The organism is Paenibacillus woosongensis (assembly GCF_030122845.1).
GTDB lineage: Bacteria > Bacillota > Bacilli > Paenibacillales > Paenibacillaceae > Fontibacillus > Fontibacillus woosongensis_A.
Genome location: NZ_CP126084.1, coordinates 115,343 through 173,013, shown reverse-complemented (window position 1 = coordinate 173,013; position 57,671 = coordinate 115,343). Strand labels below are relative to the sequence as shown.

The window sequence follows — 57,671 nt, the reverse complement described above, 5'->3', positions numbered from 1 at the left end:
TTTTTCCTGGCCGGTCTGACCTACTTCCGCCGAAAAGAAATTTAGTGCCATAATTTAATGCCGGCACATTAATTTATAGAGGGGCTGTCCTAAAGTCATCCTAGATGACTGAGGGGCGCCCCTTTCTTTCAGGAGGCCTTACGCTTCTGCGGAATCCACTTGTTCCCTTGCCTGCATCCCATTCTTTAGCTATTTTATATAAGCTGTCGGATACTTAGCTGTCGAACGCTAAATGGTTGGACGCTAAGTCAAACGCTAAGTCAAACACTAAGTCGACACTAAGTCGACACTAACCTGCCATGTACAAGCTGCGCCGAACACTAATAATGGAATTCATGTATCTAATAATGCTCTAAACGAACACTTCAAGGGATTAGATGGATTATATGCACCTAAAATCAAGAATCCAGCCCATAATAGCCTTCTCCCTTCTTCTAACGACATGAAATCCACTTAAATCTACTTCCCTCTCCTTGCAACAGAAACTAACTACTATAAATCCATTTAATAAGTTGAACTATTAAAAAAGCTATGGCAGTGAGGAGAACTATTTATATGCTATAGGCGAGGAAAGGGAGCCTCGTTTGATTTTTTCTCTTTCCTTACGGCAGCTATTTGAATTAGAAAACCCGGCGCTACAGGAAGGAGATTCGGCAAGCATCAACTGGACACATGAAGAGATGGATGACCGTTTAGTTTGCCGAATGGCCGGTACGTTCGATTTAAAAATTACCGAGCGAGAAGGACGTGATCTTGCACTTGGCGTAAAGTGGAGCTGGAGAGCGTGCTTAGTCACATCAAGGACAACCCGATCGTTCCGCCAGTGTTTTCCCTGCAGGATCTGGAAAAGGTTCCTATTAAATCTGGAATTGTGGCTTCCGCCCACAATCTACTGAAGGCGGCACGCACACGCCTCGCTGCTTTCCTCCTCAAAAAATCAGTACAAAAAAAATTAAATGGAAAACAAGCGGTCCCACATCCAATTTTCGGTACCCATTGACCATCCCGCTTTGTTCATGAATGAGTGCAGGGGTACCCTATCCCCATGCCATATGCCATAATACTTCCTCTTCGGGTGCTATCCCCCAGCTGCCAGCCCTGCCCCATCTGTCCAATTGACAATTGTCACCTGAAATTCATGACAGTCCATACTAACGGCCCCCGCCGCATTCTTCTATCATGAACTTAAACAGCAATATCTCACATGATACAAAGAAGCGAGGCGATCCTCATGAATACAAATGCCCCTATTATTATTGAAATGAATCATGTCACTAAATCATTCAAAGACAAAAAAGCCGTTGACGGCATATCTTTTCAAATTGCCAAAGGCTCCATCGTCACCATCCTCGGGCCGAATGGAGCAGGCAAGACGACGGCCTTATCCATGATGCTCGGCCTGCTGGAGCCGACCGAAGGAACGGTTCGGCTGCTCGGCGGCCATCCGAAAGATCGCAAAGTGCGGGAAAGAATCGGCACGATGCTGCAGGAAGTCAGCGTTTTGGATAAGCTCAGGGTCCGGGAATTACTGATGTTGTTTCGGTCCTATTACCCCGCCCCCCTGGACATGGATGCCCTCATCGAACTGACGGGGCTCAGCAAATCTGATCTGAACCGCTACGGAGAGAAGCTGTCCGGGGGCCAGAAGCGCAGTCTCGGCTTCGCGCTGGCGATGGCAGGCAATCCCGAGCTTGTCTTCTTCGATGAACCAACCGTCGGACTTGACATTGCCGCGCGCCGCCGTTTTTGGGATAATGTCCGGCGCATGGCCGATGAAGGCCGCACGATCCTGTTCACCACCCATTACCTGCAGGAGGCCGACGATATCGCGGACCGCATCCTGCTGTTCAACCAGGGACAGCTCGCCGCTGACGGCACGCCCGAGCAGATCAAATCCCAAATCGTGAAGCGCTCCATCTCTTTCACATCCAGCGAGGACAGCCCGATGCTCCGCGAGCGGCTGATGAAGCTCCCTCCTGTCTCGGACTGCTATGACAAAGACGGGCGCATTTACATCAGCACTGACAATACGGACGAAGCGCTCGCGGCCATTTTCGCCGAACAGCTGCCCCTCCGCGATGTCCGGATCGACCAGGGACGTTTGGACGAAGCTTTTGAACAATTCACGATGTATGCAGGGGAGGCGAAATCATCATGAGAATTATCGGACTGCAGTGCAAAGCAGAAATGCTGCGGATTCTACGCAATCCTTTTTATGTATTTTGGTCACTGGCGATGCCTATTGCGTTTTACTTCATTTTCACGAGAGTTTTCAACACCGGGGCCGATGACGTCCAGCTGTGGCAGGCGCATTATCTCATGTCTATGACCACCTTTAGCGTGATGGGCTCAGCGATCATGACCCTCGGCATCCGGCTGGTCCAGGAGCGGACGAACGGCTGGGATAAGTTCATGCGGGTCACCCCGCTGCCGGGCACGACCTACTTCTTCGGCAAAATGTTCGGTCAAACCGTCATGCATCTGTTCTCGATCATTGTCATTTTCCTGGCGGGCTATCTCATCAATGGCATCTCCCTTTCACCAAACCAATGGCTGCTCAGCGGGTTGTGGATTCTTGGCGGCTCCCTGCCATTTCTCGCGCTCGGCACGCTGGTCGGCACGATGAAGCGGGTCGATACCGCAAGCGGGGTCAGCAATGCCGTTTATATGATTCTTGCCATTTGCGGCGGCATGTGGATACCGATCGATATCCTGCCGCGGATCATGCAGCGCATCGCGCACTGGCTGCCCTCTTACAACTTCGGCGGCGGCGCTTGGGCGATCATTCGCGGACAAACGCCCCAGTGGAGCAACGTACTGATTTTGCTGGGCTATTTTCTCCTGTTTATGTTACTATCCACCTATATTCGAAAAAAACAGGAAGCGGTGTAAAACAAACATGTCGCGCAAAGCGTTCGAGTTTCTTCCCCAGAAGTTAGGCTTCTTCCCTTATGTCTGGCTTATCTATATTGCCATGCCGATCTTTAACCTGCGGAGCTACAGCGGATTTATGCTTCTTGGGGGATGCCTCATGATTACACTGTTTGTCATCAGCTATCGTCAGCTGTATTTTGTCACCGGGCGCGCCTTTAATGGATGGCTCGCTCTGCAAATGGCGATCATTCTGGCCATGAGCATCCTGTACAGTCCCTATAACCTCTACATGGGCTTCTTCACGGCCAATTTCATCGGCTGGTATACCGACCGGAAGAAATTCAGAATAAGCATGGCGGCATTCCTCCTCATGCAAGCTCTATCCATCATGCTGAATCTGCCGCGGTTTAAAGGAACGGATCTGCTGCTCCTGCTCCCCTTCCTGGTGATCATGATCGCCTCTCCGTTCGGCATCCGCTCCTTAAACACGCGGCAGCAGCTCGAGAAGGAGCTCGACCAGGCCAATGAGCAAATCGAGGCGCTCATTAAGCGGGAGGAGCGCCTGCGCATCGCCCGTGACCTCCACGATACCTTGGGCCACACCTTATCTTTGATTACGCTCAAAAGCCAGCTTGTCGAGAGGCTCGCTCCCCTCGATCCGCAGCGGGCTCAGGAGGAGGCCCGGGAGATACAGCGCACCTCCCGGGCTGCGCTGCGCCAAGTACGCGAGCTGGTATCCGACATGCGTGCGGCCATGATCAGTGAGGAATTGTCCGAAGCCGAGGAAATTCTGCGCATTGCCGGCATCAAGCTTGAGGTATCCGGCGATTCGAGCAGCATACAGGACATCCCCGATTTAACCCAGAACATCGTCAGCCTCTGCATTAGGGAGGCCGTTACGAATGCGGTGAAGCACAGCCGGGCCAAATGCTGCCGTATTGCAATAGAGCGCTCGGAAGCAAGCGTCCAATTGGCCGTCGAGGATGACGGTATCGGCCTGGATCATTCGGCTGCCGCTGAATTGACGACCGGCAATGGCTTAAAGGGCATGGCAGAGCGGCTGTCCCTCATTAACGGGACATTGACCATATCGCCGGGCCAATCAGGCGGAACGCTGCTGCGCATCGTTGTTCCGATCATCACGAAAGACGGAAAGGAGGATGGACAGCATGATCTCCATTATCATCGCTGAAGACCAGCGCATGCTGCGGGGAGCGCTCGCCTCTCTGCTCGATATGGAAGAGGACCTTCAAGTCATCGGTCAGGCAGAGAACGGAGCAGAAGCGCTGGCTTTAGTTGAACGCGTTCAGCCCGATGTCCTGCTGATGGACATCGAAATGCCCGGCCAGAGCGGGCTGGATATCGCTGAGCTCCTCAAACAGCGTTCCTCTCCCTGCCGCGTCATCATTCTGACCACCTTTGCCCGGCCGGGGTATTTTGAGCGGGCGGTACAGGCTGGCGTTCACGGCTACCTGCTCAAGGACGAGCCCTCCGAGAAGCTGGCGGAATCCATCCGCCGCGTGATGGCCGGGCATCGTGAAATATCGCCCGAGCTGATCTTCGGAGCCGTGCGCGAAGAGAACCCGTTGACCGCCCGGGAACGGGAAATCCTCAAGCTCGCGGCAGACGGGCTAAGCGCCGGCGAAATCTCCTCATCCCTGCATCTGTCCTATGGAACCGTCCGCAATTACATTTCCGAAATATTGAACAAGCTTGAAGTGAAGAGCCGGATTGAAGCCGTGCGTCTCGCGGAGGACAAGGGATGGATTTAGCCCATCAAAAGATAAAGGCTGTTCCTAGCGTCATCCATCCGAAGATGACCTAAGAACAGCCTTCAGCTTGTATTTCAGGGGTTAAGCGTCTCGCTCCAGTCACGCACCATCGCGCCCTCCAGCAGCTTCTCGCAGTCCATCGCCGCCATACAGCCTGAGCCTGCTGCGGTAATCGCCTGGCGATAACGCGTATCCTGCACGTCGCCGCAAGCGAATACGCCTTCGACATTCGTGATCGTCGTTCCCGGCTTAACAAGGATATAACCATGCTCGTCCGTCTTAATCTGTCCGCCAAGGAACTTCGTATTCGGCGTATGGCCAATCGCAACGAAGATGCCGTCTGCCGGAATCAGCTCTTCCCCATTCGTTGCATTGTTCCGGACCTTAAGGCCGATAACTGCGCCATGCTCGTCCGTCGAAACCTCAAGCGGGGTGCGATTCAGCGCCCATTCGATTTTCTCATTATTTCGAGCGCGATCCTGCATGATCTTCGAGGCACGAAGCTCGTCTCGCCGGTGAACGACGGTCACGCTGGTGGCAAAACGCGTCAGGAAGCTCGCTTCCTCCATCGCGGAGTCGCCGCCGCCGATCACGATAATTTTCTTGTCGCGGAAAAAGAAGCCGTCACAGGTTGCGCAGGTGCTTACTCCGCGCCCCACGTTCTCCTTCTCGCCGGGAATGCCTAAATATTTGGCGGAAGCCCCCGTGGAAATGATGACGGTCTCTGCCTCCAGAACTTCGCCGCCCTCTAGGGTCAATTTGAACGGCCGCTGGCGAAGCTCCACCTCCTGTACCCATCCGCTGCGGAACTCGGCGCCAAAGCGTTCGGCCTGCTTCCGCATCTGATCCATTAGCTCCGGACCCATAATACCCTGCGGGAAGCCGGGGAAGTTCTCAACTTCCGTAGTGGTCGTCAACTGCCCTCCGGGCTGCATACCCTCGATCACGAGCGGATTCAAGTTGGCGCGGGCCAAGTATATCGCTGCCGTCAGACCCGCCGGCCCCGTTCCAATTACAATCGCTTTGTACATTAACCGAACCTCCCTGGTAGTCATTGTTCATCAAATCAATTCATAATTCGCCTATGATACATTATGTAATTGATCCTATACACAAGTTTTACCCAAGAAAGGCCTGTCTTACCCTTCCGTCCGGCAATCGGCGGACGGACCGGCATAGTTATTATTGCACGAAGGGAAAGGTATCCGCCTTTTCCTTCCCATTATCCTGCACCTTGCATACCTGATTCATCCGCCGGGCGTAACGGCTGGCCGTCGATGCGGAAATCCCGTATCGCTTCGCCACCTCCTCATAGGTGAGCGCTTTGCGGTGCATTTTTGCCGTCAGATAATCGAGCGCGGCCGCCCAACCTTCGATATGGGCCATTGCCGGAATGTCCGGATATAAACGAGTCAAAAAATCTACCCATAACGTTTCGATGTCATGCTGCAACCGCAGGTCCGAAGACTTGCCAATCCGCTTGATGGCCAAATCGACCACCGCCTGCCATTCGCTTCGCCATACTGGCAAGCCGGAGCCTATTTTGCTGGGATCGACCATGATCGTTGTCCCGTCTTTCCATACGGGCACCGGAGCTTTTACCCCAATAGACCGCAGCACCAGAACAGCGATGTCTTTTAAATACACATTCTCCTCTGGAACGAGCAAGAAGGCGAGCAGCGCCTCTTCTACTTCCCGGTCGGCAATCATGCCGAGGGCCTGAATGACTTGAAGCTTCGTACGGTGATCTCCATGGCGCAGCGCCCAGAAGAAGGAAGCACGGATGAGGGGATTATCCCGAATTTCCGGAGGGAAGCCGTTCTCCCATTTCTCCGGATGCTTCAGCTGCTCTTCAAAAGGAAGGTTATAATGATAGCTAATCGAAGGATATTGCCCTTGCAGTTCATCATCGTCCAGTCGATTCAAATAAAAAGAAGCGATGCCCGAACCGGGATCCAGCTTGCTTAACTGCCGCCAAAGCGCGCGCGCAGCCGGATAGCGTCCGGTATTGCAAGCCGCCGCCGCCGTGTAATGATATAGAACAGGATCGCGGTTCACCTCATGGTCTTTGAGCAGCCGCCTGAAATGCGTATAAGCCGCCTCATGCTCTCCAAGTATCCCCATCGTCGTAGCCAGCTTGAACAGATGCTCCTGATGGAAAGGAACCACAGCCCGGAGCAGCCCCCGTAGCCTGTCCAATTCGGCAGCATGGCCCTCCCGCTGCAGAAATATAGCCAGGTTGCAGAGGCCGTGCAGATTGCCGGCATCCCGCTCTAATACTCCGTTAATGGCCTCCATCGCCTGCGGGAACAACCCCAAATAATAATATCCTAATGCCAAATTGTTACGGGCGGCCAGAAAATCCGGATGCTGCTCGACAATCTCCTCCAGCAGCTTCACAGCCTGGGTGAATTTCCCTTCTTCGAGCAATTCACGGGCCAATTCATGCTCGATCATGCCCTCACGCGCTTTGATGCGCTTCAGCTTCGCCGGACGCTCCAGCTCATATTGCAGCAAATCCAGCATCTCTTCAGCTTCGGCCAGAAATTGTCCGCCTTCATCCTCTTGCAGATACGTAATTAATGCCTCTTCTGCCGCCTCAAACTGCTCCATATTCGCATAATTATTAGCCATGTAGAAATAACATTCCGTCAAAGACGGATCAATGTCCCGTAAAATGGCAGACAATACAGCATTAGACGCCTCATAATCGCCCATTTCCGACAGTATGCCCGCCATATTGCAATGATTCACCGGGTTGCCCGGCTCATATTCCACCGCTTTACGAAAATATTTCAATGCCTTGTCATAGCGATTGCGGTCCAGCGATGAGACAGCTCTCTCAAAGAAAAAGTTCGCATCCATGGACAGCCGCAGCACATTCGCCTGCATGCCCTCCATTGGGATTCTGTTCTTCTTCACTCAAGGCACCTCCTTCTATCTCTATCTCTCAACACAGTATACCATAGAGGGAGCGGTCCTCCCACGGGAAATCGAGGAGGTAAAATACGGATTATCGCCTGATTTAGAGGAAAAATCCAGCATGTCCCGAAGTATAATTAGGGATACAAAATTTTACAAATGGAGTGAGTTTGTTGACTATTTTATGGGAGAACATCATCCTTACTTTGTTAGTTATCCTCGTCCCCCTCGCATTGATTGCCGGACTGGTTGTCTGGCTCATATTAGGAAAAAGCCGCCGCAAGCCCTAAAACCAAGAAAGAGCCGAAAATCCCCTTTGACAGAAGATTTTCTGGCTCTTTTCTGTTCTGCTTGCCTCTTGACCAAGAATTTAAATACCCCGATCCCTGAACAAAGCAGCGATTGATCCGCCCTCCGTAATAAGCTGGATCGCCTGGGACAGCATCGGCGCAACGGACAGCACCTTAAAATGGGCCGGCGGCTGCTCCGGCAGCTCGATCGAATCGGTTACCACGACTTCGCGGATGTTCTTATGATGCAGGCGCTCAACAGCCCGATCCGAGAACAAGCCGTGCGTCGCGCAGACGTAGGCGTCATTGGCCCCGCGTTCCTTCAGCCCCTCCACGACGTTCACGATCGTGCTCCCGGTGTCGATCAAATCCTCGATAATGATCGGTGTATAACCCGCAACATCTCCGATGACATGCGTAATGACCGACTCATTATGAGCCGGCCGCTTCTTGATCATAATGGCGAAGGGAGAATCCAGCCCGCTGGCCAGCTTCTCCGCCATCGATGCCCGCCCGGCATCAGGAGATACAACGACCGGATTCGGAATGTTCTGTGCCTTCAAATATTCAGTCATCAGATCAAGCGCGGTCAAATGATCGACAGGAATGTTAAAGAATCCTTGAATCGCAGGCGCATGCAAGTCGATTGTCGCAACCCGGCTCGCCCCCGCTGTGGTCAGCACATCGGCCAGCAGCTTCGCGGAGATCGGTTCCCGCGGAGCTGATTTTCGCTCCTGCCGCGCATAGCCGTAATAAGGCATAATGACATTAACCGTCCGCGCGGAAGCCCGTTTGGCTGCATCAATCATGACCAGCAGCTCGACGAACAGCTCATTGATCGGATGGGAAAGGGACTGCACCAGAAACACGTCGGAGTTGCGGATGCTCTCTTCATAGTGCACATAAATCTCTCCGCTTTTGAATCGGGACAGCTTAACCTTACCGGGCTCGACCCCGAGCCGCTTGCATATTTCCGCCGTCAATCTTGGATTCGATGAACCCGCAAATATTCTCAGCTTGGATCCCATAACTGCCTCCTGGATCATTATTGTAGTCGTTTATGTGGGTTATTCATTGCTCTTCTAATCCTGCTCCAGTGGAATCATTCTGCGCTGCCGTTCCGTGAACGTCGCCAGCTCCCGGACTCCCAATCCGTACAGCGTGGCCCGCGCCTTATCCAGGTGTTCGCTTAGCTTCAGAGGATTATGGGCATCGGAGCCTACCGTCAGCGGTATTCCCAATTGGATTGCCGACTCCAAGATACGGTTGGCCGGGAACATTTCAGCACAAGGCTTGGATAATCCCGAAGCATTGAGCTCCATCGCAATTCCGGATTCGGCAATAGCCGCCAAAGCGGCCTGCTCCAAAGCCTTTGTCTCTGCTTCCCGTTCCATGCCCGGGACTTGGCCAAAACGCTTGATGACGTCAAAATGCCCAATGATGTCATAGAAGCCCGTCTTGGCGGCTTGGCCTATTGCTTTATAATAACGCTCATACACGGCAAAGACGTCCTGGCCGTCCCAGTTATGTACCTGGCGGTAGTCGGAAACATCCCACTCCCCCAGGAAATGCACTGATCCGATGACATAATCCCACGGATAGGCCTGAATGATCTTCTCGATATCGGCTTCCCAGCCCTCGATATAGTCCCCTTCCAGGCCGACCTTCACGTCGATCTGGCCGCGGTACTTCTCCTTAAGGGCAAAGGCCTCTTCCACATAATGCGGCAGTTCGTCCTTGAGCATAGCCATTTCAGGATAGTAAGTCTCCGGGTCTACATGCAAAAGCGGCATATGATCGGATAAGCCGATTTCGGACAGGCCGATCTCGATGCCCCGGACGACATATTCCTCCAGACTGCCTACAGCATGGCCGCAGCGGGCATGATGCGTATGATAGTCTATCCAATAATTCCTCTTCTCTGCCATTTATAATCCCTCGCTTGCGCCTTATTAATCCCGGCGCGGACGTTCATGACGCCGCTCCAGCTCCTGCATAATGTCGTCAAGCGGCAGATTCCGCTCGCGCAGCAGTACAAGCAAATGATAGATTAAATCGCTGACCTCGTAACGCAGCTCGTCATTATCCCCGTTTTTGGCGGCGATGATTGACTCCGCAGTTTCCTCGCCGACCTTTTTCAGGATTTTATCGATCCCTTTATCAAAAAGATAAGTCGTATAAGCCCCTTCAGGACGCTCCTTGTACCGCTCGGCAATTAGCTGCTCGAGCTCGGCCAGAACGGCGAATCGGCCGCTTGCCGTGCCGCCATTCGCAGCGCCGGCCCCTGCAGCCTGATCTTCAGCTGTAGCAGCCGTGCGATAAAAGCAGCTGTCCTCCCCGGTATGACAGGCCGGGCCTTGCCGATGCACCTCAACGAGCAAGGTATCGCCGTCGCAATCATAGCGAAGGGCTACAATTTGCTGCGTATTGCCCGAGGTAGCCCCCTTGTTCCACAGCTCGGCGCGCGAGCGGCTCCAGAACCAGGTCTGCCCGGTCTCCAGAGACTTCTTCAGGGATTCCCGGTTCATGTAGGCCAGCATCAGCACATCCTTGGAGGCGGCGTCCTGCACGATGGCCGGCACAAGGCCGCTCTCGTCCCATTGAATGGCCTCTTCCAGCTGATTCAGCGGAAGCTGCTGCTTAAGTTGCTGAGTCATCGTATTTCCACTCCTCTGGATATCAGATCCTTTTTCAAATCCGGGATCGCAATCTCTTTATAATGAAAAATCGTTGCTGCCAAGGCAGCATCCGCCTCTCCTTCGGTAAATACGTCATAGAAATGGGACACTTTGCCCGCGCCGCCGGAAGCAATGACCGGAATGCCTGCTGCACGGCTGATCGCCTTCGTCAAGGACAGGTCGAAGCCATCCTTGGTACCGTCAGCGTCCATGCTCGTCAGCAGAATTTCGCCCGCGCCTCTCGACTCGGCCTCCAGCGCCCACTGGACCGCACTCATTCCCGTCGCCTTCCGTCCGCCGTGGGTGTAGACCTCCCAATCCTTCAGCTCCTCGTTATATTTCGCGTCGATCGCGACAACGATACATTGGGAGCCGAAGCGCTTCGCTCCATCAGAGATCAGATCGGGATTCAGCACGGCTGCGGTATTAATGCCGATTTTGTCCGCACCCGCACGCAGAATTCGCTTCATATCCTCCACCTGGGAAATGCCTCCGCCTACGGTGAATGGAATGGAAATCTCTCCAGCGGTCTGCTTTACGACCTCGACCATCGTCGCCCGTCCTTCGTTTGAAGCGGAGATGTCCAAGAAGACAAGCTCATCTGCGCCTTCCCGGTCATAGAGCGCCGCGAGCTCGACCGGATCCCCCGCATCCCGCAGATTTACAAAATTGACGCCTTTCACGACCCGCCCGTCCTTCACGTCAAGGCAGGGAATAATCCGTTTTGCGAGCATATTGGATCAATCCTTCCTAGAATAGTTTCCTTCGGCCTAAAGCTGCCGCATCTGTTTTCAAGCGCCCTTTGAGACCTCTTGATCTTGATCCTAGCCGCCTGACGCTAGCCCTGGATCGCCTTGATGGCCGCCGCCAGATCGATGCTGCCGGTGTACAGCGCTTTGCCGACGATCGCGCCACCTACGCCCTCCTGGGCATGAGCCGCAAGCTTGAGCAGGTCATCCTGGACGGTTACGCCGCCCGAGGCGATAACCGTGCGTCCTGAAGCCTTCGCCAAAGCGACAATGGCCTCTACGTTCGGCCCCTGCATCATCCCGTCGCGGGAAATGTCCGTAAAAATAAAGGTCTCCGCGCCCTTGGCCGCCAGCTCCTTGGCGAGCACCTCCGCCTGAACCTCCGAGGTCTCCAGCCAGCCGCGCGTAGCAACGAAGCCATTGCGCGCATCGATGCCGATAGCAACTTTGTCGCCGTAGGTGCCAAGCACGGATTCTGTAAACTGGCGATCCTCGATGGCCGCCGTCCCGAGAATAACCCGGCTGACGCCCAGCGACAATAGGCGCTTCACATCCTCCAGCGTCCGCAGGCCGCCGCCTACTTGTACTGGAACCTGGACGCTGCGGGCGATTTCCCCGATCAGCTCATCGTTTACCGGATGGCCTGCCTTCGCTCCGTCCAAATCGACAAGGTGAATGAACGTGCCGCCCTGCGCTTCCCACGACTTGGCGACCTCTACCGGATTGTCGTTGTATACCGTTTCGCGTCCATAATCGCCCTGAACCAGGCGAACGCACTTGCCTCCCCGGATATCAATTGCCGGGTAGATGATAAATGAAGACATAACCCCTCGTTCCTCCGCTCTATACTTTTCCTCAATCTGAAAAAGTGATTTCGATTTCACGCTATCTTTTGCTTGATGCCCTTTTCCATCTGGACAGGTCATGCATGCCGCCGCAGCCTAAATACCGCAGCCGCTGCTCCTCCTACGCGTTGCCTTTCGCCTCTGCCAAGGCCAGAAAGTTGCGCAGCAGCGACATGCCCAGCTCTCCGCTCTTCTCTGGGTGGAACTGCATGCCGTATACGTTGTCACGGCCTACGATCGCCGTCACCGGATGACCGTAGTCGGTCACGGCGATCAGATCGCTCTTCGCTTGCGTCTCAACATGGTAGGAATGGACGAAGTACACATGCCCTTCCTCCAGCCCCGCAAGCAGCGGGTTGTCCGGCTGCAGGAACGACAGCCGGTTCCAGCCCATGTGCGGCACCTTGTATTCGCCGCCCGCAAAGCGCACCGCCCTGCCCGGCAAAATGCCGAGGCCCTCGTTGCGCCCATGCTCTTCGCTCTCGCCGAAGAGCAGCTGCATGCCGAGGCAGATGCCGAGCAGCGGTGTGCCGCCGGCGGCAGCCTGCCGCACGACGGCGTCCAGCCCGGTGCCGCGCAGATGCGCCATGGCGTCGCCGAAGGCGCCCACGCCCGGCAGCAGCACGCCGTCGGCACCGAGGATCTCCGCAGCGTCGCCGGTGACGAGCCCCTCGTAGCCGAGGCGCTCGACGGCTTTGCTGACGCTGTGCAAATTGCCCATTCCGTAATCTACAATGGCAATGGCCAAAGTTAGAGCACTCCCTTCGTAGACGGAACGCCGCTAACGCGCGGATCAATGCTTGTAGCTTCATCGATGGCACGTCCGAGTGCCTTGAACACGGCTTCGATCATATGGTGTGTGTTCTGCCCGTAATGGACGATGACATGCAGCGTAATCCGTGCCTCCAAAGCCAGCTTCCACAAGAACTCATGCACCAGTTCAACATCGAAGCTGCCCACCCGATCTGATGGATACTCCGCGCGATACTCGAAATGCGGGCGGTTGCTGCAGTCGATAACCACTTGCGCAAGGGCTTCGTCCATCGGCACAAAGACGCTTGCATAGCGCTTGATGCCTCTTTTATCGCCCAATGCCTCCCGCAGGCACTGTCCCAGGCAAATCCCAATATCCTCGACGGTATGGTGGTCATCGATTTCGATATCGCCATGCGCTTCCACCGTCAGATCAAAATGGCCATGCTTCGTAAACAGGTCCAGCATATGATCGAGAAACGGCACATCGGTCTGTAGATCGGACTGTCCGCTGCCGTCCACGGAGAAGCTCAATTTAATATCCGTCTCGTTCGTCTTGCGGCTAACGCTCGCGCTCCGCTCTCTTGCCTCTTCATAATTCGTTGTCATCAACATTCCCTGCCTTTCCTTCTTTACGCATCCGTATTTCGATCGCCCGCGCATGGCCTTCGAGACCTTCGCGGCGCGCCAGTTCCATAATCGTCTCGCCATTCTTAAGCAATGCTTCCTTGCTATAATAAATCAGGCTTGATTTCTTGATGAAATCATCCACATCGACCGGGGAGGAATAACGTGCGGTTCCATTCGTCGGGATAATATGATTCGGACCCGCGAAATAATCTCCCACTGGCTCTGAGCTGTATGGTCCGAGGAAGATCGCCCCGGCGTTCTCAACCAGGCCGAGGTATGCCATCGGCTCTTCTACCATCAGCTCGAAGTGCTCCGGCGCCAATTGGTTAATTACGCCGATTCCTTCTTCAATGGAATCGACAAGAAGAATGACGCCGTACTTCTCGATCGAGGCCGCGGCAATGTCACGACGAGGCAGAACCGCCAGCTGGCGCTGAACTTCCTCCTGACATGCTTTGGCGAAGGCCTCCGAGGTCGTGACGAGAATAGCCGATGCCATCTCATCATGCTCGGCCTGTGACAGCAGATCGGCAGCGACGTAAGCCGGGTCAGCACTGTCATCGGCCAGCACGGCGATTTCGCTTGGCCCCGCGATGCTGTCGATGTCGACCGCTCCGTACACTTCCCGCTTCGCCAAAGCGACATAGATATTGCCCGGCCCGCAGATTTTATCGACAGGCGCGATCGTCTCCGTGCCGTAGGCAAGAGCGGCGACAGCCTGCGCTCCGCCGACCCGGTAAATTTCATTCACGCCGGCTTCCGCAGCAGCCACAAGGATATAAGGGTCGATTCCTTCCTTCCCGCTCGTCGCTGGCGGCGTCACCATAACGATCTCCGGCACACCTGCCACCTGGGCTGGGATGACATTCATCAGCACCGAGGAGGGATAAGAGGCTTTACCGCCGGGTACGTATACGCCAACTCGCTTAAGCGGGCGAATGATCTGGCCCAGCATGCTGCCATCAGGCTGCAAGTCCATCCAGGAATTGCGCTTCTGCCTGGCGTGGTAGGCGCGGATATTCGCGGCCGCAGCCGATATCGCCGCTACAAAGGAGGGTTCGACCTTATCGTAAGCGGCCCGCATTTCCTCCTCCGTCACTCGCAGCGTTTCCGGCGACAGCTTCATGCCATCGAGCTGCTCCGTATATTTAAGAAGCGCGACGTCCCCTTCATTTTTTACAGCACTTACGATTGTCTTGACGACTGCATTCTGTTCCGGCGAACCGTAGTCTACCTCCCGCTTCAGCTGAAATTGTCCCGCCGATACAATTCTCATCCCTGATTGCCCCCCATCACTGGCTATGTTCTTTCCGTTTCCTGCGTTTTTTCTTCCTATTCCGTTCCTAGCTCTCGATTCCCGAGCCTTGAATCACCCGGTTTAGAGCGTCGCATACCGCCTGGATTTCACTGTTCTTCATGCGGTAGCTGACCCGGTTCGCCACCAAACGGCTCGTGATTTCAAAAAGACTCTCCATCTCCACAAGACCGTTTTCCTTTAACGTCCGGCCGGTTTCTACCATATCGACGATGCGGTCTGCGAGGCCGATCAACGGCGCCAGCTCGATGGAGCCGTTCAGCTTGATCACCTCAACCTGCTGCCCCTGCTCGCGGAAATACTGTGAAGCGACATTCGGGTACTTCGTCGCTACGCGCTGATGAATGCCGGGCTTCCATTCCGGCAGTGCGATAACCGACATGCGGCAGCGGGCAATTCCCAAATCAAGCAGTTCATACACATCGCGGTTCTCTTCCATTAGCACATCCTTGCCCACGATGCCGATATCCGCTACCCCGTACTCCACATAAGTCGGCACGTCCACCGGTTTGGCCATAATAAATTCCATGCCGATCTCCGGCAAAGGAATGACGAGCTTGCGCGACTCATCCACATCGTTCGGAATATATAATCCCGCTTCGCGGAACATAGCCGCCGCCTGTTTATATATACGCCCCTTGGGCATTGCTACCTTAATGATCTCTCCCAAAGCCAAAGCCCTCCCTCCTTAACTGATGTAGGTCAGAAACTGACGAAGCTGAGAATCTCGCCGTATGCCGGGCCTAGCGGGCCGCTGCGCATGTTTCTGGCCACGGTCTCAGATAATAGATCCTCCGGTCTGTCGGTATGCTTCATCACTACGCTGCGCCCTCCCGCCCGAAGACGGGCCGCCTCAGCAAAAGCAAGCTTGCGGTTCACTGCATCATATTGCAGCAGGATCGGGAGCTCACGCTCCACCTGCATGCCGTCCACGCCGTCCAGTATCCGATTGGTTTTCAAGGAGAATCCCGTTGCTGGAGCTGGCCGGCCAAACTGCTGGAGCAAGTTGTCATAGCGCCCCCCGCTGCAAACCGGGAAGCCCAGCTCCGCCGCGTATCCTTCAAAGGTCATTCCCGTGTAATACGAGAAATCGCCGATCATCGTCAAATCGATCATCACATGCTGGGCAACGCCGTAATCCTCTAGCGCATCCCATACTTGGCCAAGATGCTCTATCGAAGCCTGGGCAAGTGCATTGCTGCTCAGTTCAAGAGCCTGATGGCATATTTCCTTTCCTCCACGCAGCTTAAGAACGCCTTCCAGCTCATTTTTCTGCGCTTCGGTCAAGGTCAGCTTTGCCAGCGTCTCGCGGTATCCCACGTAATCGCGATGCATGAGTACTTCCTTCAGCGTGTCCCTAACTTCCTCGCTATCGGGAATCGCATCCTCGAGCAATCCGTTCAGAAAGCCGACATGACCCAAAGCAATCTTAAACGTTGTAACGCCCGCCGCCTGCAGCGAAGATACCGCCAGGGCAACCACCTCGGCATCCGCCTCCGGAGAGTCGTCCCCGACGAGCTCCACGCCTGTCTGGAAGAACTCCGCTTCCTTCCCCGCTTCCTCCTCAATCGCCCGGAACACGTTCGCATGGTAAGATAATCTAAGCGGCAAAGGCTCCTCCCTTAATAATGAAGAGACCACCCGCGCAATCGGAGCAGGCATGTCTGAACGAAGCACCATCGTCGTTCCCCGGCTGTTGAGCAGTTTGAACAGCTTCTGATCGGACGTTGAACTCGCTACGCCGACCGTATCGTAATATTCCAGCGTTGGCGTCATGATTTGGCGGTAACCCCAACTGGACATGCAATCCAGTACGCTGCGCTCGATAGCCCGCAGCTTCTCTACCGCAAAAGGCAGGTAATCGCGCACACCAGCGGGTTTTTCAAATCCTTTCGGTTTAGACAAGACTTTCACCTCTCAGCAGATTAACTATATAATATCATTTGCTTTATCATATTAAAGTGCTACCATACTACCAAATTAAAGGGTATGGCATATTTTATCATACTTGCTTCCGAATCGTCAACGCACAGCTAAATGGCTGCATGCGACAGCAAAAATACCAGCTATTACAACTTTAACATACCTGCGCCTATTTGACAGGGAATCGGATAAAACCGTTTGCGGCTCACCAGCGTCTTAACTATATAAATGTAATGGCCTGCTCATGTAGCGCCAGGCTTCAACACGAACGAACAGCCACACACAGAAAGGAGCCGGAAAGTGCAAGAAAAAGAATGGGCGGCAGCCGCATGCCTCGGAGATGAAGAAGCCTTCTACATGCTGGTGTCTTCCCAGAAAAGAAAATTATTCGGCATCGCCCACAGCTACTTAAAAAATGAGGCCGATGCCTTGGATGCAGTCCAAGAAGCGGTCTGCCGCGCCTGGATCAAATGCCGGAAGCTGCGGGATCCTGATGCCTTTGTGCCATGGCTCATCCGCATTCTGATCAACTGTTGTCACGATGAATTAAAATACCGCAAAAGAACATGGCCGCATCCTGCCGAGGCAGCCCAGGAGAAAACAGAAATGATCAGCGTTTATAAACTGGATCTTGAACTGGCGCTTGAGCGCCTGAAGCCCAAGTATCGCGACGTACTGATGCTTAAGTATTATCAGGATATGACTCTGACCGAAATCTCACGGGTTCTCCAGCGGCCGGAAGGCACGGTGAAGACCTGGCTGCATCAAGGATTAAAGCAAGTACGGGAACATATAAGAAAGGGAGGCGAAGGATATGCCGGGGAAGCTTGATTTTCATCGAGAGGAAGAACTGCTGACGGATTATTATAAATCCCACAATGCCGCTGCGGAGCAAATCCATGAAGAGAAATTAGACCAGGCATTGCTTGCCGGGATCACATCAGGCCATTCTCGCTATAAACGCTTCGCTCATCATTTCCCTTGGAAGCAGCTTACGGGCGCGCTGCTTGCCTGCTGCCTCTTGCTGTTCGGCGGCTGGCAGATGTGGACATCGGACAACTTAGGCCGTTCTGCCTTTCATGCGTCCCGCTCGGATATCCCAAGTTTCGTATACAACAGCATGACGCCCAAGCTTAAGGATGCAGCCAACCATGGTCTGTACCAGCCCATAAATGAAACGATCACGCAGGGCAATTACCAAGTTACGATTGACGGGGTTCTTGCTGACCGTACCGAGATGATTGTATTCTATACATCGGTTAATTTGCCGGGGAATGTCCCCATTTCTCCCCGGGACGCCAAGTTCTTAGATACCCATGGAAATAGCCTGAATGCGATGATAGAATATCCATCTTCTGAAGTTAATCCAGGTACGCCAACGAATGTGCAGCATGGTGAATTTACGCTTTCTTTTCCTAAGAACGATGTCCCTGCTCATTTCACCTTCTCCGCAAAATGGGGTCATCCCCAAGCATCGGATGAGGCCCATGAGCTCATTGAGTTTCCTATTCAACTGGATTCTAGTAAATATGCCGGGTTGGAGCACAGAATCGAGGTTAACCGTTCGGCAAAAATGGGACCCTATTCTTTAACCCTTACAGATGTTATCTTGAATCCATTAAGTACAAGGGTCTATCTCCAAATTGAGTCCGCCGAGGAGAATTTATATCAGAGTCTCATCGATCCTGTTCTATGGATCACGCAAGAAGGCTCACGAAACTCCCTTACGATGCAAATGTCTACAATGAATGCCGGGCCAAATGAACTTCTTATCCAATTTGACAGCCTGTATTATGCCAAGTGGCAGGATCTAGCCTTTGGTGCATCGGGAATGGAAGAAGCGCTGGGGAAAGATTTAGAGCTTGTGCTTGATACGGAGAAACAGAAAATCGTCTCTGCTCCGGATGATTCCATTCGGCTTAGCCGCGTGGTTCCTAGCGAAGAATTTATAGACATCTACTTTGAAATGGATCACGCTTCCGACCGAAGAGCTCTATATTTCGACTTAGATGAGGAATTCACAGATGGAGACGGGAAGAAGCATACACTAATGGTGGGACGGTCCAGCTATCGATCCGGTGATGCCTTCCAAACGGTTCATTATAAATTAAAGCCGGGAAATTATGCCCAGCCGTTAACCTTTAAGCTTCTGTCCTATCCAGGAACAGATATCAACCAGCCTTTTGAAATTCCGCTTCTCTCCGGAAACAATCCTGCAAATGAGCCATAACCACCGTTTTTAAAAATATGACCTCACCGCCAATCATAACCACCCGTCCAACGGGTGGTTTGCTCTTGGGGTATAACCCCTTGTTGCCAAACTGCGCCTAAAGACGCTAGCCTGACAATAAAATTGTTCAGGCTCAGTGTAATTTGTCGCCTTCACTTACCAGTTAAACTGGTTTACTTTTTCTTGGCACTGTTTCTGTTGAACGGATCTTCATACTCTTTCACACTCAGTTTGTCAATTGCCTGGTCATGTGCTTCCTGCTCGCGTATATATTTAGCGACGGTAGCCTCATTCAAGCCCACTGTGCTGACGTAGTATCCCTCCGCCCAAAATTTTCGATTGCCATATTTATACTTCAAGCTAGCATGCTTTTCGAATATCATTAGTGAGCTCTTTCCCTTCAAATACCCCATAAATGAGGATACTGAGATTTTGGGAGGAATTGCCACTAGCATATGTACATGATCGGGCATCATGTGGCCTTCTATTATCTCCACTCCCTTGTATTTACACAGACGCTTAAATATTTCGATCAAGTCTTTCCTCACTTGATTATAGATCTCTTTCCGTCTATACTTCGGGGTAAACACGATATGGTATTTGCACATCCACTTCGTGTGAGCTAAACTATAGCTCTTGTTTGCCATCTAAGACCATTCCTTTCTTGAATTGAGCCTGAACATCTCAATTTTATGGGAATGGTCTTGTTGGTCAAACCTTGGTTCCCTCCACCCGCATAGCGGGTGGTTTTTTGTTTCGCACGCTTCGCGAGCTCAACTGGCTAAAGCCGCAACAAAAAAGGATCGCCTAAAGGCGATCCTCTTTTACTGTTCGTTTGTTTTGTCAGCCTCAAGGCCTGTTCGTTCCGGCATTTTCCGCTCAATGACACGAAGCGGATTGCCGCCAACGAATGCTCCCGGGGGCACGTCTTTATGTACGACGGATCCGGCGGCGACGACGGCCCCATCTCCGATCGTAACTCCGGGAAGGATCGTCGTGTTTGCGCCAATCATGACTTCATTTCCGATGTGGACCTCGCCCAGACGATATTCCTTGATCAAATATTCATGAGCCAGAATCGTCGAATTGTAGCCGATGACCGAGTTTCGTCCAATTGTAATCAGCTCGGGAAAGAAGACGTCCACCATCACCATGAGGCCAAAAGCGGTATGCTCCCCGACCTTCATGCCGAGAATGCGGCGATAAATCCAGTTTTTCAGCGGCAGCACCGGGCAATACCTGGCCAATTGGATGAAAATGAAGTTTTTGACTCCCTTCCACGGACTTACCGTTCGGTATAACTGCCACAGCGCATTTGGCCCTTCTACTGGATAACGCTGCACTCTCCTCACTTCTTCACAAGCTCCCATCCTAAAATTCCGTACAAATCAAGCATATCCTCCAGGATATAGTCCGGATTGTACTTCTTCAGCTCTTCCGCCCCTTTAAGGGACCAGGCTACTGCGGCCGAGAGCGCTCCCGCAGCCTGAGCTGACTTAATGTCAGCGGGACTGTCCCCCACCATCAGCGTGCGCTTCGGATCGGCATTGAGCTGCTGTATTGCTGTCAGCACCGGCTCTGGATGCGGCTTGGGATACGTAACATCCTGAACGGTTACAATTGCGTCCATATATTTCAGTAAGTCAAACATTTCCAATACGCGCATCGTCGAGGGTCTGATCTTGGTCGTCACTATTCCAAGCTTCATTCCTTTCTCTTTCAAGGTGGAGATGACCTCATCGACATGCGGAAATCCTTTGACCATCGTATCGTGGTGCATGGTGTTAAACGAGCGGTAATCGGTCACAAGTTCCGCAACATCCGCCCAGCCTGAAAAAGCCTGAAACTGCTGCTCCAGCGTCATTCCCATATAAGGTATGATCTGCTCCCGGGTACGGGGCTGTTTATGCTTGTCCAACACGTGCTGAAACGACGCAATAATCAGTTCGTTGGTATCTACAATCGTTCCGTCTAAATCGAATAACACGGTGTCTATATTCAAATTGAGCTACTCCTTTTTCGGTTCCTCATCTTGTTCTGGCGCAGGAGTATCCGCTTCATTTGCCTTGTCTGTATCTACAGCCTGTCTGCTGAGGACAGCGGCGTTGGCGCTTGATCCACTCTCGATCTCCTGATTTTTAGTAGAAATGATCGGATCGCTGTACCGCGGCAAATTAGTGACTGTTCTACGGCGAACGATGATAAGGATAATTGCAATAACGATAATAAGCAAAGCCAACAGCTGGGATATGCGTACATTGCCATAGTTAGGATCCAAATACCCCTGCTCGAATCCAAGCCAAGTTATCGGAGACCAGAGTCCGTCTACAAATGATGCCAGCCACGCCGGCCCTTGAAACGCCAGACTGTCCGTACGCAGCGCTTCGATAAAGAATCGGCCGATGGAATACCAAATAAAATATGAGAAAAACAACTCTCCTGCCCGCAGGAATTTCTGTCTTCGAAGCACGAACAACAGCAGCAAGCCAACCAGATTCCATAGCGATTCATAGAGGAACGTCGGATGATGGAACACGCCCTCCACGTTCATCTGGTTTACGATGAAAGACGGCAAATGCAGGTAATCTCTCAAAAAGGCTTCCGTCGTAGGACCGCCGTAGGCTTCCTGGTTCACGAAGTTCCCCCAGCGGCCGATCATTTGGCCAACGATCAGCGAAGGCGCGCAAATATCGGCGATACGCCAGAAATTATAGCCCCGTCTGCGCACCATAATGACCGCGCATATAATCGCGCCAATAAGCGCGCCGTATATCGCTATGCCGCCTTCCCAAATTTTGAAGATGTCCCATAAGTTATTCTTGTATTGATCCCATGTAAAAGCGACAAAGTAAATTCTGGCCCCAATAATGGCCGAGGGAACGCCTAACAGCAATAGGTCCATAAAGAACTCTTGCGGAATCGCAAAACGCTTCCCCTCTCGAATGGCCAGAAGCAGACCAACCAAAGCGCCCGTTCCGAGAATCAAGCCGTACCAGCGTACGGCGATACTTCCGATAGAAAAAGCTATTGGATCCAATAACAAAGTGCCCATCATTCACGCTCCTAGTCCAAATCGTCAATATCTTCGGCAATCGTCTCGGTGAGCTTTGTCGTAAACTGCAATGCCGCGTTATATCCCATTCGCTTCAGGCGGAAGTTCATCGCTGCCACCTCAATGATGACAGCCAGGTTCCGTCCAGGCCGAACCGGAATCGTAGCGAGCGGCACATCGGTGTCAATGATTCGCGTCGTTTCTTCATCGAGCCCTAGTCTGTCATATTGCTTCTCTTGCTGCCAGGCCTCAAGTCGAACAACGAGGGAAATCCGCTTATTGTTGCGAATAGCGCCTGCGCCAAATAGCGTCATGACGTTGATGATGCCGACGCCCCGAATTTCAAGCAAATGGCGAATCAGCTCTGGCGCGGTTCCATGCAGCTGAAAATCGGAAGTCTGACGAATTTCTACGGCATCGTCGGCGATAAGGCGGTGTCCGCGCTTAACGAGCTCCAGCGCGGTCTCGCTTTTACCTATGCCGCTAGAGCCGGTAATAAGCATGCCTACCCCGTACACGTCAACAAGAACGCCATGAATCGTTGCCGTAGGTGCGAGTTTCTTCTCCAAGAAGCTCGTAATGCGGCTGGACAAGATCGTTGTAGCCATGCTGCTCCTCAGGACGGGAATATTCTTGACCGCACTGATCTCTACCAGTTCTTGCGGCACTTCCCATGATCTCGTCACGATAATGCAAGGCGTTTCATCGCTAGAGCATAGACGCTCCATGCGATCAAGCCGCTCTTCAGACGGCAGCATCTCAAAGAATGCCAGCTCCGTCTTCCCCAAGATCTGTACCCGCTCTGGCGGATGGTACTCGAAATAACCGGCCATTTCCAGGCCAGGGCGGTATAAGTCATCGACAGTAATGATCCGTTTCAACCCTTGTTCTCCGGACACAACCTCAAGCCCGAATTGGTTGACCAATTCTGATACTTTCACTTTTTTAGCCATGGCGTTCTCCTTCTCCAAACCACTCATCCGCAATTGACCCTTATGACAGAGAGCAGCCTGCAATATGTAAAATAGAAATTAGCAGCAACTACATTCATTTCACTGTATTCATCGTAAAGGAAAATACGACGCAAATCAATTACCAGTGATTTATAAGCCAAAAACCGCCCCGTAGGGCGGTTTTGTCATCTAATAAGATTAGCTGAAAAATACGTTTTTCTCCGTTTCTTTATCGAAGATATGAATTTTGTTCATATCGATGGCAAGTTTCACATTGTCGCCTTCACGAGTGTTGGAACGACCATCAACACGAGCGATCAGCGGAGAGTTGCTGCTCAAGTACAAGAGCATTTCGTGACCCAGGTTCTCTGTTACGTCTACGCTTGCTGTAAATACAGTATTTGGAGATCCTTCCAGGAAGATTGGCTCTTCATGGATATCCTCTGGACGTACGCCCATGATGACTTCCTTACCGCCTACGTATCCTTTTTCCTTCAGGGTAACAGCTTTACCTTGAGGTACTTCAACTTTGAGCGCATCGGATTGGAAGTATACTGCACCGTTTTGCTCTACAATTTTACCGTTGATGAAGTTCATTGTAGGGGAACCGATAAATCCAGCAACGAAAATATTCGTTGGTTGGTTGTACAGTTCTTCCGGAGAAGCTGCTTGTTGAATGATACCGTCTTGCATAACAACGATACGGTCACCCATCGTCATGGCCTCTGTTTGGTCATGCGTTACATAAATGCAAGTCGTTTCAAGACGTTTAACGAGCTTCGTAATTTCCGCACGCATTTGACCACGGAGCTTAGCATCCAAGTTGGAAAGCGGTTCGTCCATGAGGAAGACTTGCGGATCGCGGACAATTGCGCGTCCCAAGGCAACCCGTTGACGCTGACCACCGGAAAGTGCCTTCGGTTTGCGGTCAAGCAAGTGTTCGATATCGAGGATTCTTGCTGCCTCGCGTACACGTTGGTCGATTTCTTCTTTTTTCACTTTGCGAAGCTTAAGACCGAATGCCATGTTTTGATACACGTTCATATGCGGATACAAAGCGTAGGATTGGAAAACCATCGCGATGTCACGGTCTTTAGGAGCTACGTCGTTAACGACGCGGTCGCCAATGTACAATTTACCTTCAGTGATTTCCTCCAAACCAGCAATCATCCGAAGAGTTGTAGATTTACCGCAACCGGATGGTCCAACCAATACGAGGAATTCTTTATCTGCAATGTCTAGGTTAACGTCGATAACGGTTGCCCTGTCAGCACCTGGGTATTTCTTAAAAATGTGTTCTAAGCGTACGCCTGCCATGAGTTCTGCCTCCTAGAATTAAATTAGTATTATAGATTAATCCAAATGTAATCGGATTCATTTCGTATCTTTATATTAACCTACCTGGGCAATAAAGCGCTATCCACAAAATGCACAAAAAACCTATTCCCTATTTGTCACTTTATACAATAGCATCCCCAGCTTGACTATGACCGCATCATGGAATCTGCGCACATCAAGGCCAGTCTCCTGCTTGAACTTATCCAGCCGGTACAGCAGTGTATTGCGATGAATATATAATCGCTTGGCAGTCTCGCTCACGTTGCAATCCAATTGAAAAAAGGTATCCAGCGTGGATAAAATCTCTTCATCCTGCATCAAGCTGATCTGGCTTCCGGTATCCTCAATAAATCTTTGCCGCTGGGCATCCGGGATGCTGTAGACAAGGCGTTCCAGACGCAGTTCCCAGGACAGATGAATTTGTTCCGTGACATGGAACAGCCGGCCTAACGTCAGTGTCTCCCGGAGCAGCAGCGCTGTCGAGACCAACGCCTGCTCTGGTGCAATCGGATCGCCTACCGCCAAATGGAATCCGCCTCCGCCCCATTCATTGGCGACGAGCTCATACATGCCTTGACTGAGTGCACCAAGCATATCCCTCTCCGTATCCAAACCTTCATCGTTCTCGTCGCGAAGATCGGCCAGCAATTTCTCGCCGACAAGCACATACCACTCTTCCTTAAGCGGCAGCAGTACGATATCGCCGCCAAAATAACTGCGCAGCAGTTTATTTAACTTCGCATACGAAATATCTGTAACCGAATGAGTTTCCCAGCCCAGCAAAAAAGGAATCATCATTCCATCCATCTTGGTTGTTAAAGTTAACGACTCTGGGGCATTCGCCTTATCTTCGCCCTGCTCTAACTGCTCTTGAATCCATGCGCCCAACTGACGGCTTCGATGCTCGTCATCCTTCTTCGCACCTGCTGCCGGCAAACATGCTTCCCCTACGACAGCTGCCATTAAAAGCTCGATCAGCTTTACTTCCGCTTCCGACAGGTTGGACGTATCCGCTTCAAGCACTTGAACCGTTTGCTGATCAACGCCCCCCAACCACAGTGAGCGATCCTTCAGCACCGCAGAGCGAGCGATCCCCGCTCCTTTTGATTTATGATCATTCGTCAATCTTTCCCACTCCTGCATTTCCATGTTGGACAAATGGACAGGAGCCTTAACTATGAGTTCAAGCTGTTTCTTGAGTAAGTTGATCTCCATAAGATGGCCTTTCCGGACAATCCCCGTTTTTTATTGACTATAGTCCATATTGTATCATGTTCCCCGGAATAAAATAAAATTTGCCTCGCTCGTAAAAACGCGTACAACAACAAAAAAGCCGTCAATCTTAGATTGACGGCTTTTAGGATGAGCCATGAAGGACTCGAACCTTCGACACCCTGATTAAAAGTCAGGTGCTCTACCAACTGAGCTAATGGCTCGTACTGGTGGAGGCTGATGGATTCGAACCACCGAACTCGTACGAGAACAGATTTACAGTCTGCTGCGTTTGGCCACTTCGCTAAGCCTCCAGGTTTCATGCTAGATCAGGGCGTTTCCTGAGAGCATAAAAGTGGCTCGGGACGGAATCGAACCGCCGACACGAGGATTTTCAGTCCTCTGCTCTACCGACTGAGCTACCGAGCCATATTAAATTTGGTCAAAAAAATAAAGCGGTTAAGTTTATAACTTTCCCACTTTTGTGGAAACACTATTTTGATTCTGCCAACCCTTGACGGGTTCTCATCCCTTATTCAAGGAAGTAATGGCGGAGCCGACGGGATTCGAACCCGCGGTCTCCTGCGTGACAGGCAGGCATGTTAGGCCTCTACACCACGGCTCCGCAATAACAGCTCCAAGAAAAAATGGTGCCGGCGAGAGGACTTGAACCCCCAACCTACTGATTACAAGTCAGTTGCTCTACCAATTGAGCTACACCGGCATAGGTGAGTTATATAAATATGGTGGAGGCTAACGGGATCGAACCGCTGACCCTCTGCTTGTAAGGCAGATGCTCTCCCAGCTGAGCTAAGCCTCCGAAAATTATGGTAGCGGCGGAGGGGATCGAACCCCCGACCTCACGGGTATGAACCGTACGCTCTAGCCAGCTGAGCTACGCCGCCAAACATATATACTTGTACAAAATGGCGGAGAGGGAGGGATTCGAACCCTCGCACCGCTTACGCAGTCTAACCCCTTAGCAGAGGGTCCCCTTATAGCCACTTGGGTACCTCTCCAAGCCATAAATTCAAGGAAGTTAATCCTTGAAAACTGGATACGAAACTTCATTTGCGTGTTAGCCCTTACTTGGTTCACCGGGGCCCCCGAAAAATATTCGGTATACTCTTCGAAGCCTCCGCTTCACTTTTTGGGGTGTTATTTGGATAAGCCCTCGACCGATTAGTACCTGTCAGCTCCATACATTGCTGCACTTCCACCTCAGGCCTATCAACCTCGTCGTCTTCAAGGGGTCTTACTAATTGGGAAATCTCATCTTGAGGAGGGCTTCACGCTTAGATGCTTTCAGCGTTTATCCCATCCGCACGTAGCTACCCAGCTATGCTCCTGGCGGAACAACTGGTGCACCAGCGGTGCGTCCATCCCGGTCCTCTCGTACTAAGGACAGCTCCTCTCAAATTTCCTACGCCCACGACAGATAGGGACCGAACTGTCTCACGACGTTCTGAACCCAGCTCGCGTACCGCTTTAATGGGCGAACAGCCCAACCCTTGGGACCTACTTCAGCCCCAGGATGCGATGAGCCGACATCGAGGTGCCAAACCTCCCCGTCGATGTGGACTCTTGGGGGAGATAAGCCTGTTATCCCCAGGGTAGCTTTTATCCGTTGAGCGATGGCCCTTCCATGCGGTACCACCGGATCACTAAGCCCGACTTTCGTCCCTGCTCGACTTGTCAGTCTCGCAGTCAAGCTCCCTTTTGCCTTTGCACTCTGCGAATGATTTCCAACCATTCTGAGGGAACCTTGGGGCGCCTCCGTTACTCTTTAGGAGGCGACCGCCCCAGTCAAACTACCCACCTGACACTGTCCCCGAACCGGATCACGGTCCCAGGTTAGAACTTCGATACGATCAGGGTGGTATCCCAACGGCGCCTCCACCGAAGCTGGCGCTCCGGATTCCTAGGCTCCCACCTATCCTGTACAAATCGCATCAAAGTTCAATATCAAGCTGTAGTAAAGCTCCATGGGGTCTTTCCGTCTTGTCGCGGGTAACCTGCATCTTCACAGGTATTAAAATTTCACCGGATCTCTCGTTGAGACAGCGCCCAAGTCGTTACGCCATTCGTGCGGGTCAGAATTTACCTGACAAGGAATTTCGCTACCTTAGGACCGTTATAGTTACGGCCGCCGTTTACTGGGGCTTCGGTTCACAGCTTCGGGTTACCCCTAACCGCTCCCCTTAACCTTCCAGCACCGGGCAGGCGTCAGCCCGTATACTTCGCCTTACGGCTTCGCACAGACCTGTGTTTTTGCTAAACAGTCGCTTGGGCCTTTTCACTGCGGCCCCCTCGTGCTATTCACACTACCGGGGCACCCCTTCTCCCAAAGTTACGGGGTCATTTTGCCGAGTTCCTTAACGAGAGTTCTTCCGCGCGCCTTAGAATTCTCTTCTCGCCTACCTGTGTCGGTTTGCGGTACGGGCACCTTCTCCTGGCTAGAGGCTTTTCTTGGCAGTGTGAGATCATGACCTTCGGTACTGTAAATTTTCCCTCCCCATCACAGCCCAGCCTTACGATGTGCGGATTTGCCTACACATCAGCCTCACTGCTTGGACGAGCATCCATCAGCTCGCGTCACTACCCTACTGCGTCACCCCATCGCTCATAACGGATTACGGTGGTACAGGAATTTCAACCTGTTGTCCTTCGACTACGCCTTTCGGCCTCGCCTTAGGTCCCGACTTACCCTGAGCGGACGAACCTTCCTCAGGAAACCTTGGGCTTTCGGCGGATCAGATTCTCACTGATCTTTTCGTTACTCATACCGGCATTCTCACTTGTATGCAGTCCACCAGTCCTTCCGGTCCAACTTCAATCCGCATACAACGCTCCCCTACCCCTGATGCAAAGCATCAAGCCATAGCTTCGGTGGTGTGTTTAGCCCCGTTACATTTTCGGCGCAGAGTCACTCGACCAGTGAGCTATTACGCACTCTTTAAATGGTGGCTGCTTCTAAGCCAACATCCTGGTTGTCTGTGCAACTCCACATCCTTTCCCACTTAACACACACTTGGGGACCTTAGCTGATGGTCTGGGCTGTTTCCCTCTTGACAATGGATCTTAGCACTCACTGTCTGACTCCCGGTTATAAGTCTATGGCATTCGGAGTTTGACTGAGCTTGGTAACCCTTGGCGGGCCCCGCACCCAATCAGTGCTCTACCTCCACGACTCTATTCACCGAGGCTAGCCCTAAAGCTATTTCGGGGAGAACCAGCTATCTCCGAGTTCGATTGGAATTTCTCCGCTACCCCCACCTCATCCCCGCATTTTTCAACATACGTGGGTTCGGGCCTCCAGTGCGTGTTACCGCACCTTCACCCTGGACAGGGGTAGATCACCCGGTTTCGGGTCTACGTCCACGTACTCAATCGCCCTATTCAGACTCGCTTTCGCTGCGGCTTCGGCTCTTCACCTTAACCTTGCACGGGAACGTAACTCGCCGGTTCATTCTACAAAAGGCACGCCATCACCCATAAATAGGGCTCTGACTTCTTGTAAGCACACGGTTTCAGGTTCTTTTTCACTCCCCTCCCGGGGTGCTTTTCACCTTTCCCTCACGGTACTGCTTCACTATCGGTCGCTAGGGAGTATTTAGCCTTACCAGATGGTCCTGGCAGATTCATACGGGGTTTCACGTGCCCCGCACTACTCGGGATCCGTCTCGGAGGGAACAGACTTTCGATTACAGGGCTTTTACCTTCTATGGCCGGCCTTTCCAGACCTGTTCGTCTAATCGGTTCCTTTGTAACTCCATGTGAGACGTCCCACAACCCCAGAGAGCAAGCTCTCTGGTTTAGGCTAATCCGCGTTCGCTCGCCGCTACTGACGGAATCACTTTTGTTTTCTCTTCCTCAGGGTACTTAGATGTTTCAGTTCCCCTGGTATGCCTCTTCACACCCTATGTATTCAGATGTGAGTGACTGCGTATGAACACAGCCGGGTTTCCCCATTCGGACACCCCCGGATCAAAGCTTGCTTACAGCTCCCCGAGGCAGTTTCGTTGTTCGCCACGTCCTTCTTCGGCTCCTAGCGCCTAGGCATCCTCCGTGTGCTCTTAGTAGCTTAACCATAATACTTCGGTTTTGCGCCTGGCGCTCTGTTGTTCGCCGATTTCTTGATCAAGTAAATTCATACAAGGTAGAAATCGTCTCACAAAGGATCTCCAGTCTCAAACCTACGCTAGCCACTTTTAATTCAAAACTTGTTAGACACAAGTTTCAGATAAAAGGAATTTTCTAAAACGCAAATTTCGTTTCGTTATCCAGTTTTCAAGGATCAAGGACGGAACTTTTATAATGATCACCTACGGTGACGTTCAAAATTCCTGTCAATCTGTCCAACCCCCATTTTACCGGCGGAAGACTATCTTATCAAATCCGCGCTCACCGTTCAAGCGGTAAGTTATGGAAGAGATATTGTGTATGGTGGAGCCAAGCGGGATCGAACCGCTGACCTCCTGCTTGCAAGGCAGGCGCTCTCCCAGCTGAGCTATGGCCCCATATCCAAGCCCCAAAAAATTTACGGCACACTCCGAAACTTGTCCCGTAACAAATCACGGGAGCTTCATCAAGCATGACGCATATTATGGAGTTGTATGGTGGGCCCTAGTGGACTCGAACCACCGACCTCACCCTTATCAGGGGTGCGCTCTAACCAGCTGAGCTAAGGGCCCATACAGGGAATGTTCAATTTAAATAACACCCATAAAACGGGGTGCGCTTGGCGACGTCCTACTCTCCCAGGACCCTGCGGTCCAAGTACCATCGGCGCTGGAGGGCTTAACGGTCGTGTTCGAGATGGGTACGTGTGGAACCCCTCCGCCATTGCCACCAAACGCTTGAGAGTTGAACTCTCAAAACTGATCAACGAGTGAGCTGTATTTGTACCGCTTCGCTACGGAAGCGAGGTACTCCATAGAAAGGAGGTGATCCAGCCGCACCTTCCGATACGGCTACCTTGTTACGACTTCACCCCAATCATCTACCCCACCTTCGGCGGCTGGCCCCTTGCGGTTACCTCACCGACTTCGGGTGTTGTAAACTCTCGTGGTGTGACGGGCGGTGTGTACAAGACCCGGGAACGTATTCACCGCGGCATGCTGATCCGCGATTACTAGCAATTCCGACTTCATGCAGGCGAGTTGCAGCCTGCAATCCGAACTGAGACCAGCTTTGATAGGATTCGCTCCACCTCGCGGTTTCGCTTCCCGTTGTACTGGCCATTGTAGTACGTGTGTAGCCCAGGTCATAAGGGGCATGATGATTTGACGTCATCCCCACCTTCCTCCGGTTTGTCACCGGCAGTCGATCTAGAGTGCCCACCTTCATGTGCTGGCAACTAAACCTAAGGGTTGCGCTCGTTGCGGGACTTAACCCAACATCTCACGACACGAGCTGACGACAACCATGCACCACCTGTCTCCTCTGTCCCGAAGGAAAGGCCTATCTCTAGACCGGTCAGAGGGATGTCAAGACCTGGTAAGGTTCTTCGCGTTGCTTCGAATTAAACCACATACTCCACTGCTTGTGCGGGTCCCCGTCAATTCCTTTGAGTTTCAGTCTTGCGACCGTACTCCCCAGGCGGAATGCTTAATGTGTTAACTTCGGCACCAAGGGTATCGAAACCCCTAACACCTAGCATTCATCGTTTACGGCGTGGACTACCAGGGTATCTAATCCTGTTTGCTACCCACGCTTTCGCGCCTCAGCGTCAGTTACAGCCCAGAGAGTCGCCTTCGCCACTGGTGTTCCTCCACATCTCTACGCATTTCACCGCTACACGTGGAATTCCACTCTCCTCTTCTGCACTCAAGTCACCCAGTTTCCAGTGCGACTCGGAGTTGAGCCCCGAGTTTATACACCAGACTTAAATGACCGCCTGCGCGCGCTTTACGCCCAATAATTCCGGACAACGCTTGCCCCCTACGTATTACCGCGGCTGCTGGCACGTAGTTAGCCGGGGCTTTCTTCTCAGGTACCGTCACTCTCAGAGCAGTTACTCTCCAAGACATTCTTCCCTGGCAACAGAGCTTTACGATCCGAAAACCTTCATCACTCACGCGGCGTTGCTCCGTCAGACTTTCGTCCATTGCGGAAGATTCCCTACTGCTGCCTCCCGTAGGAGTCTGGGCCGTGTCTCAGTCCCAGTGTGGCCGTTCACCCTCTCAGGCCGGCTACGCATCGTCGCCTTGGTAGGCCTTTACCCCACCAACTAGCTAATGCGCCGTAGGCCCATCTGTAAGTGACAGATTGCTCCGTCTTTCAGCATCCCGCCATGCGGCGAAATGATTTATCCGGTATTAGCTACCGTTTCCGGCAGTTATCCCAGTCTTACAGGCAGGTTGCCTACGTATTACTCACCCGTCCGCCGCTAAATTATTTCGGAAGCAAGCTTCCAAAATAATTCCGCTCGACTTGCATGTATTAGGCACGCCGCCAGCGTTCGTCCTGAGCCAGGATCAAACTCTCCAATAAAGTTTGACTTGCTCATTTTGAATCTGACGAGATCAGATTTGCATCTGACTCTATTATTTAGATTTCACTTCCGTGAAACCCGCTCACTCGTTGTTCAGTTTTCAAAGATCAACCTTGTTTCGCGTGTCGCCGTTGTTTCAGCAGCGACCTTTATAATATATCATACTCACTCTTCTTAAGTCAATACTTTTTTTAAAAAAATATTTTACTGACTGACCCTGCCAAGCACGGCCATTTGAAGAAGCGATTTATAATGTATCACAGAACTCAATTTAACGTCAACCACGAAATGTGATTATAACATTGTTAATTTAAGCCCAAGCAGTAAACCTACACCAGGCAGGCCAAGAATAAGCACCGTGCTTATCGTGACCGGGTTCATCGGAATATATGTCTCCGTGAGCAGACCCGAGAAATTGACGATATATATTCCGAGTGCAGCCAACACAACATGAAGGCCAAGGCGAGTAAGCCATGCCAATCCCAGTCTGCGCGAAAACACGATATAACCTAGCAGCAGCAATGACCCGATAAGCACCAGAGACAATATCATTTTCATCATTCGTCCCCCCTCCTAACAGAAACATATATCGCCTATCAGTCTCGAAGATAGAATCCGTCCTTTGAGTATGACCCAAATTGAAATGGCTCCCATGTCACATTCGCCTGCTTTGCCGCCCTTAAGTGAACCTGGTACCTTCTTTCCGCGGCTTCCAGCGTATATATGGCTATATCTACCTCATCCGCACCCACTGCCTCCTGAAGGGCACAATAAGCCTGCTCCCACTGTCGCCGGGCTTTCATTACCTCACGATACAATTGCTCCTTATATTCAAGCTCATTATCGTACTGTCTCATTTTCTTCCTGCTCAGCAGCCATTGCCTCAATTTCACGTTTTATCCGCCCCCCAGATCGGTATATTTCATGTGTATCGGGAAAGGGACAAACTTAGAACTACCGCGTACAAATGGGCTATAAAAAGTAAAAAAGAAGCCCTGGTCATAAAACCAGTGCTTCCGAATTAACCTTCTTTAAAGTTACCTTAATTCACGCCGCCCCTCGAGCGCCTTGGATAAGGTTACTTCATCCGCATACTCCAAGTCGCCGCCGACCGGCAGCCCATGGGCAATCCGGGTAACCCGGATGTCGAACGGCTTCACGAGGCGAGAAATATACATCGCCGTAGCCTCTCCTTCGATGTTGGGGTTAGTCGCCAAAATCAGCTCTTTAACCCGCTCATCGCTAAGGCGGTTAAGCAGCTCCTTCAGCCGGATATCATCCGGACCAAGTCCTTCCATGGGTGAAATAGCGCCTTGCAGTACATGATAGTAACCATCAAACTCTTTCGTCCGTTCCATGGCCACCAAATCCTTGGAGTCCTGGACTACGCAAATTACGGATGAATCCCGCGTCTTGTCCTGGCAAATCCGGCAAGGATCGGTATCCGTAATATTGCAGCATACTGAACAGTAGTGAAGATTCCGTTTGACGCTAACCAGAGCCTTGGCAAAATCAATCACATCGTCTTCCTTCATGTTCAGCACGTGAAACGCCAGCCTCGCGGCCGTCTTAGGGCCGATTCCCGGCAGATGAGTAAAAGCGTCGATCAGCTTGGCGATCGGTTCGGGATAATACAATGAGCGTGATCTCCTTCAGTCGTATAATTAGAACAGGCCTGGAATTTTCATTCCGCCTGTGAATTTACCCATGTCGTTGTTAGCCAGCTCATCCGCTTTGCCAAGCGCATCATTTACCGCGGTCAGCACCAAGTCCTGCAGCATTTCCACGTCGTCCGGATCTACAGCCTCTGGCTTGATATTGATGGACAACACTTTCTTATGTCCGGTCACTTCAACGGTAACTACGCCGCCGCCCGCGCTTCCCTCGACGGTTTTGCTGCCGAGCTCCTCCTGGGCTTTCAGCATTTGCTCCTGCATTTTCTTCACTTGCTTCATCATTTGGTTCATATTGTTCATCTGTCCAACATCTCCTTCTTCTTAGTCATTTATATGTTAATCAGAATTGTACAAAAATCCAGCCTGTTACTCCTTCACAACAACGAGGTCATCCCCAAACATGTTCAAAGCCTCGTCTACCCATGGCTCCTTGCCGCCGCCATCATCCGAGGGCTCTAACTGAAAAGGCTCCTCCTTCGATGTCTCTGACCCAGCGCCTTCAATACTGTCATTCCAGTCCTTGAGCATCATCGTCACCAGACGGTACGGTGAACCCATCACCCGCTCCATTACCATTTCAATGAGCTGCTTGTTCGCAGGCTTCTCTGTAGTTTCGCGGTGAATATCGTTCTTGAATGCGACTAGGATGGCATCATCCAGCACGGAAACGGGCTCGCCGTTCACAAACCAGGCATGAATGGTAATCTTCTCATCCTTAACCCCTTGCAGCACCTGATTCCATTTTCCTTGCACTTCCATGAATTCCGGGCTGCTGCGCTGGGCTACATAGCGGTCAATCCCCGCTGGGATCTTGGCCTTCGAGGCCACGCGAGGCGCCGTCGTCCGCGATGCCGGGCGATTCCCTCTGTTATCCCCGTCTTGGCTTCCGCCACCGAGTCCCCCCTGCATTGCGCGCTCAAGCTTCTTCTCCAGCTCCGCCACCTGCCGGCGAAGCTGCTGAATCTCAGATGGATCGGCAGGGGAGCTCGCAGTAACAGCAGAGGCAGCCTGTACATTAACCGCTTCTTCGCTCTGCGGAATGCTGCAGAGCTTCAAAAGAGCTACCTCAAACAGCGTCTGCGGCTGCAGCGCATATTTCATCTCGGTCTGATAATGGTTCAGCGTGTCGATAATCCGGAACAGTTGCGGGCGCGTAAACACTTCTGCCATCTCTCTGAATTCCTGGAGATCCAGCGCGCGCTCCGTCATTTTTTCCGCATTCGGCACCATTTTAATCATCAATAAATCCCGGAAGTAATACAGCAGATTCTCCATGCATTTATCAGCGCTTTTGCCTTCCTGCATAAGACCCTCAATCAACTGCAGCATACCGCCGACATCGCCTTCGATCAGCGTCTTCGCGATTTCCGCGAACTGCTTCGAAGGAATCCCGCCTGTCATATCCAGCGCCTGCTTGTAGGATACATGCCCGTCTGAGAACGAAGCGATCTGATCCAGGATGCTCAGCGCATCCCGCATGCCGCCATCCGACAACCGCGCGATATACTGGATAGCTTCATCCTCGGCCGTAATGCCCTCCTGTTCGCAAATCAGCTTTAACCGCTCGCACTGTTCCTCCAGGGATACCCGGCGGAAGTCAAAGCGTTGACAGCGGGATATTACCGTTGCTGGAAGCCGGTGCGGCTCCGTTGTCGCAAGGATAAACATGACATGCGGCGGCGGCTCCTCCAGCGTCTTAAGCAGCGCATTAAATGCTTCCGTCGTCAGCATGTGAACTTCATCAATAATATAAACCTTCTGCCGCACCTCGGTAGGGGCATATTTCACCTTTTCGCGCAAATCACGAATTTCCTCGACTCCCCTGTTGGAAGCGGCGTCAATCTCAAGTACATCCATAACAGCCCCTGCCGTAATCCGGCGGCAAGCGTCACATTCGTTGCACGGCTCCGAAGCCGGCCCCTTCTTGCAGTTCACGGCTTTGGCCAAAATTTTGGCCGCGCTCGTCTTCCCCGTTCCCCGAGGCCCGCTAAACAAATAAGCATGCGACAGCCGCTGCTCCCGAATCGCGTTCTGCAGCGTGCGAATAATGTGCTGTTGTCCTACCATGTCCTGAAACGACTGCGGCCGCCAAGCACGGTACAGCGCAATATGCTCCATATGCGGCACCTTCTTTCTTCTTGAAACGATAATCGTCACTTTCCCATTATACTATACTCGAGGGACGAGAAAAACTTCTATCCGGACATGTCCCCGAGTAAAAGATTAACCCTTCACTCCCTTCAATACAAGCAGGAAGATTGCGGATGATTTCGGACGAAGGGGTCCGGTAAATAAAAACAAAAAAAAAAACATCTCTGTCCGAAAGACAAAGATGTCGCTCTATAAACCTATGTAGCCGTGCACCTGTTATTGATCATTGCGATCCAAGCGGCACCTTTACGGCGCAACTCGAGACAGGCTTCCCCCCGGCACAAAAGTATGACTGCTTATGGCTGCTTCCTTCCGGACCTGACCAGGTTCACAGGTACTCATTGCGGAGGACCCGTCTGTCAACGTCTGCCGTAAAGACCGGACCTCACATCAGCAAGACCTCTAACAGGAATTCAACCTCGCTATAGCGGATTGCGAGTTACAGGGCACCGCTACCTCCCCATCTAGCACGGTGAAAATAAGTATAGCTCATACCTGTCCAAAATGCAACTGACGGTAAAAGTTGTCTATTTAAGATTATTCGTGAACACATGCCTTCTCTCTCAAAGTTTGATATATTTATAGAATAATATGGAACTTCATAGAGAGGATGTACCTTAATGAGAAGAATAGGTAAATTCGCCCTCGCCGCCTCGATATGGATCGGCACTCTTAGCGGAGTAACGTCGCTGCCGCAGCAAGCTCATGCCGACACCTCAATCCGCATCATGCTTGACGGATACCCCCTGCAGTTTCCAGCCGAGCCTATCATTAAAGAGGGAACTACTCTTGTGCCGTTTCGCGCGATCTCAGAAGCGCTCGGCATTCAAGTAACTTGGGACGCAAACACAAAGAGCATCTCCGCCGTCAAAGGGAATGGTCCTAGTTCTGTTCGCGTACAGCTCACCCTAAACAGCAGGAAGTCGACCGTGAATGGATCCAGTGTAGACCTGGCGGTAGCGCCCCAGACTTCAGACGGGCATACCTTAATCCCGCTCAGCTTCTTCAGCCAGCAATTCGGCGCCCAAGTCAACTGGGATCAGAAAACGCGTACCGTCTCAATCTCCTCCCCGAAGCAGCGAATGTATACCATGGGCTTCTACGCCATCTCGTCCTTCTCCGACGCATCGGTCATACCAAGCCTGGACTCCGTCGCCTTCGGTTGGAGCCGGATTGACGAGAACGGCAAATTTACGCTAAGCGGAAAAGATTTCAAATGGCCCCAGCCTGCGGGAGACATCACCCCCGAGAGTTTGGTCAATGAAGCGGCCAAATCACGGACCCTCCCCTATTTAATGGTCTACTCGGGAGACGTTCATGGCGAATTAACCAAAATCATCGAAAATGCCGACGCCCGGAAACAGGCCATTACAGAAATGATCGCTGCCGCTAAAAACAATCAATTTCAAGGCATCCTGCTGGATTTCGAAGGGCTGGGACTTACCACGGACAAAGCGAAGACCCGTTCTTCCTTCACTGCCTTCGTCAAGGAGGTATCCTTGCAAGCCAAATCCGAGAATCTGAGGCTGGCTCTTGCGCTCCATCCGCTGAACTCCTCGTATCAAGGCTATGACTACAAAGCGCTAGGCCAAATTGCCGACGAAATCATCATCATGGCCTATGATTACCGCAGCAGCGGCGGAACAGGACAGCCGGAGCCTGCCGATAAAGTGGATGAAGCGATTCGCCTTGCCCTGAAGGAGACGAAGAAGGACAAGCTGGTGCTTGGTCTGAACCTTAACAGCGAGAATACCCATTCAGTGAACACGCTGATCGGCTTAGCAAAACGCTACAGCCTCAAAGGCATAGCGATATGGAGACTCGGGTTAGTCAGCAGCGACGAGTGGACACAAATGCAACAAAGTATCGAATTCAAAAAATAAAATCGGTAACGACAACAAATCCCCCGCCTGATGGCAGGGGATTTTCCATGTATTTCACGATGCCGCAACGCAGCATGTCTCTATCAAACGTAGATTAGATGCCGTATTTCTTCTTAAATTTATCAACACGTCCACCAGCATCCACGAATTTCTGTTTACCTGTGAAGAATGGATGGCAGTTGGAGCAAATCTCAACGCGCAGGTCTTGTTTCACAGAACCTGTCTCAAAGGTATTTCCGCAAGCGCAAGTTACCGTTGTCACGTGATATTTAGGTTGAATAGCTTCGTTCATGACTTCACCTTCTTTCCGCCCTGGGCCTCAAGCGTGCACAGAGTTATAATGACACATAACGTGATTATATCACGCCATGTTTTGTCGCGCAATTGGAATATATGAGGTTTACCCCCGTACTTTTACTCGTGCTAATTCAGCAGGGGGTACATGGGTATAAGAACCGATGACTACATCCGGCAGCTCTTGCTGAAATATTTCAATCGCCTGCTTCATGCCGAATATATCCCCTTTTGCTGGAGGAATAAGCTGCAAATAACTCTCTGGGTCAATATTAAGGTTGCGAAGCTGAATCAGGCGAAGCTTTGTACGACGGGCGAATTCAATCATCGCCTCGATCTCTTCCTCCCGATCCGTCACGCCCGGAAAAATCAAGTAGTTAATCGACGTATACACGCCCTGATCCGAGGCATAGCGGAGCGACTTCTCTACATTCGCCAAAGAATACCCGCGGGGCTTGTAGTAAGCATTATAATGATCATCCAACGCACTAATCGTACTCACGCGCATCAAATCAAGCCCGGCATCGACAATGCCGCGGATATGGTCGCTCAGCCCCGCATTCGTATTTATATTGATATAACCTATATCCGTCTGGCGCCGAACCTCGCGGATCGCTTCGATGATCAGCTTCGCTTGCGTCGAAGGCTCTCCCTCGCAGCCTTGACCGAAGCTGATAATCGATTCCGGGGTCTTCAAATGCTCCAGCATGATTTCAACGATTTCTTCGACGCGCGGACGGAAGTTCATGCGCGTCTGCGGAGCGACGAACCCGCTGTCATCCGGCTGCTCCGAGATGCAGCCAAAGCAGCCCGCATTACAAGAGTACGACACGGGAACCGCACCCTCCCAGCGATTCAGGAACGTGTTCGAAGCAGTCAAACATTCATATCCCAGGGCACAATTCGAGAGATGCTCGTATAAGCGGTTCTCGGGATATTTTGTCCGCAGCGCCTTGACTTGATTCTTCAGCTCCAGCGGATCGCAATTCAAAGGATTCCATTTCTCGGGATCGTCGGATAAACGCGCCGTTACGTAAAATTGGCCGTCCTTCCATACCACCGCAGAATATCCGAACAGCGGGAGCTTATATTTTTTATCCGTTTTTACATAACCCGGAAGACAGAGGCGGGTAAATCCCTGTGGAAGCAGAGCCCCCACGGCCTGGACATCTCCAGGGACCGGCATCATTTCACCGGTGTCTGGATCCATCCCTACCGGCCTCGTTGAGGGAAGCCCGACCAGAGTCGCCCCTTCTGGCAGCGGAATGAGCTCATCCTCCAGAATTTCCACGATCATGTCCCCGCTGCGAGCCAAACCGTACATTGAGGGGTGATCATATACTTGCCCTTTGTTGTCTGCATATACTAAATACATGTCGTTCTCCTCTTTGCCTTTCGATTGCGGAATGCTTCAGCCATTCCATGGCGCCAGGCCTATTGTTAAGATGACGAACCCGATCCGGAGCCTGAAGGCGCAGCGGTACGGGTCGTACGGCGCGTGCTGCTTCCACTGCCAGACGAAGCTGCGTTATTGCCAGCGGTGTCGAAGGAAGCTAGAAACTCCTCGTTAGTCTTGCTGTCACGCAACTTTTTCAAGAACCCCTCCACAAAGTCGTAGGAGTCGTTCATATTTTTGCGGATAGACCAAATCGTATCAAGCTCTTCTTTCGTCAAGAGCACTTCTTCGCGTCTCGTCCCGGAACGGCGGATATCGATAGCCGGGAAAATCCGGCGCTCCGCTAGCTTCCGATCCAAGTGAAGCTCCATGTTTCCAGTCCCCTTGAACTCTTCGTAAATGATGTCATCCATGCGGGAGCCCGTATCTACTAGAGCCGTTGCCAAAATGGTCAGGCTTCCGCCCTCCTCTACATTCCGAGCCGACCCAAAGAAACGCTTCGGACGATGGAAGGCCGCGGGATCGATCCCCCCGCTCAGCGTACGGCCTGAAGGCGGAACGACCAGGTTATAGGCTCTGGCCAGACGAGTTATGCTGTCTAGCAGAATAACAACATCCTTCTTATGCTCTACCAAACGAAGCGCGCGCTGCAGCACAAGCTCAGCCACCTTGATATGGTTCTCAGGCAGCTCATCGAACGTGGAAGCGATCACTTCCCCCTTTACCGAACGCTGCATATCCGTAACTTCCTCCGGGCGTTCATCGATAAGTAACACAAATAGCTCAATCTCGGGATGATTAGTAGAAATGCTGTTGGCGATTTCCTTTAGCAACAGCGTCTTTCCTGCCTTGGGCGGTGCCACGATCAAACCGCGTTGTCCAAGTCCAACAGGGGCTAGAACATCCATAATGCGAGTGGATAAATGGTTAGGGGTTGTTTCAAGCACGAGCTTGCTTTGCGGATAAAGAGGTGTTAATGCCGGGAAGTGCAGACGCTCTGCTGCGATGGCCGGGTTCTCGCCATTAACGGCATTCACTTGCAATAGTCCGAAGTATCGTTCATTTTCTTTGGGCGCCCTGCATTTGCCGGACACCAGATCACCTGTCCTCAAATCAAATTTCCGGATCTGGGAGGCCGAGATATAAATATCCTCCGTACTGGGCAAATAGTTGATCGGGCGGAGGAAGCCGTAGCCCTCGGGTAAGATCTCCAGGACGCCTTCCATGAACATCAGACCGCTCTGTTCCGCCTGAGCCCTCAGGATCGCAAAGATAAGTTCTTTCTTCTTAAGCTGGCCGTAATAAGGAATCTGATACTGCTTCGCCAGCTTGTACAGCTCGGTCAGTTTCATTTCTTCCAAGTCGGCAATTTGTAAATCCATATAGTATACCACCTATTCAATTTTTTCGTTGTGCAGCAATGATTGATTGTCTATTACACTATGAAACCAGTATAAGTCTAAAAATCAGAAAATTGATAGACGCATTTTACTAATATTACCCGGTTCCAGCAAAAATATGCGAGCGGCAGAGAACTTCTACTCTGCCTGACGCCACACATCGGCACCGAGTGCACGCAGGTTGGTCACAAGACGATCGTACCCGCGATCGATCAACTCGACGCCGGATACTTCCGTGACCCCTTCCTTGACGGTAAGGCCCGCAATGACGAGCGCCGCCCCTGCCCGCAGATCGGTCGCCTTGACCTTAGCCGCGTTCAGCTCGCCGCCCTCGATAATGGCCGAGCGCCCTTCCACGCGAATCTTCGCGCCCATCCGTACGAGCTCCGGGACATGCTTGAACCGGCTGCTATACACGAAATCGCTTAATACACTGACCCCTTCCGCCTGTGTAAGCAGACTGGTCATCGGAGACTGCATATCCGTCGGAAAGCCTGGATAGACAAGGGCCTTCACGTCAACATGCTCATACCGAGGCGCGCCAAGAACACGAATGGACTCGTCCATTTCTTCGACCGTAACGCCCATTTCGATTAACTTCGCCGTAAGCGCCTCAAGGTGCTTCGGAATAACCCCGTCGATGATCATGTCGCCGCGGGTCGCGGCTGCAGCGATCATATAAGTACCCGCCTGAATCCGGTCAGGAATAATCGAGTGGCGGCAGCCGCTCATCTCCCTAACCCCTTCAATTCGGATCGTCTCGGTCCCCGCGCCCTTGATGCTGGCTCCCATCGAGTTCAGCAATGTGGCAACATCTATAATTTCAGGCTCCTTCGCAGCATTCTCAATAATCGTGGAGCCTTTGGCTCTCGCGGCCGCCAACATAATGTTAATCGTAGCACCGACGCTGCACACATCCAGATATATTTTGGCGCCTCTCAGCTCTTTAGCCTGGAGATGGATGGAGCCGTGCTCATTCGTAACCGTGGCTCCCAGCGCCTCAAACCCCTTAATATGCTGGTCGATGGGACGTGGCTCGAAGTTACAGCCCCCTGGCAGCCCAATCGTTGCCTCCCCAAATCTGCCCAGCATGGCGCCCATCATATAATAAGAGGCCCGCAGCTTCTTCACGGGGCCGTTAGGCATCGGAATAGGGCGAATCTGGCTCGGATCGATCTTGATTTTGCCGTCCGTCCAGGTTACCCTCGCTCCCAGCTCCTCCAATATTTCCGTATATACCGCCACATCGCTAAGATGCGGCAAATTATCCAGAGTTACTTCCGATTCCGCCAGGATGACGGCAGGAAGGAGCGCAATCGCGCTGTTCTTGGCTCCACTAATTTGAACGGTCCCCCTGAGCGGGCGTCCGCCATGAATCATTAACTTTTCCATAAGAAGAAAATCCCCCTGAAGCCGAAAATAGTTCCTCAATCCATTGGACATAATACATCTTGCTCAATAGCACTCAACGATTCTTATCCATAATACCACTTATGTACTGAAATAGGAAAGACACCGCCCGAGGAGCGGTGTCTTTCTTGTGATATGAATTGCAAACTGTGCCTGGAGTTATTGGCTTAGGCTTGATTGCTGGAACCGAACTCGCGCATTTTACCGATAACCGTTTGCTTGATAGCTTCACGGCCAGGTTTAAGGAATACACGAGGATCGTAAGCTTCAGCCTTCTCGGCCAGAACTTCGCGAACCACTTTCGTGAAGGACATTTGGTTCTCCGTGTTCACATTGATTTTGGAAGTACCGAGGGAAATGGCTTTCTTAATGTCATGCGTAGGAATTCCCGTACCGCCATGCAGAACTAGCGGAAGGCTAACCGCATTGCAGATCTCTTCCATTTCCTTGAAGCCAAGATTCGGTTCGCCTTTGTAAGGACCGTGTACGGAGCCAAGAGCCGGCGCAAGCGTATCGATGCCTGTCTCTTTCACGATACGTACGCAGTCATCCAGCTTCGCGTACATTACTTCGCCGATGACGTCGTCTTCTTGTCCGCCGACCATACCTACTTCGGCTTCAACGGATACGCCTTTAGCGTGCGCATATTCAACGACAGCTTTCGTCGTTTCGATATTTTTCTCAATTGGGCTGTGGGAATCGTCAATCATGACGGAAGTAAATCCGGCATCGATCGCTTCTTTACATTTCTCAATGCTCGAACCGTGGTCAAGATGAATCGCTACAGGAACTGTGATTTTCAAGTCTTCCATCAGGCCTTGCACCATCTTCACAACGGTGTTGAATCCGCCCATGTAACGAGCTGCACCTTCGGATACGCCAAGAATTACCGGAGATTTCTCTTCTTCGGCAGCTTCAAGAATCGCGTATGTCCACTCCAGGTTGTTGATGTTGTACTGACCCACTGCATACTTTCCTTTAAGAGCTTTGTTCAACATATCTGTCATACTTACTAATGGCATGGCTCCAATCCTCCTAGGACGTTTGTTTGTATTCATTTTGCCGACATTCACACGTAATTATTATAACACAACCCGACAAAAATACTATTCAAGCTTTTCCATCTATTTATGAAATTATGCCGCCAACCGATAGTTGATCCCCACCTAAAAACCTTACCCACATATATGTAAAAAAAACTCCCTCAAGCGAAGGGAAACGAAATTCCCCATGCCCGAAGGAGGCTGTCTTTACGACATATTTGATTGCTGCTTTCGCTTAAAGGACGGCGCCGCCTTTCAGCTCCATATTTACCGCCATTCTCATTTCATCAATGTCGAAAGGCTTCGTAAAATGCCTCAACGCGCCAAGCTCTGTCGCTTCCTTGATCATATCCAGCTCGCCATAAGCTGTCATCATGATAACCTTAATGGCCGGATTGACTTCCTTAATATGCTTCAATATCTCGAGTCCATCCATGCCGGGGATCTTCATGTCGAGAAGCACCAGATCCGGTGAATCGCTGCGGACGATCTCCAAAGCCAGCTTGCCATTGGCAGCCTGGAATGTCTTATAGCCCTCGCTGCTGAACACTTCCATTAATAAAATACGGATTCCGTTCTGATCATCGACAATTAACACTTTCTTCTCTTCCACTGAGACACCCTCCTACAAGTCTAGCCCTTGTAATTCTCATAAGGTATAATTCGCCTCGATTTAGAAAATCCCTTCTAATTTGGTAAAAAGATACTTAAAATCATTCGTGATTCCTACAGGAAGAGAAAAAAATTAAGAATTATGCGCAATCGACGCCTTCACGAACTCGCGGAACAACGGCTGCGGCCGGTTCGGACGGGACGTGAATTCAGGATGGAATTGAACAGCCAGGAACCACGGATGGTCAGGAAGCTCGACGATTTCGACGAGACGGCCGTCTGGGGACGTTCCCGAAATGCGCAGGCCTGCCGCTTCCAGTTGTTCACGATAGTTGTTGTTGAACTCATAACGATGGCGATGCCGTTCATCCACCAGCTCTGACTTGTAGCACTGCTCAGCCAAGGAGCCCGGCACTAGCTTACATGGGTACAAGCCGAGACGCATGGTTCCGCCCAGATCCTCGATATCCTTCTGCTCTGGCAGAAGATCGATCACCGGATGCGGCGTAGCCGGATTGATCTCCGAGCTGTTCGCGCCTTCCAGGCCAGCAAGCGCACGTGCAGTTTCAATGACAGCTACCTGCATGCCCAGGCAAATGCCGAAGAACGGAACTTTCTGCTCGCGGGCATAACGGATCGTCGTAATTTTGCCTTCGATCCCCCGGTCGCCAAATCCTCCGGGCACCAGAATGCCGCCGACGCCCTTCAGCTGCTCAGCTACGTTATCTGCGGTAATATCCTCCGCATTCACCCAGCGAATTTTAATTTCCGCATTATTGTCAAAGCCGGCATGCGACAACGATTCTACGACGCTCAGGTACGCATCATGAAGAGCTACGTATTTGCCGACGATTGCAATTTCAACCGTCTTCTCCAGTTTGTTGATCCGGTCAACCAGCTTCACCCACTCGCTCATATCTGGAGCTGGTGCATTCAGCTTCAAGTGATTGACGACAATCTCGTCAAGCCCTTCCCCTTGCAAGTTAAGAGGAATTTCATATAACGTGTCCGCATCGCGGCACTCTACTACCGCATTGGCATCGATGTCGCAGAAGAGAGCGATCTTCGCCTTCATGTCTTCGGACAACTCATGCTCCGTACGGCATACGATCACGTTCGGCTGAATGCCAATGCTGCGAAGCTCTTTGACGCTATGCTGGGTCGGCTTCGTTTTGACTTCCCCAGCAGCCTTGATATATGGAATAAGCGTGACGTGGATATACATGACATTGTCGCGGCCAACGTCGCTCTTGATCTGGCGGATCGCTTCCAGGAAAGGCAAGCTCTCGATATCGCCCACCGTTCCGCCGATCTCTGTAATGACCACGTCCGACCCGGCCTCGCGGCCAGCCACGAATACACGCTCTTTAATTTCATTCGTAATGTGCGGGATGACTTGAACTGTTCCGCCGAGGTATTCTCCGCGGCGTTCCTTGCCGATGACGGAGGAATAGATTTTGCCCGTCGTTACGTTGCTGTTCTTGGACAGGTTGATGTCGATAAAGCGTTCGTAGTGACCAAGGTCAAGGTCAGTCTCGGCCCCGTCGTCCGTGACGAACACTTCCCCGTGCTGGTAAGGACTCATCGTACCCGGATCCACGTTAATGTAAGGATCGAATTTCTGGATCGTTACCTTTAAACCTCTATTTTTTAACAGCCTGCCGAGTGAAGCGGCCGTAATCCCTTTGCCCAGGGAAGATACAACCCCGCCTGTTACGAAAATATATTTTGCCACAGTCAAAAAACCTCCTACATAATAGTCCAGAAATTCAGGCGACTCAGATCATAGCGTAACCCATTAGCCCACGAATCATAGCTAAAATGGACATAAAAAAACAAAAAAGTGACACCCGAATAGGTCGGGGCACTTTTAAAATTTAGAACATATTTATAGGTTTGAATCATAAGCCCATGCAATAGTTTACCCGTTAGCATCTCCCCTGTCAAGTAAAGAAGAGAGCATTTCAAGAGGTTACAATTGTGGCAATTTCGTGCAAACTCAAAGGATGAAAACCGGGTTTATTTATCTTCGTATTCATCCTCGAATTCCTCATCTTCGGAATCCGAATCTTCGTCCTCTTCATCGAGTTCTTCATCATCGATCAGCGGCTCTTCATCAACTTCGTCGACGCTGTCATCGTCATCATCCGAGAACAGCTCGTCTTGATCGTCCTCATCATCGATCGCATCGAAATCGTCGTCTTCGTCCGTGAAATCGTCTTCCTCATCCGTGAAGTCCTCGTCTTCCAAATCGTCATCATCATCGTTAATGATGCGTGGACGCTTCGCATTCGCCACAGGATCCTCAGATTTCTCAATCGGATACCAGCGCTTCAAGCCCCACAGGTTCGTGCCTACGCAGGCAAATCGACCGTCAATGTTAATCTCCGTGTACAATTGAGCGATCGCTTCATTAATTTCTTCCTCCGACATATTGCGGATCTTCGCTACCTCGTTCATCAGGTCGCGGTAATAATACGGTGTATTCGCCGCTTTCAAAATCAAAAAGGCCAAGTCAACCATTGGAATTTCATGGACCTTCTCCGGGTCGATTTTCAAATTAAGTGGGGTACTCACCAGGCGGACACTTCCTCTCACGCAAAGTTCACTATACAGGTGCCGAAATCAAATTGGAACTTGACTCCTTCACTAACATATCCATATCACACCTAAGTAAAACCTATTTGGTATTAAGATGTCAAGTTTAATAGTGTGGTTAAAACGTGTCCAAATCGTGTATTGCCCTGCGGCGCTAAATCCATTAGAAAAGACGGGAACAAATCGTTCGCCGTCTCTCGACTGTATCCGACCGAGAAAAAGGCGCGAGCCTTCTCTTCGGGTGGTCATGAAGACCCTTTAAGGCCTTCACTTCATCCTATGTCTATATTCTTCCTTTGGACACGGGACTTACAGCCTTTTGCAGCATTTCTAACAATATTTTTATTATTGATAGCTGCAGGCCTGTTTGCCCATTTCCTTGGAACAGGGCCACTTCCCCACTCCCGGTCAGCAGCTTCATCATAATATACTCCAACACGCTAACTCGGGAGGATATCATCTATGGATTACGCCAAATTACTGCGCTTTTTGAACGACTCCATCGACCCCTCCGGAAAAAGCGGACGGCATATCGTCCGATTTCTGCAGCCAAGCCACTATTACGAGTTCATCCGTCAATGGTTCAAGTACCGGCACAAATATCCCGCCCTGCAGTCCATCCGTTCATCGCCGCTGCTGCAAGCCCTGTTCTGCCCTTTGCGTCTTCAGGACGGCCAAATGGACTCCGAACCCGGGCTATATGTCGAAAGCGACTCCACCATCAGCGTTAATTCGCCAGCTTCCCGTACCAAAGAACGCGCCACCGAGATCCCTTGGGGTGTAAAGCGGATTGGAGCACCTGAAGTATGGTCTGTCTCGACAGGACATCGCATCCGTATAGCTGTCATCGATACGGGAGCCGATTACAGCCATCCCGATCTGCGTTATTCCCTGGCACGCGGCATTCATTTGCTGAACCGTGCCAGTCTGCCTCATGACGATAACGGACACGGCACCCATATTGCCGGAACGATTGCCGCGGCCGGCGGGGCGCAAGGGATGATTGGCGTGGCTCCCCGTTCATTAATATATCCTGTCAAGGCATTTGATCATAACGGATCAGCGTACGTGTCCGATATTATCCTTGGAATTGACTGGTGCATCAGAAACCGTATGCACATTATCAACATGAGCTTCGGCATGAAGTCGACAAGCATATCCCTTAAAAATATTGTCAGGAAAGCCCATGAAGCGGGCGTCGTTATTGTCGCCTCCTCAGGAAACGACAAAAAACAGCGAACCGCGGATTATCCGGCAAAATATGCCCAGACCATTTCCGTGGGGGCCACGAACCGGGACGGAAAGGTCGCCTCCTTCAGCAATTATGGTCCCTATATCGACATTTACGCCCCTGGGGAAAAAATCACGTCCTCCTGGCTCGGTGGAGGACATCGCGAAATGAGCGGCACATCGATGGCGACGTCCCATGTCAGCGGCGCTATCGCTTTGCTGCTGGCGGCGCGTCCGAATCTTACACCGGACGAGATCAAGCAGCGTCTTCGCCGCACGGCGCGTCCGCTGGCTGGGTCGCTACCCCGGGGGCGGTCCAGGCCGGGCGAGGTTAGCGCAGTGCGCCTCCTGCGAGGCAAAACATCGCGGCGCCGGCAGGGCTGACGCCAGCAGGACCCGGCAGGGCGGCCTGCAAGCTGCAGAGGAGCGCAGCCCTGCCGAACGCCGCACGGCGGAGAGCCGCCGCGCAAAAAGCCGCCCTCTTCGCAGTAGCGAAGAAGACGGCTCCCGAGCCAGGCGGCCCGGCATGCGGGCGCGCAGCAGATGGCACTACGCCCCATGCGCAGGCGCGACGACTCGCTGTTTGCCGCTGTAGCGGACAACCCTGGCCTGTGCTACATCCGTTCCGGCGCAGATACGCCGATCAGCTTCAGCACATTGGCCAGCACGGTCCGCACGCCGCCAAGCAGCGCCAGCCGCGCAGCGGTCTGCTCCGCGTCCTCGGTAATGACGCGCTCCGCTTTGTAATAGCTGTGGAACAATGCCGCCAGCTCATACAAATAACGCACCAGGCGATGCGGCGCGAAGTTCTCGGCCGCTACGCCGATTTCTTCCGGCAGTTCGCCCATTTTGCGCAGTAGATCGAACTCATGCTCAGCGGTCAGCTTGCTCAGCTTCACGTCTTGAATGGCAGGAATCACGATGCCTTGCTCCTCCGCCTGACGGAAGATGCTGCAGATCCGCGCATGCGCGTATTGGACATAATAAACCGGGTTCTCATTGGATGTAGAAATGGCCAGATCCATGTCGAAATCCAAATGTGAATCCATGCTCCGCATTGTAAAGAAATAGCGAATCGCATCAACGCCGACTTCATCCATTAAATCGACCATCGTTACGGCTTTGCCTGTCCGTTTAGACATTTTCACCTTCTCGCCGTCCTGGAACAGGCTAACCATCTGAGCGATCAACACCGTCAGCTTGTCCGGATCGTTGCCAAGGGCCTGCATAGCCGCTTTCACCCGCGGAATGTAACCGTGGTGGTCGGCGCCCCAAATGTTGATCATCCGATCATAGCCGCGGTCGTATTTGTTGCGGTGATAAGCGATATCCGGCGTCAAATAGGTATAGGTTCCATCGTTCTTCACAAGTACCCGGTCTTTATCGTCCCCGTACTCCGTGGATTTAAGCCATGTCGCACCGTCCAGCTCATATGTTTGTCCCTTGGAGCGCAGCTCCTCCAGCGACTTCTCCACCTGTCCGTCCACGTACAGGGAGGTCTCGCTAAACCATACATCGAAGCCCACCCGGAAGCGACTCAGGTCGCGCTTGATCTTGTCCAGCTCTTTCTCCAATCCGTATTTGCGGAGGAAGTCCTCTCTTTCGTCTGGAGAAAGGGACAATAACGCATCTCCCTTCTCGGCAACCAGTTCCTTCGCGAAGCCTTTGATATCTTCGCCGTGGTATCCGTCCTCTGGCATCTCCACGTCCTGGCCAAGCTCCTGCAAGTACCTCGCCTCGATCGATTTCACGAGGTTCACGACCTGATTGCCAGCGTCGTTGATATAGTACTCCCGAGTAACCTCGTATCCAGCATAATCAAGCACGTTGCACAAAGCGTCTCCAACCGCCGCCCCGCGCGCATGTCCCAAATGCAGGCTGCCCGTCGGATTGGCGCTGACGAACTCGACCTGTACCTTTTTGCCTTCTCCAAGCTGAACCCGGCCATATTTTTCGCCTTGTGCATAGATCTGCTCCAAGACAGGGTACAGATAGCTTTTGCTAAGGAAAAAGTTGATGAAACCCGGACCAGCAATTTCCGCCCGCTCGACACCAGCTTGTTCATAATCGATGTTCTTCACGATTTCTTCCGCGATTTGGCGCGGATTTTTCTTAGCAATCCGTGTGAGCTGCATAGCAGCGTTCGTGGCAAGATCCCCGTGCGCCTTATCCTTCGGCACCTCCAATACGATAGCAGGCACCTCATCGCGATTTGCGAGTCCAGCAGCTACAACTGCGTTAAGAATCGCTTCCTTCACGGACTGATTGATTTGTTCCAAGGGATTAACTGTCATCTTAAACTTCCTCCTGTATATGTAAACTGATTACAAAGTGTCCGGTCATCTCTTCATGAACCCATAGGTCGTATTCCCAGGCCACAACGCCGCCGGAACCTTCTAGACGAGCATTCAACCTGCTTGTATCTGTCGACAAATTAAACCTCGTATAAGGGGACCTGTAGAATCCCGGCAGCCGCTTGCCCTGCTGGAACGTCTGCTCGGATTCCACCTCCCCGTGGCGCATGATTTTGAGCTCGTTCTGCGAAATTTTGATCGTGGCCCGCGTCGTACCGCCCGTTGGCCCTGGTTCAGGCTCGACATATCTGACGTAAAGCGTGCTGCCCTTGCTCCATGTCTCGCCTTTGATACGCTGTTCTGAAGCCTCATCGCCTTGCTGGCTATTAATGACGATGACGGCTGGCTTCCAGTTCGGCACCCTATCCTCTCCATCCATTCAGCCTGTTCTTCAACATTTTCTTATTGTACTACTATATCCAGTTCAACGGTGCAATTCAATATTTTAGCTTCAGCAAACGATCATTCAAATTTGCCGGGAGTTCCCCGCCGCCGGTTCTACATGAAAAACACCGCTCTCACGAGCGGTGTCTCTAATTTAAATGATGTAGTTAAAGCGGCTGGCTTAGAACCATATATTTGACCTTGGAGCCGTCGAAATGAAGATGGAACCGGAAATAATCCCCCGATTTATAGCTCCATTTACTCGGCAGCTTCATCGGGTCTGCTTGTAATTTCTTGCCGACCTCGGCCGCGGTCAGCCCTACCTTCACTCCGCCGGGCGTCTCGTGGGAGCCGTCGCAGAAGATGATTTTGTTGTTAAGCTCAAGAATTCCGTTACTGTACTTGCGAACCTCTTTGACTTCGCCTACGGCGTTATCGTAGTAAGGAATACTCCAGTCGGCGGGCTCGGTGTCCAGCCGTTCCTCCCATTCTGAATAGATTAAGCCGTCCACCGCGATCTGTTCTCTTTCAACCCCTTTGGGCTCCCGCAGTTCGGCTTGCTTCTCCGCTTCCAACCGTGCCCTTTCCTCAAAGGCATCAAACACGCCGAGCTCCGAATCGGGCTGCATCAGACCATGCATTAGCAGCAGCGCCTGATCATCGGCATAATATGCCTTCCCCGCGGATTCAAATGCGTTATTGTCCAAATTATAGGGCAATTCAATGATCCTCTGATCGCTAAGCGCAAATTGCATAATGACCTGTCCTGTTGGGGAAGCCGTCTCCGTTGCCGCGGCCTGCATATCTGTGAAACGCAAAGATTGCAAAATCACATACTGGCGTTCAAGCGGTATTTCCTTCTTCGTTCCCTTCCAAACCGCAAAGACGGATTTTACCTCTTCCTCCTGGAATGACAGGTGATCCAGCAAGTAAGGGGACAGTGCTTCTCCCTCTTGATCCTGATTTTGATCCTGTTCCAGTGATATGTCAGATTGCTCCTCGAGGTCTGGCTTTACCGGCAGCTCCCCGTCAAGAGCAACACCGGCAGCGGAAGCATCCGTAACCTTCAACGCTTGATCCCGTTCCTGCAGCTTCACGATACCAATGATGAGGGCAGCGGCCAAGACGACCAAGGCGCCCGCCAACAAATAGCCCTTTAGATTGCTCTTTTTGTTCATCTTTCCTCCTTAACTGCCTGCCAGTTCATGTGCTAAGTAAATATCTCAAATACCATGTGATTAGACGCATAAACTGGGTAAAGGTTGCCAAAATTTCTCACTGGATATGCAAAATAGTTCCAAGGGCATACACTGGGACAAACGCCGGTCAAAGCACAAAAATACCCCGCAGCCATTTGCGCTGCAGGGTATTTCCATCATTTGAATTTAAACAATAAATAAGCCATTTAAAACTACTTCACAAAGCCCAGCAGCATTTCGCGAATGAGCTTGGCGGCCACGATTTGCGTCTGCTCGGTCGGGTCATAAATCGGAGCGACCTCTACAAGATCGCAGCCCACGACGTTCACGTCGGATCTAGCGATCAAATGAACCGCTTCAAGCAGCTCCTTCGAGGTAATCCCCCCCGCTTCGGCCGTCCCTGTACCCGGGGCGCAGGACGGATCGAGCACGTCGATATCGATCGTTACATACACCGGACGCGAGCCCATTTTCGGAAGCTCGGTCTTCAGCGGCGCGGCTACCTCGAATGGATGGAAGTTAATATTCTGGCGTCCGTAAAGGAATTCTTCCTTCGATCCGGAACGGATTCCGAATTGATAAATGTTCTTGCCGCCCATCAATTCAGCCGCTTTGCGAATCGGCGTAGAGTGGGACAGCGGCTCGCCTTCATATTGATCACGAAGATCGGCGTGAGCATCAATATGAATGACAGCCAAATCAGGATACTTCTCATGCATCGCCTGAATGACCGGCCAGCTGACCAAATGCTCTCCGCCTAGTCCGATCGGGAATTTATCGTCTTTTAGCAAACCGCGAACATAGTCGCCAATCACGTCAAGACTGCGGGCCGCATTGCCGAAAGGCAGCAGCAAATCCCCCGCATCGAAATAAGCAGCGTCTAGAATGCTCTTATCCAAATACGGGCTGTACTCCTCCAGACCAACCGATGCCTGGCGAATGCGCGCAGGGCCAAACCGCGAGCCCGGACGATAGCTGACGGTATAATCCATCGGCATCCCGTAGATGACCGCTTTGGCATCCTCATACGACTCGGAGCTGCAAATAAATACGTTGCCCGAATAAGCCTGATCCAATTTCATTGCCGCACGCCCCCTTATTTCACGAGATCTTCTACGAACTTAGGCAGCACGAATGCAGCTTTGTGCAGACGCGGTGAGTAATACTTCGTATCGATCTCCGGGATTTGGGTCTCATCTACTTGAAGCGGATCATGGGTTTTGCTGCCCATCGTAAAGGTCCACAGACCGCTCGGATACGTAGGGATGTTAGCGCCGTATACCCGGACGATCGGGAAAATTTCCTTGACGTCTTTATTCACCTTTTGAATCAAATCCGCTTTGAACCAAGGATTATCGGTTTGAGCTACGAAAATGCCGTCGTCCTTGAGCGCCTCGTAGATCCCTTGATAGAAGCCGCGCTCGAACAATGGGGCTGCCGGGCCTACAGGCTCCGTGGAGTCCACCATAATCACGTCGTATTTATTCTTGCTCTGAATAATATGCATATAGCCGTCATTTACTTGAACCTCAACGCGCGGGTTATCCAACTCACAAGCGATTTCCGGCAAATATTTTTTCGAATATTCAATGACCTTCCCGTCAATATCAACAAGAACAGCCTTCTCCACCTTAGGGTGCTTCATAATTTCGCGTATAACGCCTCCGTCACCGCCACCGACAACAAGCACATGCTTCGGATCCGGGTGCGTAAACAACGCCGGATGAGCTACCATCTCATGGTATACAAATTCATCCTTCACCGTCGTCATGACCATATCGTCAAGCACCAGCATTCGTCCAAACTCTTCGGTATCAATGATCGCCAAATCTTGAAAATCCGTCTGCTCTCTCACCAATGTTTCCCGAATTTTTGCCGTAATGCCAAAGACGGGCGTCTGTTTCTCCGTAAACCACAATTCCATCGTATAACCCTTCTTTCCCGTTAGAATAGTGTTTAGCCGTCATATTAACCCTTACCGGAGGCCGGGGGCTGTCCAGATTCACTTCTCGCAAAGTTTCTCTTCCTATTGTACCAAACAAATTTGATTATATTAAAACAAGGTGAAAATGCAACTATTTATGGAAATCCGTAAAATCGATCTTCCCCATGCCTCCGCCATGAATATCTCCCCCAAACTTTCCCATACTGAACAGTAGCCGCATCAAGAGCGGAAATTCGGAGGTTGGAGGCGATTGCAAGCTATGCAAAGACTTGTCCGCAGCAGCAGACGGGGCTCGCACCGCAGAAGATTCCTTATATTCAAATGTTTCCTGGCCTGTGGCGTTACCATGCTGATCGCCTCCGGAGCGCTTATCTTCTATTTATATCAAGCGGATCTGCCGCTCGCATACTCCGATCGGCATTCACAGCTCCTCAGCCGCCAGGGCGAGGCTATCGCCGTCTTCTCCAGCTCCGACCGGAGCCGTTCCAACGTTGCGCTAAATCATATTTCACCATATCTTATTCAAGCGACGCTCGCTGTAGAAGACCGGCAGTTCTATGATCATTTCGGCTTTGATCTCAAAGGCATGGCCCGGGCGGTTCTCGTCAATCTCAAGGAGATGAACAAAGTACAGGGAGCCAGCACGTTGACGCAGCAGCTCGCGCGAAACCTGTATTTATCGCATGAGCGTACATGGTCGCGAAAACTGAAGGAGGCGATGTACACTGCACAGCTGGAAATGAAGCTGGGTAAAGATGAAATCCTGCAAATGTATCTTAACGAAATTTACTACGGCCACGGCGCTTATGGCATCGAGGCGGCAGCCCAAATGTATTTCGGCAAATCCGCGGAACAGCTCAGCCTGGCCGAAAGCGCCATGCTGGCCGGTGTGCCGAAGGGGCCTACTTATTACTCCCCTTTCAATCAGATGAAGAATGCAAAGGACCGCCAGCGTCTCGTCTTAAATGCCATGGTGGAAACGGGAAGCATCACCGGGCTTCAGGCGGAAAAAGCCTATGAGGAAATCCTCCAGTTCCAATCTCCGAAGCTGCGGACGACTGGAGATCAGGCTCCATATTTTCGCGACTACGTCCGAAATGTGATCATCAACGAGCTTGGGATCGATGAGAGCCTGCTGGAGAACGGCGGACTCAAAATATACACCACCTTGGATATGGATACGCAAAAGGCGGCCGAGCTTGCCGTGGCAAGCGAGCTGAAGGACTCGCCCGATCTGGAGGCAGCCCTGATCTCCATCGACCCGCGCAGCGGCCATATCAAAGCACTCGTCGGCGGCGTGAACTACGTACGGAGCCAGTACAACCATGTCTTTGCGACGACCCGTCAGCCCGGCTCAACCTTCAAGCCGATTATGTACTTGTCCGCACTGTCTTCCCGCAAGATGACAAGTGCCAGCAAATTCTCCAGCCAGCCGACCTTGTTTCATTATGATAACAACCGGAAAACGTACAGCCCCAAAAACTTCGGCGACAAATACTTGGGGGAAATCGATATGCGCCAGGCCATTGCCGCCTCGGACAATATTTATGCGGTCAATACAATCCTGACGGTTGGTGCCGATCAGGTCATCGAGCTCGGCCGGAAGATGGGGATTACCAGTCCGCTGAATGCGGTGCCTTCCCTGGCGCTGGGTACGTCGCCGGTTAGTCCGTTTGAGATGGCTACGGCGTTTGGGGTAATCAGCAACCAAGGCAAACAGGTCAAACCGGTTGCCGTGCTGAAAATTACCGACGATGAGGGCCACATATTATATGAAGCTCCCTCCGCTGCCCCCGAGCAAGTTGTCGAGCCTGCCGCAGCTTACGTGCTGACCCATTTGCTGGAGAGTGTATTCGAAGCTGGGGGAACCGGAAACCGGGTGTCGGCGGACATCAAGCGTCCGGTTGCCGGCAAGACAGGCACGACAAGCACCGATGCCTGGCTGGTGGGATTCACACCAGAGCTGTCTACGGCCGTCTGGGTTGGATATGACAAGGGGAAGATGCTAGGTACGGCTGAATCACGCAAGGCGGCCCCTATATTCGCCAAATATACAGAGAAGGCCCTGGAAAAAGTACCGCCCAAAATTTTTCCGATTCCCGACGGGGTCGTCAGCGTATATCTCGATCCCGCGACAGGGAAGCTTGCGACGGAGGATTGCCCCGGCAAAAAGCTCGAGGTATTTATTGAGGGCACAGAGCCGACTGAGACGTGTGACGTTCACGGGGATAAAGAGCCTGAACCGCTGCCCGTCGAAGAAAAAACACAGAGCCGCTCCTGGTGGAGCGATCTAAAACGCTGGTGGATGGACTAGGCGCAAGGCATGCTGTAACATGTGAGATATCCTCATTCGGCACGCATAGGACGCATGAATGATGTACAGAAAAGGAGATCTCTTAACATGAGCTTACCGTTAACCCCATATCCGGAAGGTATGACACTGCCTCCTGCATTCTACGACACGACGGCTCTGGAAGCGGCTCCCCGGCTAATCGGGCATACGCTCGTCCGCCGAACCGAGGACGGAGATATCCGCTCCCGCATCGTCGAGACGGAAAGCTATGGCGGCATAGAGGATAAGGGAAGCCACGCTTACGGCGGGCGAAGAACCGCTAGAACGGAGATCATGTTCGGCCGGGGCGGAACAGCCTACATTTATCTAATCTATGGAATGTATCATTGCCTGAACGTCGTTACCGGTGCCGTCGATGATCCGCAAGCCGTATTGATCCGGGCTGTTGAGCCTCTGACAGCGGAGGATGAAGCTCTAATGCGTAAATATAGGGGCGCGGCAGCCAGGAAGCCTGTTGTTTTATCCGGAGGTCCAGGCAAGCTGTGCCGCGGACTTCGCATCGATAAATCGCTAAATGGCCAATCTCTGCTGGAGCAGGGCGGCCCGTTATGGATTGAGGCGGGCAGACCGCTGCGGAAGGAGACCATCATGCAGTCGCCGCGTATTAATATCGCGTATGCACAGGAGTATGCTGCTAAGCCATGGCGTTTTTTCCTGCGGGATAATCCTTATGTTCCTCTGCTTGATAAGAACATGAACGTGTTTCAAGAGTTCTGAACAACGGCGACCCAAACTACCTGCGTTTGTGCAAAATTGATTTTCTAGCGGTTTCTCCAATCCCTGTTCCAAGACAGTTCAACTTTTGTTGAAGCATCTGCTGAAGCGCCTATTTGGCGCTTTTTTTGCATTTGTTTAGTTCAGTGCTCGTCCGTACATTCAAGCGGACATTTGATTATAATGGGCAGCAGGAATACAATATACACAACAATCAAACAAACACTTGAATGTTCTTCTTAAAGCAATAGGAGGTTCCTTACATATGACAAGTCCGATTCTAGTCCAAGCTGAAGTTCGCGAACAATCCCACCTATACAGCGGCATTACAGATGAACTTGGCAGCAGCCTCAATGAAGAAGATATCCTCGGCATGACACAGATGTTCAAGGCGCTGTCCGATCCCAACCGGATGAAGATCGCCTATTTGCTGCAGCAGAGGGAGGAGCTATGCGTTCGCGATGTCGCTTTGATCCTGGACAGCTCCGTCGCTACGGCCTCCCATCATTTACGTTTATTAAAGCAAATGGACATTACGAATTCACGCAAAGAAGGCAAGAACGTGTTCTATTCTCTGAAGGATCATCATATCCAAACGTTGATTACGATGACGCTGGAGCATCAGAAGGAGAAACATTGCCAAGAGTAAGTCCTCCACTGCCTAAGGCTATGCCATGACTCAGGGCCCTGTCCTGCGCCTGTGCCCGCGCTGGCTGCTGACCCTTAGGATCACCATCTTCCGATATAAAGCCGGCATCATCACCTTCAGAAATCAAATAAGCACGCATCCGGCTGAGGATCCCCCCTGAGCTGGCGCGTGCTTATTTATATGACAATCTCGATGGATTGCTGTTTTGAATATGGAATTCGCTTCTATTCCGTCTCCAGAGCTGCCTTCAGCTCGTCTGAAGACTTCTCCCACCATTCTTCGTTGGTTTCTATGAGCAGCTTCTTCAGGGCGGCCTTTTCCTCCGCCCCCAGCCCATCCAAAATGACT

The 57,671-nt window shown here is 51.8% G+C and carries 51 protein-coding genes, 10 tRNA genes, 3 rRNA genes and 1 other RNA gene (2 of these 65 running past the window's edge); 13 read left to right on the top strand and 52 right to left on the bottom strand.

All coding sequences use genetic code 11. The features are described 5' to 3' along the window. The 6 genes from QNH46_RS00845 to QNH46_RS00820 all read left to right on the top strand — a co-directional run. Window positions 1-45 carry the 3' portion of an ABC transporter permease gene (locus QNH46_RS00845; RefSeq protein WP_283926512.1) on the top strand. It extends 690 nt beyond the left edge of the window, so the window shows 45 of its 735 coding nt (coding positions 691-735); the start codon falls outside the window, past its left edge; it ends in the stop codon at window positions 43-45. A 724-nt stretch (window positions 46-769) separates the two neighbouring features. Then, on the top strand, window positions 770-1,000 hold the full coding sequence (locus QNH46_RS00840; protein ID WP_283926511.1) for a hypothetical protein: 231 nt from the start codon (window positions 770-772) through the stop codon (window positions 998-1,000). A 204-nt stretch (window positions 1,001-1,204) separates the two neighbouring features. Further along, window positions 1,205-2,158, top strand: coding sequence for an ABC transporter ATP-binding protein (locus QNH46_RS00835; protein ID WP_283926510.1), 954 nt, complete (start codon window positions 1,205-1,207; stop codon window positions 2,156-2,158). Continuing rightward, complete coding sequence (locus QNH46_RS00830; RefSeq protein WP_283926509.1) at window positions 2,155-2,892, top strand: ABC transporter permease; 738 nt, start codon at window positions 2,155-2,157, stop codon at window positions 2,890-2,892. Before QNH46_RS00835 ends, QNH46_RS00830 begins: the two co-directional genes overlap by 4 nt. A gap of 7 nt (window positions 2,893-2,899) precedes the next feature. Continuing rightward, window positions 2,900-4,066 carry a sensor histidine kinase gene (locus QNH46_RS00825; RefSeq protein WP_283926508.1) on the top strand — a complete coding sequence of 389 codons (1,167 nt, stop codon included), beginning with the start codon at window positions 2,900-2,902 and terminating at the stop codon, window positions 4,064-4,066. Next, the gene (locus tag QNH46_RS00820) at window positions 4,044-4,646 is read left to right on the top strand and encodes a response regulator transcription factor (protein ID WP_283926507.1); all 603 of its coding nucleotides are present in this window, start codon (window positions 4,044-4,046) and stop codon (window positions 4,644-4,646) included. Before QNH46_RS00825 ends, QNH46_RS00820 begins: the two co-directional genes overlap by 23 nt. A 74-nt stretch (window positions 4,647-4,720) precedes the next feature. Here QNH46_RS00820 and trxB read toward each other — a convergent pair whose 3' ends face one another. The 12 genes from trxB to QNH46_RS00760 all read right to left on the bottom strand — a co-directional run bounded on the left by trxB (window position 4,721) and on the right by QNH46_RS00760 (window position 16,733). Continuing rightward, complete coding sequence (trxB, locus tag QNH46_RS00815; RefSeq protein ID WP_283926506.1) at window positions 4,721-5,677, bottom strand: thioredoxin-disulfide reductase; 957 nt, start codon at window positions 5,675-5,677, stop codon at window positions 4,721-4,723. A 151-nt stretch (window positions 5,678-5,828) separates the two neighbouring features. After that, the gene (locus QNH46_RS00810) at window positions 5,829-7,568 is read right to left on the bottom strand and encodes a tetratricopeptide repeat protein (protein WP_430691868.1); all 1,740 of its coding nucleotides are present in this window, start codon (window positions 7,566-7,568) and stop codon (window positions 5,829-5,831) included. A 370-nt stretch (window positions 7,569-7,938) separates the two neighbouring features. Continuing rightward, window positions 7,939-8,886, bottom strand: a complete 948-nt coding sequence (locus QNH46_RS00805) for a ribose-phosphate diphosphokinase (RefSeq protein ID WP_283926505.1) — start codon at window positions 8,884-8,886, stop codon at window positions 7,939-7,941. 54 nt (window positions 8,887-8,940) lie between these two features. After that, entirely contained in the window at window positions 8,941-9,786 is an 846-nt protein-coding gene (hisJ, locus tag QNH46_RS00800; protein ID WP_283926504.1) for a histidinol-phosphatase HisJ, read from the bottom strand. A 24-nt stretch (window positions 9,787-9,810) separates the two neighbouring features. After that, window positions 9,811-10,515, bottom strand: a complete 705-nt coding sequence (gene hisIE / locus QNH46_RS00795; protein ID WP_283926503.1) for a bifunctional phosphoribosyl-AMP cyclohydrolase/phosphoribosyl-ATP diphosphatase HisIE — start codon at window positions 10,513-10,515, stop codon at window positions 9,811-9,813. Continuing rightward, on the bottom strand, window positions 10,512-11,270 hold the full coding sequence (hisF, locus tag QNH46_RS00790; RefSeq protein WP_155612469.1) for an imidazole glycerol phosphate synthase subunit HisF: 759 nt from the start codon (window positions 11,268-11,270) through the stop codon (window positions 10,512-10,514). The genes hisIE and hisF overlap by 4 nt, the downstream gene beginning before the upstream one ends. 104 nt (window positions 11,271-11,374) lie before the next feature. Further along, window positions 11,375-12,109, bottom strand: a complete 735-nt coding sequence (gene hisA, locus QNH46_RS00785) for a 1-(5-phosphoribosyl)-5-[(5-phosphoribosylamino)methylideneamino]imidazole-4-carboxamide isomerase (protein ID WP_213594794.1) — start codon at window positions 12,107-12,109, stop codon at window positions 11,375-11,377. A 142-nt stretch (window positions 12,110-12,251) separates the two neighbouring features. After that, window positions 12,252-12,878: an imidazole glycerol phosphate synthase subunit HisH gene (gene hisH, locus QNH46_RS00780; protein WP_283926502.1), complete on the bottom strand. Its 627-nt coding sequence runs from the start codon at window positions 12,876-12,878 to the stop codon at window positions 12,252-12,254. A gap of 2 nt (window positions 12,879-12,880) precedes the next feature. Then, on the bottom strand, window positions 12,881-13,492 hold the full coding sequence (gene hisB, locus QNH46_RS00775; RefSeq protein WP_283926501.1) for an imidazoleglycerol-phosphate dehydratase HisB: 612 nt from the start codon (window positions 13,490-13,492) through the stop codon (window positions 12,881-12,883). After that, window positions 13,476-14,789 (bottom strand): histidinol dehydrogenase, encoded by a 1,314-nt coding sequence (gene hisD, locus QNH46_RS00770; protein ID WP_283926500.1) that lies wholly within the window; start codon window positions 14,787-14,789, stop codon window positions 13,476-13,478. Before hisD ends, hisB begins: the two co-directional genes overlap by 17 nt. A 67-nt stretch (window positions 14,790-14,856) precedes the next feature. Further along, entirely contained in the window at window positions 14,857-15,498 is a 642-nt protein-coding gene (gene hisG / locus QNH46_RS00765; protein ID WP_283928310.1) for an ATP phosphoribosyltransferase, read from the bottom strand. A gap of 32 nt (window positions 15,499-15,530) precedes the next feature. Continuing rightward, window positions 15,531-16,733 (bottom strand): ATP phosphoribosyltransferase regulatory subunit, encoded by a 1,203-nt coding sequence (locus tag QNH46_RS00760; RefSeq protein ID WP_283926499.1) that lies wholly within the window; start codon window positions 16,731-16,733, stop codon window positions 15,531-15,533. A 318-nt stretch (window positions 16,734-17,051) separates the two neighbouring features. Between QNH46_RS00760 and QNH46_RS00755 the strand changes: the two genes are divergently transcribed. Then, window positions 17,052-17,582, top strand: coding sequence for a sigma-70 family RNA polymerase sigma factor (locus QNH46_RS00755; protein WP_283926498.1), 531 nt, complete (start codon window positions 17,052-17,054; stop codon window positions 17,580-17,582). Then, a complete protein-coding gene (locus QNH46_RS00750) occupies window positions 17,566-18,981 on the top strand; it encodes a DUF4179 domain-containing protein (protein WP_283926497.1) in 1,416 nt (471 codons plus the stop codon). The genes QNH46_RS00755 and QNH46_RS00750 overlap by 17 nt, the downstream gene beginning before the upstream one ends. A gap of 173 nt (window positions 18,982-19,154) precedes the next feature. Here the strand turns inward: QNH46_RS00750 and tnpA are convergent, their stop codons facing one another. The 26 genes from tnpA to ffs all read right to left on the bottom strand — a co-directional run bounded on the left by tnpA (window position 19,155) and on the right by ffs (window position 36,332). Next, complete coding sequence (gene tnpA / locus QNH46_RS00745; protein WP_283926496.1) at window positions 19,155-19,628, bottom strand: IS200/IS605 family transposase; 474 nt, start codon at window positions 19,626-19,628, stop codon at window positions 19,155-19,157. A gap of 177 nt (window positions 19,629-19,805) precedes the next feature. Next, the gene (locus tag QNH46_RS00740) at window positions 19,806-20,333 is read right to left on the bottom strand and encodes an acyltransferase (RefSeq protein ID WP_283928309.1); all 528 of its coding nucleotides are present in this window, start codon (window positions 20,331-20,333) and stop codon (window positions 19,806-19,808) included. Beyond that, window positions 20,330-20,977: a pyrophosphatase PpaX gene (ppaX, locus tag QNH46_RS00735; RefSeq protein ID WP_283928308.1), complete on the bottom strand. Its 648-nt coding sequence runs from the start codon at window positions 20,975-20,977 to the stop codon at window positions 20,330-20,332. Before ppaX ends, QNH46_RS00740 begins: the two co-directional genes overlap by 4 nt. Window positions 20,978-20,989: 12 nt before the next feature. Next, window positions 20,990-22,033 (bottom strand): prolipoprotein diacylglyceryl transferase, encoded by a 1,044-nt coding sequence (gene lgt, locus QNH46_RS00730; RefSeq protein ID WP_283926495.1) that lies wholly within the window; start codon window positions 22,031-22,033, stop codon window positions 20,990-20,992. Between the two features lie 11 nt (window positions 22,034-22,044). After that, on the bottom strand, window positions 22,045-22,986 hold the full coding sequence (hprK, locus tag QNH46_RS00725; protein WP_283926494.1) for an HPr(Ser) kinase/phosphatase: 942 nt from the start codon (window positions 22,984-22,986) through the stop codon (window positions 22,045-22,047). A 198-nt stretch (window positions 22,987-23,184) separates the two neighbouring features. Then, the gene (locus tag QNH46_RS00720) at window positions 23,185-24,303 is read right to left on the bottom strand and encodes an ABC transporter ATP-binding protein (protein WP_283926493.1); all 1,119 of its coding nucleotides are present in this window, start codon (window positions 24,301-24,303) and stop codon (window positions 23,185-23,187) included. Between the two features lie 123 nt (window positions 24,304-24,426). Continuing rightward, window positions 24,427-25,473, bottom strand: coding sequence for a PucR family transcriptional regulator (locus tag QNH46_RS00715; protein ID WP_283928307.1), 1,047 nt, complete (start codon window positions 25,471-25,473; stop codon window positions 24,427-24,429). A gap of 214 nt (window positions 25,474-25,687) precedes the next feature. Beyond that, window positions 25,688-25,760 (bottom strand) — tRNA-Lys (locus QNH46_RS00710). Between the two features lie 4 nt (window positions 25,761-25,764). Next, window positions 25,765-25,850: transfer RNA gene (locus QNH46_RS00705), tRNA-Tyr, on the bottom strand. A 42-nt stretch (window positions 25,851-25,892) separates the two neighbouring features. After that, window positions 25,893-25,965: transfer RNA gene (locus tag QNH46_RS00700), tRNA-Phe, on the bottom strand. A gap of 119 nt (window positions 25,966-26,084) precedes the next feature. Further along, window positions 26,085-26,161 (bottom strand) — tRNA-Asp (locus QNH46_RS00695). A gap of 23 nt (window positions 26,162-26,184) precedes the next feature. After that, window positions 26,185-26,260: transfer RNA gene (locus QNH46_RS00690), tRNA-Thr, on the bottom strand. Between the two features lie 20 nt (window positions 26,261-26,280). Continuing rightward, window positions 26,281-26,356: transfer RNA gene (locus tag QNH46_RS00685), tRNA-Val, on the bottom strand. A gap of 8 nt (window positions 26,357-26,364) precedes the next feature. Next, window positions 26,365-26,441: transfer RNA gene (locus tag QNH46_RS00680), tRNA-Met, on the bottom strand. Between the two features lie 22 nt (window positions 26,442-26,463). Next, window positions 26,464-26,555, bottom strand: a tRNA-Ser gene (locus QNH46_RS00675). Window positions 26,556-26,698: 143 nt separating this feature from the next. Next, window positions 26,699-29,626: ribosomal RNA gene (locus tag QNH46_RS00670) — 23S ribosomal RNA — on the bottom strand. Between the two features lie 354 nt (window positions 29,627-29,980). Then, a tRNA-Ala gene (locus QNH46_RS00665) sits at window positions 29,981-30,056 on the bottom strand. 97 nt (window positions 30,057-30,153) lie between these two features. Further along, a tRNA-Ile gene (locus tag QNH46_RS00660) sits at window positions 30,154-30,230 on the bottom strand. A gap of 45 nt (window positions 30,231-30,275) precedes the next feature. After that, window positions 30,276-30,392, bottom strand: a 5S ribosomal RNA gene (gene rrf, locus QNH46_RS00655). Between the two features lie 83 nt (window positions 30,393-30,475). After that, a 16S ribosomal RNA gene (locus QNH46_RS00650) occupies window positions 30,476-32,031 on the bottom strand. The 16S, 23S and 5S rRNA genes sit together here with 10 tRNA genes alongside, the layout of an rRNA operon. 295 nt (window positions 32,032-32,326) lie before the next feature. Then, the gene (locus tag QNH46_RS00645) at window positions 32,327-32,590 is read right to left on the bottom strand and encodes a pro-sigmaK processing inhibitor BofA family protein (RefSeq protein WP_213595551.1); all 264 of its coding nucleotides are present in this window, start codon (window positions 32,588-32,590) and stop codon (window positions 32,327-32,329) included. Between the two features lie 38 nt (window positions 32,591-32,628). Further along, entirely contained in the window at window positions 32,629-32,925 is a 297-nt protein-coding gene (locus QNH46_RS00640) for a DUF2508 family protein (protein ID WP_213595541.1), read from the bottom strand. 144 nt (window positions 32,926-33,069) lie between these two features. Then, window positions 33,070-33,669, bottom strand: a complete 600-nt coding sequence (recR, locus tag QNH46_RS00635; protein WP_055105465.1) for a recombination mediator RecR — start codon at window positions 33,667-33,669, stop codon at window positions 33,070-33,072. Between the two features lie 27 nt (window positions 33,670-33,696). Continuing rightward, the gene (locus QNH46_RS00630; RefSeq protein WP_213595537.1) at window positions 33,697-34,008 is read right to left on the bottom strand and encodes a YbaB/EbfC family nucleoid-associated protein; all 312 of its coding nucleotides are present in this window, start codon (window positions 34,006-34,008) and stop codon (window positions 33,697-33,699) included. Between the two features lie 66 nt (window positions 34,009-34,074). Beyond that, window positions 34,075-35,826 carry a DNA polymerase III subunit gamma/tau gene (gene dnaX / locus QNH46_RS00625; RefSeq protein WP_283926492.1) on the bottom strand — a complete coding sequence of 584 codons (1,752 nt, stop codon included), beginning with the start codon at window positions 35,824-35,826 and terminating at the stop codon, window positions 34,075-34,077. Window positions 35,827-36,064: 238 nt separating this feature from the next. Next, window positions 36,065-36,332, bottom strand: an RNA gene (gene ffs, locus QNH46_RS00620) — signal recognition particle sRNA large type. A 147-nt stretch (window positions 36,333-36,479) separates the two neighbouring features. On the opposite strand from ffs, the gene QNH46_RS00615 reads away from it, so the two are divergent. Next, window positions 36,480-37,742, top strand: coding sequence for a stalk domain-containing protein (locus QNH46_RS00615; RefSeq protein WP_283926491.1), 1,263 nt, complete (start codon window positions 36,480-36,482; stop codon window positions 37,740-37,742). A gap of 94 nt (window positions 37,743-37,836) precedes the next feature. On the opposite strand, the gene rpmE is transcribed toward QNH46_RS00615, so the two are convergent. The 8 genes from rpmE to rpoE form a co-directional block, all read right to left on the bottom strand. After that, window positions 37,837-38,034 carry a 50S ribosomal protein L31 gene (gene rpmE / locus QNH46_RS00610; protein ID WP_155613487.1) on the bottom strand — a complete coding sequence of 66 codons (198 nt, stop codon included), beginning with the start codon at window positions 38,032-38,034 and terminating at the stop codon, window positions 37,837-37,839. A 108-nt stretch (window positions 38,035-38,142) separates the two neighbouring features. Further along, window positions 38,143-39,411: a radical SAM family protein gene (locus tag QNH46_RS00605; RefSeq protein ID WP_283926490.1), complete on the bottom strand. Its 1,269-nt coding sequence runs from the start codon at window positions 39,409-39,411 to the stop codon at window positions 38,143-38,145. Between the two features lie 65 nt (window positions 39,412-39,476). Beyond that, window positions 39,477-40,814, bottom strand: a complete 1,338-nt coding sequence (rho, locus tag QNH46_RS00600; RefSeq protein ID WP_283926489.1) for a transcription termination factor Rho — start codon at window positions 40,812-40,814, stop codon at window positions 39,477-39,479. Between the two features lie 156 nt (window positions 40,815-40,970). Continuing rightward, a complete protein-coding gene (gene murA / locus QNH46_RS00595; protein ID WP_283926488.1) occupies window positions 40,971-42,224 on the bottom strand; it encodes a UDP-N-acetylglucosamine 1-carboxyvinyltransferase in 1,254 nt (417 codons plus the stop codon). Window positions 42,225-42,409: 185 nt separating this feature from the next. Beyond that, window positions 42,410-43,264 (bottom strand): class II fructose-1,6-bisphosphate aldolase, encoded by an 855-nt coding sequence (gene fba / locus QNH46_RS00590; RefSeq protein WP_213595526.1) that lies wholly within the window; start codon window positions 43,262-43,264, stop codon window positions 42,410-42,412. A 256-nt stretch (window positions 43,265-43,520) separates the two neighbouring features. After that, window positions 43,521-43,898 carry a response regulator gene (locus QNH46_RS00585; RefSeq protein WP_283926487.1) on the bottom strand — a complete coding sequence of 126 codons (378 nt, stop codon included), beginning with the start codon at window positions 43,896-43,898 and terminating at the stop codon, window positions 43,521-43,523. Window positions 43,899-44,030: 132 nt separating this feature from the next. Beyond that, window positions 44,031-45,632 (bottom strand): CTP synthase, encoded by a 1,602-nt coding sequence (pyrG, locus tag QNH46_RS00580; protein ID WP_283926486.1) that lies wholly within the window; start codon window positions 45,630-45,632, stop codon window positions 44,031-44,033. Window positions 45,633-45,916: 284 nt separating this feature from the next. Beyond that, complete coding sequence (rpoE, locus tag QNH46_RS00575) at window positions 45,917-46,474, bottom strand: DNA-directed RNA polymerase subunit delta (protein WP_283926485.1); 558 nt, start codon at window positions 46,472-46,474, stop codon at window positions 45,917-45,919. Between the two features lie 483 nt (window positions 46,475-46,957). Here rpoE and QNH46_RS00570 point away from each other — a divergent pair, with 483 nt between their 5' ends. After that, window positions 46,958-48,109: a S8 family peptidase gene (locus QNH46_RS00570; protein WP_283926484.1), complete on the top strand. Its 1,152-nt coding sequence runs from the start codon at window positions 46,958-46,960 to the stop codon at window positions 48,107-48,109. A gap of 230 nt (window positions 48,110-48,339) precedes the next feature. On the opposite strand, the gene argS is transcribed toward QNH46_RS00570, so the two are convergent. The 5 genes from argS to speE form a co-directional block, all read right to left on the bottom strand. Further along, window positions 48,340-50,019, bottom strand: a complete 1,680-nt coding sequence (gene argS / locus QNH46_RS00565) for an arginine--tRNA ligase (RefSeq protein ID WP_283926483.1) — start codon at window positions 50,017-50,019, stop codon at window positions 48,340-48,342. Window position 50,020: 1 nt separating this feature from the next. Then, window positions 50,021-50,440, bottom strand: a complete 420-nt coding sequence (locus QNH46_RS00560) for a YwiB family protein (protein ID WP_244996899.1) — start codon at window positions 50,438-50,440, stop codon at window positions 50,021-50,023. A 190-nt stretch (window positions 50,441-50,630) separates the two neighbouring features. Further along, window positions 50,631-51,641, bottom strand: a complete 1,011-nt coding sequence (locus QNH46_RS00555; protein WP_283926482.1) for a hypothetical protein — start codon at window positions 51,639-51,641, stop codon at window positions 50,631-50,633. Window positions 51,642-51,874: 233 nt separating this feature from the next. Further along, window positions 51,875-52,744 carry an agmatinase gene (gene speB / locus QNH46_RS00550; RefSeq protein ID WP_283926481.1) on the bottom strand — a complete coding sequence of 290 codons (870 nt, stop codon included), beginning with the start codon at window positions 52,742-52,744 and terminating at the stop codon, window positions 51,875-51,877. 14 nt (window positions 52,745-52,758) lie between these two features. Next, on the bottom strand, window positions 52,759-53,586 hold the full coding sequence (gene speE / locus QNH46_RS00545) for a polyamine aminopropyltransferase (RefSeq protein ID WP_155613498.1): 828 nt from the start codon (window positions 53,584-53,586) through the stop codon (window positions 52,759-52,761). Between the two features lie 280 nt (window positions 53,587-53,866). On the opposite strand from speE, the gene QNH46_RS00540 reads away from it, so the two are divergent. From QNH46_RS00540 to QNH46_RS00530, 3 genes are all read left to right on the top strand, one after another. Continuing rightward, window positions 53,867-55,921: a transglycosylase domain-containing protein gene (locus QNH46_RS00540; protein WP_283926480.1), complete on the top strand. Its 2,055-nt coding sequence runs from the start codon at window positions 53,867-53,869 to the stop codon at window positions 55,919-55,921. 87 nt (window positions 55,922-56,008) lie between these two features. Continuing rightward, window positions 56,009-56,677, top strand: coding sequence for a DNA-3-methyladenine glycosylase (locus QNH46_RS00535; RefSeq protein ID WP_430691867.1), 669 nt, complete (start codon window positions 56,009-56,011; stop codon window positions 56,675-56,677). Window positions 56,678-56,939: 262 nt separating this feature from the next. After that, window positions 56,940-57,323, top strand: a complete 384-nt coding sequence (locus QNH46_RS00530; RefSeq protein ID WP_283926479.1) for an ArsR/SmtB family transcription factor — start codon at window positions 56,940-56,942, stop codon at window positions 57,321-57,323. 224 nt (window positions 57,324-57,547) lie between these two features. On the opposite strand, the gene QNH46_RS00525 is transcribed toward QNH46_RS00530, so the two are convergent. Beyond that, window positions 57,548-57,671, bottom strand: the 3' portion of a protein-coding gene (locus tag QNH46_RS00525) for a YwhD family protein (RefSeq protein WP_283926478.1). 410 nt of this gene lie beyond the right edge of the window; the window shows 124 of its 534 coding nt (coding positions 411-534); its start codon lies beyond the right edge, outside the window — the gene reads right to left on this strand; it ends in the stop codon at window positions 57,548-57,550.

Bases quoted from the DNA above. Each gene is read 5' to 3' on its own strand.
- dnaX (WP_283926492.1), bottom strand. From the start codon at position 35,826: ATGGAGCATATTGCGCTGTACCGTGCTTGGCGGCCGCAGTCGTTTCAG.
- rpmE (WP_155613487.1), bottom strand. From the start codon at position 38,034: ATGAACGAAGCTATTCAACCTAAATATCACGTGACAACGGTAACTTGC.
- tnpA (WP_283926496.1), bottom strand. From the start codon at position 19,628: ATGGCAAACAAGAGCTATAGTTTAGCTCACACGAAGTGGATGTGCAAA.
- QNH46_RS00820 (WP_283926507.1), top strand. From the start codon at position 4,044: ATGATCTCCATTATCATCGCTGAAGACCAGCGCATGCTGCGGGGAGCG.
- lgt (WP_283926495.1), bottom strand. From the start codon at position 22,033: ATGGGCACTTTGTTATTGGATCCAATAGCTTTTTCTATCGGAAGTATC.
- QNH46_RS00530 (WP_283926479.1), top strand. From the start codon at position 56,940: ATGACAAGTCCGATTCTAGTCCAAGCTGAAGTTCGCGAACAATCCCAC.
- speB (WP_283926481.1), bottom strand. From the start codon at position 52,744: ATGAAATTGGATCAGGCTTATTCGGGCAACGTATTTATTTGCAGCTCC.
- QNH46_RS00555 (WP_283926482.1), bottom strand. From the start codon at position 51,641: ATGAACAAAAAGAGCAATCTAAAGGGCTATTTGTTGGCGGGCGCCTTG.
- QNH46_RS00825 (WP_283926508.1), top strand. From the start codon at position 2,900: ATGTCGCGCAAAGCGTTCGAGTTTCTTCCCCAGAAGTTAGGCTTCTTC.
- QNH46_RS00715 (WP_283928307.1), bottom strand. From the start codon at position 25,473: ATGGAAATGCAGGAGTGGGAAAGATTGACGAATGATCATAAATCAAAA.
- hisJ (WP_283926504.1), bottom strand. From the start codon at position 9,786: ATGGCAGAGAAGAGGAATTATTGGATAGACTATCATACGCATCATGCC.
- hisD (WP_283926500.1), bottom strand. From the start codon at position 14,789: ATGAGAATTGTATCGGCGGGACAATTTCAGCTGAAGCGGGAGGTAGAC.
- murA (WP_283926488.1), bottom strand. From the start codon at position 42,224: ATGGAAAAGTTAATGATTCATGGCGGACGCCCGCTCAGGGGGACCGTT.
- QNH46_RS00830 (WP_283926509.1), top strand. From the start codon at position 2,155: ATGAGAATTATCGGACTGCAGTGCAAAGCAGAAATGCTGCGGATTCTA.
- hisF (WP_155612469.1), bottom strand. From the start codon at position 11,270: ATGCTCGCAAAACGGATTATTCCCTGCCTTGACGTGAAGGACGGGCGG.
- trxB (WP_283926506.1), bottom strand. From the start codon at position 5,677: ATGTACAAAGCGATTGTAATTGGAACGGGGCCGGCGGGTCTGACGGCA.
- QNH46_RS00720 (WP_283926493.1), bottom strand. From the start codon at position 24,303: ATGGCAGGCGTACGCTTAGAACACATTTTTAAGAAATACCCAGGTGCT.
- hprK (WP_283926494.1), bottom strand. From the start codon at position 22,986: ATGGCTAAAAAAGTGAAAGTATCAGAATTGGTCAACCAATTCGGGCTT.
- hisB (WP_283926501.1), bottom strand. From the start codon at position 13,492: ATGACAACGAATTATGAAGAGGCAAGAGAGCGGAGCGCGAGCGTTAGC.
- QNH46_RS00535 (WP_430691867.1), top strand. From the start codon at position 56,009: ATGAGCTTACCGTTAACCCCATATCCGGAAGGTATGACACTGCCTCCT.
- argS (WP_283926483.1), bottom strand. From the start codon at position 50,019: ATGACAGTTAATCCCTTGGAACAAATCAATCAGTCCGTGAAGGAAGCG.
- QNH46_RS00630 (WP_213595537.1), bottom strand. From the start codon at position 34,008: ATGAACAATATGAACCAAATGATGAAGCAAGTGAAGAAAATGCAGGAG.
- QNH46_RS00805 (WP_283926505.1), bottom strand. From the start codon at position 8,886: ATGGGATCCAAGCTGAGAATATTTGCGGGTTCATCGAATCCAAGATTG.
- QNH46_RS00835 (WP_283926510.1), top strand. From the start codon at position 1,205: ATGATACAAAGAAGCGAGGCGATCCTCATGAATACAAATGCCCCTATT.
- QNH46_RS00615 (WP_283926491.1), top strand. From the start codon at position 36,480: ATGAGAAGAATAGGTAAATTCGCCCTCGCCGCCTCGATATGGATCGGC.
- QNH46_RS00570 (WP_283926484.1), top strand. From the start codon at position 46,958: ATGGATTACGCCAAATTACTGCGCTTTTTGAACGACTCCATCGACCCC.
- QNH46_RS00645 (WP_213595551.1), bottom strand. From the start codon at position 32,590: ATGAAAATGATATTGTCTCTGGTGCTTATCGGGTCATTGCTGCTGCTA.
- QNH46_RS00540 (WP_283926480.1), top strand. From the start codon at position 53,867: ATGCAAAGACTTGTCCGCAGCAGCAGACGGGGCTCGCACCGCAGAAGA.
- fba (WP_213595526.1), bottom strand. From the start codon at position 43,264: ATGCCATTAGTAAGTATGACAGATATGTTGAACAAAGCTCTTAAAGGA.
- rho (WP_283926489.1), bottom strand. From the start codon at position 40,814: ATGGATTTACAAATTGCCGACTTGGAAGAAATGAAACTGACCGAGCTG.
- QNH46_RS00750 (WP_283926497.1), top strand. From the start codon at position 17,566: ATGCCGGGGAAGCTTGATTTTCATCGAGAGGAAGAACTGCTGACGGAT.
- hisA (WP_213594794.1), bottom strand. From the start codon at position 12,109: ATGTCTTCATTTATCATCTACCCGGCAATTGATATCCGGGGAGGCAAG.
- speE (WP_155613498.1), bottom strand. From the start codon at position 53,586: ATGGAATTGTGGTTTACGGAGAAACAGACGCCCGTCTTTGGCATTACG.
- hisIE (WP_283926503.1), bottom strand. From the start codon at position 10,515: ATGACTCAGCAACTTAAGCAGCAGCTTCCGCTGAATCAGCTGGAAGAG.
- QNH46_RS00605 (WP_283926490.1), bottom strand. From the start codon at position 39,411: ATGTATTTAGTATATGCAGACAACAAAGGGCAAGTATATGATCACCCC.